The organism is Pseudonocardia sulfidoxydans NBRC 16205 (assembly GCF_007989085.1).
GTDB classification, from domain to species: domain Bacteria; phylum Actinomycetota; class Actinomycetes; order Mycobacteriales; family Pseudonocardiaceae; genus Pseudonocardia; species Pseudonocardia sulfidoxydans.
In genome coordinates, this window is the sequence record NZ_BJVJ01000049.1 from 1 (window position 1) to 48,547 (window position 48,547).

Genomic DNA, 48,547 nt, shown 5'->3' on the forward strand with positions numbered 1-48,547 from the left:
TCGAAGCTGTGAGGTCACTCGACGACCTGGTCGACGAGGGGGTCGAGGGCCGGCCGGTGCTGGTCCGCTCGGACCTCAACGTCCCCCTCGACGGTGAGCAGATCACCGACGACGGGCGCATCCGGGCCTCGGTCCCGACCATCTCGGAGCTGTCCGGGGCCGGCGCGATCGTCGTCATCGCCGCGCACCTGGGCCGTCCGAAGGGCGGGCCCGACCCGGCGCTGTCGCTGGAGCCGGTCGCCGCCCGCCTCGGTGAGCTGCTCGGTGCGCCCGTGCGGCTCGTCCGCGGCGGCGAGCTGCCCAACCTCGCCGCGGGCGACGTCGTGCTGCTGGAGAACATCCGCTTCGACGCGCGCGAGACCAGCAAGGACGACGACGAGCGCGCGGCTCTGGCCGACGAGCTCGTGTCGCTGATCGGCGACGACGGCGCGTTCGTCTCCGACGGCTTCGGTGTCGTGCACCGCAAGCAGGCGTCGGTGTACGACGTGGCGCAGGACCTGCCGTCCTACGCGGGTGGGCTCGTCCAGGCCGAGGTCGAGGTGCTGCGGCGCCTCACCGACGACCCGGCGCGTCCGTACTCGGTCGTGCTGGGCGGCTCGAAGGTCTCCGACAAGCTGGCCGTCATCGAGGCGTTGCTCCCGCGCGTCGACAGCCTGTTGGTCGGCGGCGGGATGTGCTTCACGTTCCTCGCCGCGCAGGGCCACGGCGTCGGGTCCTCGCTGCTCGAGTCGGAGCAGATCGCCAACGCCCGCAAGCTCCTGGAGTCGGGCAAGATCATCCTGCCGTCGGACGTCGTCGTCGCCGACGCGTTCGCCGCCGACGCGAAGACGAAGCTGGTCGCGGCCGACGAGATCCCCGACGGCTGGATGGGGCTCGACGTCGGACCGGACACCGTCCGCGTCTTCGGCGAGACGCTGTCCGGGGCCCGGACGGTGTTCTGGAACGGCCCGATGGGCGTGTTCGAGCTGGCGCCCTTCGCCGAGGGCACCCGCGGTGTGGCGCAGGCGATCGTCGACGCGACGGCGGCCGGCGCGTTCAGCGTCGTCGGGGGAGGGGACTCGGCCGCGGCCGTGCGGGCCCTCGGCCTGCCCGAGGACGGCTTCTCCCACATCTCCACCGGCGGCGGCGCGTCGCTGGAGTACCTGGAGGGCAAGTCCCTCCCCGGCCTCTCCGTGCTCGACCGCTGATCCGCGCCGCCTGATCCGCCGGCCCGCGCGGCCCCGTCCGGGCAGCGCGGACCGGCGGATCGACGACCACCGACCGACCGGGTCGGAACGAACAGAAGACGAGGATGCCCGTGACCCCGCCCGCTGGGACCCCGACCGGCCGCAAGCCGCTCATCGCCGGCAACTGGAAGATGAACCTCACGCACCTCGAGGCCATCGCGTTCCTGCAGAAGCTCGCCTACGGGCTGCCCGAGAAGTACTACGCCAAGGTCGAGGTGGCGGTGCTGCCGCCGTTCACCGCGATCCGCAGCGTCCAGACCGTCATCGACGGCGACGGCCTGCTGATGACGCACGGGGCGCAGGACATCTCCCAGCACGGGTCGGGCGCCTACACCGGCGACGTGTCGGGGCAGATGCTGGCGAAGCTGCAGTGCCGCTACGTCACCGTCGGGCACTCGGAGCGCCGCGAGTACCACCACGAGGACGACGCGGTCGTCAACGCGAAGGTGCGGGCGGCGTTCGCCAACGGGATCGTCCCGATCCTGTGCGTCGGGGAGGGCCTCGACGTCCGCGAGGACAGCGGCCAGGTCGGGCACTGCACGGCGCAGCTGTCGGCCGCGCTGGAGAAGGTGACCCCGGAGCAGGCGGCGACCCTCGTCGTCGCCTACGAGCCGATCTGGGCGATCGGGACGGGCCGGGTCGCCGGCCCGGCCGACGCGCAGGAGGTGTGCGCGGCCCTGCGCGCCACCCTCGCCGAGCTCTACGACGAGACCGTCGCGGCCGCGGTCCGGGTGCTCTACGGCGGCTCGGTGAAGTCGGGCAACGTCGGTGAGATCGTCGGCGAGGCCGACGTCGACGGCGCGCTCGTCGGTGGGGCGAGCCTGGACCCCGACGAGTTCGCGAAGCTGTGCGCCATCGCGGCGGGCGGCCCGCTGCCGTAACCGGCGGCGCGCCCGACACGCGACACGACGGGGCGGGGTCCGGGTTCGCCGGCCCCGCCCCGTCGTCGTCGGTTCTCCTGCGCGGCACCGGCGGACGCCCTCGGTAACGCCCGGGCTGCGCTGCGCGAGCACACGATGACGGAACATCCGGACCTCCCGGGCCGACGCGCATGGTCGACGGGTAGCCTGGTGGACCCCGATGTGAATGAGGATGGGATGAAGCTCGCCCTGGATATCGTGCTCATCGCCTCCAGCGTCGTGCTGGTGCTGCTGATCCTGCTGCACCGCGGTCGCGGCGGCGGTCTGTCCAGCCTGTTCGGCGGCGGCGTCCAGTCGAGCCTGTCCGGGTCGAGCGTCGCGGAGAAGAACCTCGACCGGATGACCCTGTTCACCGCCGCGATCTGGGTGATCTCGATCGTCGGCACCGGCGTCCTGATCAAGCTCGGCTGACGGGCCGGCACGGGTCGGAGAAGGAGTACAGAAGCATGGCGATGTCTGGTGGCAACGCGATCCGCGGCACCCGCGTCGGGGCCGGTCCGATGGGCGAGTCCGAGCGGGGCGAGACCGCGCCGCGGGTCCGGGTCGCCTACTTCTGCGCGACGGGCCACGAGACGCGTCCGTCGTTCGCCGCCGAGGCGGAGATCCCCGAGACGTGGGACTGCCCGCGCTGCGGCCTGCCCGCCGGGCGTGACCACACCGCCCCGCCCGCGGCGCCCCGCAACGAGCCGTACAAGACGCACCTCGCGTACGTGAAGGAGCGCCGCAGCGACGCCGACGGCGCCGCCATCCTCGAAGAGGCCCTCGGCCGGCTCCGCGCGTCCCGCGAGCTCTGATCCGGCACCCGTGGGCAAGGACCGTCGGATACTCCGGGGGGCCTTGCGCGCCAAGGTGATGCGGGCGGTCGACGAGATCGTGACCCGTCGGGTCGACGACCAGACGGCTGCGCTGCGCGCCGAGATCGCCGCCCTGCGCACCGACCTGACCGACGTCGTCGGCCGGTCCCAGGACGCCGTCGTCGCCGAGCTGCGCGCCGCCGAACGACGGTCCCGGCGCGACCTGGTGGCCGCCGGTGAGCGGGCCGCGGTCGTGTCGACGTCCCGGTTCGTCGAGGAGCAGATGCGCGACGCCATCGCCCTGCCCGACGCGGCGGCGACGCTCGACCACGCGATCGCGAAGGCCCCGAGCGGCGGGCTGGCCCTGGAGTTCGGCGTGTACACCGGCGGGACGCTCACCCGCATCGCCGACGCCCGCGCGGGCGATCCGGGCGCCGTCGCGGGGTTCGACTCGTTCGACGGGCTGCCCGAGACGTGGCGCGCCGGGTTCCGTGAGGGCGTGTTCGACGACGTGACCGCCCCGCCGGACGTGCCGGGCGCCGAGATCGTCGTCGGGCTGTTCGCCGACACCCTGCCGGGGTTCCTCGACGCCCATCCCGGCCCGGTCGACTTGTTGCACCTCGACGCGGACCTCTACTCGTCGACGGCGACGGTCCTCGACCTCGTCGGGCCGCGGCTGCGGCCGGGCAGCGTCGTGCTGTTCGACGAGTTCTTCAACTACCCGGGCTGGGAGCAGCACGAGGCCCGGGCGTGGCGGGAGTACGTCGACGTGAGCGGCTGCACGTTCGCGTGGGAGGCCTACACGGTCGCCGACGAGCAGGTCGTCGTCCGCGTCACCGGCTGAGCCGACGAACCGTGAGCGTCGGGCCGCCGCCCGGCGTGTCCCCGGCGCGCAACCCTACGGTCCTCTTCGACCGCTGACACAGCAGTGAGGTTGCGCGCGGCGGTGCGGCGGCACTGTGTGGCACCGTACCGGGCGACGAGCGGTCGTGAGCGGCGATAGTCGCCATGGCGACTATCGCCGCTCACAGGGGCCGCTCACAGGGCGTCGAGGGCGCGCAGGAGGGTCCCGGGGCCGGCGACGCCCGCGCCGACCGCCTCGACCCGGGTGCGCAGCAGCCGGTCGGCGGTCACGACGACCACCTCGGCGCCGGAGCCGGTCAGCTCCGCGGTGACGTCGACGATCGTCGCGTCGCCGTCCCCGGCGGCCCGGACGACCTCCAGATCATCCACGGGGCCGATCGCCGCGGCGCGGGCCGCGCCCTCCAGGACGAGCACGATCCAGTCGACGTCCGCGGCGACGTCCCCGGTCGACGACGGGCCGGCCGCCAGCGCCGCGGCGAGCCGGTCCGCCAGCCGCGCGGCGGCACCGGCCCGGTCGCGCCACCAGCCGTCGGGACGCGAGCCGACGACGTTGGCGCCGTCGACCACCAGGACCGTCACCGGCGGCGGGTCAGGCGATCGGCGGCACGAGGTCGCGGGGCAGCTTCGAGGCGGCGGCCTTGTCGAGCAGCCAGCGGGTGCGGGTGCGCCCGCTCACCCCGGCCACCGGGATCGCGACCTCACCGGCCCCGGTCAGCGCCATGGCGACGGCGGCGGCCTTCGGCTCACCGGTCGTCATCACCCAGACCTCGACGGAGTTGCGGATCGCGGGCAGCGTCAACGAGATGCGCGTCGGCGGCGGCTTCGGGCAGCCGTGGACGGCGACGACGGTGCGTTCGGTCTCGTAGACCGCGGGGGAGTGCGGAAAGATCGAGGCCGTGTGCCCCTCGGGGCCCATGCCGAGCAGCAGGACGTCGAGCGCCGGCATGGGGCCGTGGTCCTCGGGCGCGGCGCGGCTCGCGAGCAGGTCGGCGTAGGCCTCGGCGGCGGCGTCGGCACCCGAGGGGCCGGTGCCGGTGTCGGCGCCCATCGCGAAGACCTTGGCGGGGTCGATCGCGACGTGGTCGAGCAGCGCCTCACGGGCCTGGGTCTCGTTGCGGTCGGCGTGCCCACGGGGCAGGAAGCGTTCGTCGCCCCAGTAGAACTCGATCCGCGACCAGTCGACGGCGTCGCGGGCGGTGCCGGTGCGCAGCTGTTCGAGCAGCGAGATGCCGATGCCGCCGCCGGTGAGGCCGAGCCGCGGGGTGCGCCCGGCCGCCTGCAGGTCGACGAGCTTGGTGACCAGCCGGGCCGCGACGGCGGCGGCCAGCACGTCGGGGGTGCGGTGGACGACGATGTCCGGTTGGGGCGCCATGGACGGTGGACCTACCTTCTCGCGGCGGGGTGCGGGACGGGTCAGGGGACGAGGTTGACCGGGGTCCGGCCACGGGAGATGCGCCCGATGCCGGTGAGGGCCTCGGCGTAGATCTCGTCGGGGTCGAGCCGGCGCAGCTCCTCGGCGAGGCAGTCGGGCACGCCGCGGCGGGTGAGCGCGATCATCCGGTCGGGCTGGCCGGGCTGGCGCAGCGTCGCCGTACGCCCGTCGGGGCGCAGCAGCTCGATCGCCCCGGAACGGCGGGTCAGCTGCACCGACGACATGCCGCCGCCGTTGCCGGTCGCGGGGGACCGCTTGACCTTGACGTCGAGCCGGACGGCGAGCCACCCGGCCAGCAGGTCGGTCGACGGGGACACGCTCTCCCCGGCGACGACGGCGCCGGTGACGGGCTCGTGCGGCGGGTTGTCCAGCGCGGTGGCCAGCAGCGCCCGCCAGTGCGTGAGCCGGGTCCAGGTGAGGTCGGAGTCGCCCGCGACGTGACCGGCGCGGCGCTGCTCGAACGCCTTCATCGGGTTGCGCGAGGACAGCGCGTCGGTGATGCGGCGCTGCGCGAGGCGGCCTATCGCGTCGTCGGAGGGGACGGCGGGCGCGTCGCCGGGCCACCACGCGACGACGGGCGCGTCGGGCAGCAGCAGCGGCACGACCATGCCGGCGCCCGCCTCCTCGGAGGCCAGCGGGCCGTAGCCGCGCAGGACGACGACCTCGCTGGCGCCGGCGTCGCCGCCGACCCGGATCTGGGCGTCCAGGCGGGCAGCGGCCTTGCGGGCGCCACGGGCGACGACGATGACCCGGCACGGGTGCTCGCGGCTGGCGGCGTTCGCGGCCTCGATGGCGTCCTCGGTGCCGCCGCCGTCGTCGGTGACGATGACGAGGGTGAGGACGCGGCCCAGGGCCATGACGCCGCCGCTCTCGCGCAGCTCGACGAGCTTGCGGTTGACCATGGACGTGGTGCTCGACGGCAGGTCGACGATCATCGGGGGCTCCTCCCGGACGGGGCGGCGGTGGTCGCGGTGGTCACGGCCGCCGCCAGGTGCGTCCGGTGCGGGCCATCATGCGGTTGGACGACTCGGGCCCCCAGCTGCCCGCGGGGTAGGGGTCGGGGCCGCCGTCGGCGCCCGCCCACGACTCGATGACGGGGTCGAGGATCTGCCACGAGCGTTCGACCTCGGAGTTCACCGGGAACAGCGACGGCTCGCCGAGCAGTACGTCGAGGATGAGCCGCTCGTAGGCCTCCGGGGAGGCCTCGGTGAACGCGGTGCCGTAGCCGAAGTCCATGGTGACGTCGCGGACCTCCATCTGGCTGCCCGGTACCTTCGACCCGAACCGCATCGTGACGCCCTCGTCGGGCTGTACCCGCACGACCAGCGCGTTCTGCCCGAGCTCCTCGGTCATCGTCGCGTCGAACGGCAGGTGCGGGGCGCGTTTGAAGATCACCGCGATCTCGGTGACGCGACGCCCGAGGCGCTTTCCGGTGCGCAGGTAGAACGGCACCCCGGCCCAGCGCCGGGTGTCGACCTCGACGGTGATCGCGGCGAACGTCTCGGTCCGCGAGTTCGGGTCGTAGCCCTCCTCGTCCTTGAGCCCGCGGACGAGCTCGCCGCCCTGCCAGCCGCCGGTGTACTGGCCGCGGGCGGTGGTCTCGTCGATGGGGCCGACGAGCCGGGTGGCGTTGAGCACCTTGATCTTCTCGGCGCGCAGCTCGTCGGAGGAGAAGGAGACGGGCTCCTCCATCGCGGTGAACGCGAGCAGCTGCAGCAGGTGGTTCTGGATGACGTCGCGGGCGGCGCCGATGCCATCGTAGTAGCCGGCGCGACCGCCGAGGCCGATGTCCTCGGCCATGGTGATCTGCACGTGGTCGACGTAGTGGCTGTTCCAGATGGGCTCGAACAGCTGGTTCGCGAAGCGCAGCGCCAGGACGTTCTGGACGGTCTCCTTGCCGAGGTAGTGGTCGATGCGGAACACCGAGTCCTCGGGGAAGACCTCGTTGACGATGCCGTTGAGCTCGATCGCCGAGCGCAGGTCGTGGCCGAACGGTTTCTCGATGACGACGCGGCGCCACTGCTCGCCGTCCTGCGCGGACAGCCCGGAGCGCGCCAGCTGCTTGCAGACGACGGGGAAGGCCGCGGGCGGGATCGACAGGTAGAAGGCGTGGTTGCCGCCGGTGCCGCGGACCCGGTCGAGGTCGTGGACGGTCTGGGCGAGCCGGTCGAAGGCGTCGTCGTCGTCGAAGGTGCCCTGCACGAAGCGGAAGCCCTCGGCGAGCTTGTCCCACACCTCCTGCCGGAACGGGGTACGGGCGTGGGCGCGGACGGCGTCGTGGACGACCTTGCCGAAGTCGTCGGCACCCCAGTCGCGGCGGGCGAACCCGACGAGCGCGAAGCCCGGCGGCAGCAGCCCACGATTGGCGAGGTCGTAGATCGCCGGCATGAGCTTCTTGCGCGAGAGGTCGCCGGTGACGCCGAAGATCACCAGGCCGCAGGGGCCGGCGATGCGGGGGAGACGTTTGTCACGGGGGTCGCGCAGCGGGTTGGTCCAGCCGAGCGCACCCGGACCGGCGGTGGTCCTGCCAGCCGTCATCGGTGTCATCCCCGTTCTCCTCGCCGGTGCGAGGTCTGGTCGGTGTCACGCATGTCTGGCCGGGTCCGGCGGTAGGGCGTTCGTGCGGGTCAGAGCTCCTGGACCGCGCGGGCGACGGTCACCAGGCCACCGAGGCGGTCGCGCAGGTGCAGGCCGAGCACCGGGCGACCCGCGGTGACGAGGTCGGCGGTGGCGGCTCCCGCCTGCGCGGCGACGACATCGTCGAGGGTCCCGCCGGCCGGCAGGTCGTGATCATGCTCGCTGTCGCCGGTGATCACCAGGAACGCGGTGTCCGGGGTGTCGCGGTGGTGGCGGCCGACGCCGTCGAGGGTGCGGGGGGCCCAGCCGAACGTGGTGGGCCGGCCGGTGCGGCGGGCGATCTCGGGCCCGAGGACCGCCGCGGACGCGTCCTCGCGTGGGTCGAGCCAGGCCTCGACGGCGATCGCCCCACCGGCGCGGGTGGCGAGCCCGCGCAGGGCGTCGACGACCGAGTCGGCATGCGTCCCGTCGCCCGCCCGGATCTCGACGTCGCCGTCGACAGCGACGCACCGCAACGGTTCCGCGCTCCCGGCCGAGGGGACGCCGCCCGCGAACGGGTCGGCCCCGAGCACCCGTGCCACGGTGGCGACGGCGTACTGCCACAGCACGACCTGCGCCCCGACCCCGCCACGGGTCGAGAACACGTTCTCGCCCCGGCGCAGCGTCAGGGAGGGCCCGCGCCCGCCGCGGCCGGGGACGAGCAGCGGCAACGGTCCGAGCCCGCCCGTCGAGCCGCCGACGAGGTGCTCGACCCAGTCGGCGAGCCCGTCGGGCCCGCTCTCCGGGTCGAGGACGAGCGGCGCGGGGTCCTCGGCGAGCAGCAGCCCCGCGAGCACCAGAGCGGGGTTGTCGGGATGGTCGGCGGTGACGAGCGCGGTCGCCTCGGACGCCTCGGCCAGCAGCTGTTCGACGTCGGTACCCGCGAGCCCCGCCGCGACCAGGGCCGTCGCGCCGAGCGTGCCGAACCGCGACGGCACGTCGCGTTCCGCGGTCACGACCGGCGCGCCGGCCTCCAGCGCGAGCTTCTCCACCCGGGAGCCGGCCTCGGTGACGACGACGACCCGCGTCTCGGCGCGCACGCCCTCGGCGCGGATCGCGTCCCGCAGGATCGCGACGACCGTGTCGGCGGGGCCGTCGGCCTGCCCCGCGGTGTCGACGTGCACGACGACCGTCGATGCCATGTCGCCCTCGAGGACGTCGACCAGCGCGCCCGGGTCGGCCGAGTCGAGCACCTCCAGCGGGGCCGCCGACGCCCGGGCGAGCACGGCGGCGCCGTGGGCCTGGCCGGGCGCGGCGACCAGGACGACGCGGCGTGCGCCGTCGACCCGGAACCGCTCCCGCAGCGCCGCGATCTGCCCGACCAGCGGCCGTGACGTGCGCGGCAGCGCGGCCCAGCCGACGGCGTCGGTCGCGGCCCGGCCCCACACACTGGGGTCGGCGTCGCCGATCCGGGACGCGACGGTCCCGCCCGCCAGCCGCGCCGCGACGAGCGCGGCGTCGGCGGCGAGCGGGCCGTCGCCCGGATCGACCAGTGTCATGGGGTGTGTCAGCGCGCGCCGTCCAGCTGCTCCTGGACGGTCGTGCCCAGCTCGTCCCACGACTTGTCGAACTTCTCGACGCCCTCGTTCTCCAGGGTGAGGAACACGTCGGTGAGGTCGATGCCGACGCGCTCGAGCGCGTCGAACACCTCCTGGGCCTGCGCGCCGGTGCCGGTGACGCGGTCGCCGTGGGTCTCACCGTGGTCGGCGAACGCCTTCATCGTCTTCTCCGGCATCGTGTTCACCGTGTCGGCGACGACGAGCTCGGTGACGTAGAGGGTGTCGGAGTAGTCGGGGTTCTTCACCCCGGTCGACGCCCACAGCGGCCGCTGGACCTTGGCGCCCTTGGCCTTCAGCGCCGAGTAGCGCTCACCGGAGAACACCTCCCGGAACGCCGCGTAGGCCAGCCGCGAGTTGGCGACACCGGCCTTGCCGCGCAACGCCTTCGCCTCGTCGGTGCCGATCTTGTCGAGCCGGGCGTCGATCTCGGTGTCCACGCGGGACACGAAGAACGACGCGACCGACGTGATCGGCGCCAGCGGGTGCCCGTTGGCGGCGGCCTGTTCGAGGCCGTCGAGGTAGGCCTCCATGACCCGCCGGTAGCGCTCGACCGAGAAGATCAGCGTGACGTTGACGCTGACTCCCTCGGCCAGCGCGCGGGTGATCGCGGGCAGGCCCTGCTCGGTGGCCGGGATCTTGACCAGCAGGTTGGGCCGGTCGACGGCCTTCCACAGGTCCAGCGCCTCGGCGACGGTGGCGTCGGTGTCGCGGGCCAGGGTCGGGTCGACCTCCAGCGAGACCCGGCCGTCGACGCCGCCCGTGGTCTCCCAGGTGCCGGAGAACACGTCGCAGGCCTGCTGGACGTCGGCGACGGTGATCTCGCGCACCGCGTCGGCGACCGAGGCACCGCGGGCGGCGAGCTCGCGCACCTGGTCGGTGTAGGCCTCGCCGTTGGCCAGGGCCCCGGCGAAGATCGTCGGGTTCGTGGTGACGCCCACGACGTTCCAGTCCTCGATCAGCTCGCGCAGGTTGCCGCTGCGCAGCCGCTCGCGGGACAGGTCGTCGAGCCAGATGGACACGCCCGCCGCGGACAGTGCGGCGAGCCGTTCGTGGGTGCTCATGAAGATCTCCTCTTATCGTGTCCCGGTACGGGGCCCGTCATACCCGCGCCAGGCTCCTGCGGGCCGCGGCGACGGCGGCCTCGGTGGTGATCCCGAACTCGCGGAACAGCGTCTGGTAGTCGGCGCTGGCCCCGAAGTGCTCGATGGACACGTGCTCGCCGGCGTCGCCGGTGTACCGGTACCAGGGCATCGCGATGCCGGCCTCGACGGAGACCCGGGCGCGGGTGGCGGCGGGCAGGACGTCCTCGCGGTAGAGGTCGGTCTGCTCCTCGAACCACTCGACGCACGGCATGGACACGACGCGGGTGGGGACGCCCTCGGCCTCGAAGACCTCGCGGGCCTCGACGGCGATCTGCACCTCCGAGCCCGTCGCGATGAAGATCAGCGCGGGACCGTCGGCGCCCGACTCCTTGGCCAGCACGTACCCGCCCTTGGCGACGCCCTCGGTGGACGTGCCCGCCAGCACCGGCAGGTTCTGCCGGGTCAGCGCGATGCCGACGGGGCCGTCGTGGCGCTCGAGGGTGGCCTTCCACGCCGCGGCGGTCTCGTTGGCGTCGCCGGGCCGGACGAACGCCAGCCCCGGGATCGCGCGCAGCGCCGCGAAGTGCTCGATCGGCTGGTGGGTGGGGCCGTCCTCGCCCAGGCCGATCGAGTCGTGCGTCCACACGAAGATCGGGTCGGCCTTCATCAGCGCGGCGAGCCGCACCGACGGACGCATGTAGTCGCTGAAGACCAGGAACGTGCCACCGTAGGGCCGGGTCGGGCCGTGCAGCGCGATGCCGTTGAGCGCGGCGCCCATGGCGTGCTCGCGGATGCCGAAGTGCAGGGTGCGCCCGTACGGGTGCGCGTTCCACATCTTCGTGGCGGCGTCCTTGGGGCCGAACGAGTCGGCGCCCTTCATCGTGGTGTTGTTGCTCTCGGCCAGGTCGGCCGAGCCGCCCCACAGCTCGGGCAGCACGTCGGCGAGCGCGTCGAGCACCGCGCCCGAGGCCTTGCGGGTGGCGACACCCTTGGGGTCGGGGTCCCAGTGCGGCAGCGCGTCGGCCCAGCCGGCGGGCAGTTCCTGGGCGACGAGCCGGTCGAACAGCTTCTTGCGCTCCGGCTCGCGCGCGGCCCAGTCCTCGAACGACTTCTCCCACTCCTGGTGCGCCCGCTGTCCGCGGTCGCGGACCTCACGTGCGTGGGCCAGCGCCTCGGGGTCGACGTCGAAACTCTTGGCGGGGTCGAAGCCCAGCGCCTCCTTGACGGCGGCGACCTCGTCGACGCCGAGGGCGGCACCGTGCGCGGCGCCGGTGTTCATCTTGTTCGGCGCGGGATAGCCGATGATCGTGCGCAGCAGGATGAACGACGGCCGCTGCGTCTCCGCCTTGGCCGCCTCCAGTGCCGCGAGGATGCCGGTGACGTTCTCGCCGCCCTCGACGACCTGCACGTGCCAGCCGTACGCCTCGTAGCGCGCCGCGGTGTCCTCCGACAGCGCGATGTCGGTGTCGTCCTCGATGGAGATCTTGTTGTCGTCGTAGACGACGGTGAGGTTGCCCAGCTCCTGGCGCCCGGCCAGCGACGACGCCTCGGAGGTGATGCCCTCCTCGATGTCGCCGTCGGAGGCGATCACGTACACGTGGTGGTCGAACGGGCTGGAGCCCTCGGGGGCGTCGGGGTCGAACAGGCCGCGCTCGCGCCGCGCCGCCATCGCCATCCCGACCGCCGACGCGAGACCCTGGCCCAGCGGGCCCGTCGTGATCTCGATGCCGGGGGTGTGGCGGTGCTCGGGGTGGCCGGGGGTCTTCGAACCCCACGTGCGCAACGCCTCGAGGTCCTCGATCGTCAGCCCGTAGCCCGACAGGTACAGCTGCAGGTACAGCGTGAGGCTCGAGTGGCCGCACGACAGCACGAACCGGTCGCGCCCGACCCAGTCGGCGTCCGACGGGTCGTGCCGCATGACGCGCTGGAACAGCGTGTACGCGAGCGGGGCGAGGCTCATGGCGGTGCCGGGATGGCCGTTTCCCGCCTTCTGCACGGCGTCGGCGGCGAGGACCCGGATCGTGTCGACGGCCTTGCGGTCGAAGTCGGTCCAGTCGGCAGGCACGTCGGGGTGCAGGAGGGGGGAGACGTCGGTCGCTGACACGGGTTGCGCTCCTGGGGTCGTCTCGGATCGTGGGGACCCGCGCGTTCACGGGTCCGGTCGGGATCAGCCTAGTCACGGTGACCTTCTCCGCCAGGGGCCTTACGGCCGACGTGACCGGGTCGGACACCCGACGTCGGAGTCACTGCACAGTGGACGCCGGGCGGATCCGGACCGGTCCCGCCGGGCCACCCGGTCACCGTCGGTGGTGGCGGGGGAGGGGTTCCGTGAGCGGCCCACGAGCGGCACCGGGTCCGGGGCCGCGGCCGGGGCCACGATGCGGTCTACCCCACGGTCCCGCCCGTCATGCGCCCGGTTACCATCGACGCGCTGTAGAAGTGCGGCACGGAACTGCCACGGAACCACGACGGCCCGCCCAGCCGGGCCGCGCGGTCCGCCCCACCACATCGAGCGAGGTACCAACTGGTGAGCGCCCCGGCGACACCCGCGGAGCCGGTCCCGACACCGGATGCCGGCGTGCGGCGCGACCCCGGCACGACCCGGTTGCAGCGGGCGCGCGGGGTCGTCGACTCCTACCTCGCGCTCACCAAGACGCGGATCATCGAGCAGCTGCTCGTCGTCACCGTCCCGGCGATGTTCCTCGCCCAGCGCGGTGTCCCGTCGGTCTGGCTCATCCTCGCGACGCTGGTCGGCGGCGCGATGGCGGCCGCGAGCGCGCACGCCCTGAACTGTGTCGTCGACGCCGACATCGACGCGAAGATGAAGCGCACGGCACGACGCCCGCTCGCGAAGGGCGTGGTGCCGCCGCGCAACGCGCTGATCTTCGGTCTCGTGCTGGGCGCCATCAGCTCGGCGTGGCTCGCGCTCACCACGAACCTGCTGGCCGCCGCGCTGTCGGCCGCCGCGATCGCGTTCTACGTGCTCGTCTACACACTGCTGCTCAAGCGGCGGACGTCACAGAACATCGTGTGGGGCGGCGCCGCGGGCTGCATGCCCGTCGTCATCGGCTGGGCCGCGGTCACCGGCGACGTCGGCTGGCCCGCCCTGGTCATGTTCGGTGTGATCTTCTTCTGGACGCCGCCGCACTTCTGGGCCCTGGCCATGCGCTACCGCGACGACTACGCCGCGGCCGGCGTGCCGATGCTGCCGGTCGTCGCCACACCGACGCAGGTGTCGGTGCGGATCGTGGTCTACAGCTGGGTGATGGCGCTGTGGACGCTGCTGCTCCTGCCGGTGACGTCGTGGATCTACGCCGGTGTCGCCGTGCTGGGCGGGGCCTACTTCGTCTACCGCAGCCACCGGATGCACTCCGCGGTCAAGGCGGGCCGCGACGTGACTCCGATGAAGCTGTTCCACCTGTCGAACATCTACCTGTGCGTGCTGTTCGCCGCGATCGCCGTCGACGCGGCCGTCGGCCTGCCGGTGTTCGGCCTGCCCTTCTGACGGGCCGCTGTCCGACGGGCGTTGTCGAGAATCCGTCCGCGGCTGCGTCCCCTGGTCGAACCAGCAGGCAGACCAGCGAAGGACGGACCCCGTGACACACGTACGACGTTTCGACCACATCGGCATCACCGTCGCCGACCTCGACGCGGTGACGGCGTTCTTCGTCGGGCTGGGGCTCGAGGTCGAGGGCAGCGGCACCGTGCAGGGCGAGTTCGTCGAGACCGTCTGCGCCATCCCCGGCGCGCACTGCGAGATCGTGATGCTCCGCCCGCCCGACGGGGGGACGCGGCTCGAGCTGTCCCGATTCGTGACGCCCGACCACGTGCCCGGCTCGCCCACGGCGATGGCCAACGAGCTCGGCCTGCGCAACGTGTGCTTCGAGGTCGAGGACCTCGACGCCGCCGTCGCCGCGGTGGCCGCCGACGGCTACGGGCTCGTCGGTGGCATCGGCGAGTACGAGGGCAGCGAGTTCGACGGCAGCGTGCGGATGGCCTACGTGCGCGGCCCCGAGGGGATCGTCGTGTCGCTGTCCGACCGGGTCGGCTGACCCGGGGCCAGGGCGGCCGGCGGAGTCAGGGCAGCAGGAGCAGCTTCCCGGTGGTGCGGCGGCCTTCCAGGTCCTCGTGCGCGGTGCGGGCCTCCGCGAGGGCGTAGCGGCCGCCGATGCGCACGTCGAGCGTCCCGGCGGCGACCTCGCCGTACACCGCGGCGGCCCGGGCCAGCAGCGCGTCGCGGTCGGCGATGTGGTCGAACAGCTTGGGGCGGGTCAGGAACACCGAGCCCTGCGCGTTGAGCCGCTGCGGGTCGACCGGCGGGACCGGCCCGCTCGCCCCGCCGAACAGCACCAGCATGCCGCGCCGGCGCAGGCTCGCGAGGCTGGCGTCGAACGTCGTGGCGCCGACACTGTCGTAGGCCACCGCCACACCCTCCCCGCCCGCCGCCTCGCGGATCGCGCCGGCCAGGTCGTCGACCTCGGTGTAGCGCACCACCTCCGCCGCGCCCGCGGCGCGCGCCAGCTCCTCCTTCTCGGGCGTCGACACCGTGGCGACGACCCGCCCGCCCCGCGCCGTGACCATCTGGGTCAGCAGCAGCCCGACCCCGCCCGCGGCGGCCGTGACCAGCACGGTGTCGCCGGGGGAGACGGGAAACGTGTCGGTGACGAGGAAGTGCGCGGTCATGCCCTGCAGCAGCGCGCCGACGGCGTGGTCGTCGGACACCCCGTCGGGGACGGGCACGGCCTTGTCGGCCGTCACGACGAGCGCGTCGGCGTAGCTGCCCAGCTGCTCGCTCCACGCGACCCGGTCGCCCACCGCGACGTTCGAGACGCCGTCGCCCACCGCCCGGACCCGGCCCGCGCCCTCCAGACCCGCGACGTAGGGCGTGTCCATCGGGTAGAGGCCGCTGCGTTGGTAGGTGTCGATGAAGTTCACACCCGCGGCGGCGACGTCGACGAGCAGCTCCCCGGGCCCGGGCTCGGGTTCGGGGAGGTCGACGAGGGTGAGGACCTCGGGCCCGCCGGGCTCGGTCACCTGGACTGCGCGCATTCACGGCCTCCTTGCCGATGTGCGGGGAAGATCAGAAGCGTCCGGCTCAGGACTGAGCGTGGACCGCCGAGCCGTCGGCCGGCGCGTCGGCGGTGGTCGGCTCGGCGTCGGCGGGGGCGTGGCCGGGGCCGGGAGCAGGTGTGGCGGGTGCGGGGGCGGTGGCGGGGTGGATCGGCGCGGTGCCGCGGATCGGCGAGCGCGTCGACGTCCAGACCGCCGCGGCGGCCGCGGTGACCAGCGCCGCGCCGAGGACGTGGAACGAGACGAGCACCTCGGGGACGCCCAGGCCGTACTGGATGCCACCCAGCGCGCCCTGTGCCAGCACGACGCCGACGAGCCACCAGTAGCGGCGCCGGACCCGTGCGGGCGCGTCCGTCGCCCACAGGGCGAACCCGAGGCCGACGACGAGACCGAGGTAGCCGAAGAGCAGGTCGGCGTGCAGCTGCGCCAGCGCCGGCACCGGGATGTCGAGGCGCGGGGTCGCGGAGTCGCCCGCGTGCGGGCCGGCGGCGGTGACGAGCGTCCCGGCCGCGAGCAGGGCGACGAGCACGACCGTCGACACGACGACGAGCGCGCGGACGGCCCGGGGGACGACCGGCGTGGTCGGGCCGCCGTTGCGCGCCTCGGCCACGAGCTCGACGGCGAGCCACACCAGCACGATCGAGGCCAGGAAGTGGGGCATCACGCTCCACCACGCGAGCCCGGCCAGCACGGTGATGCCGCCGATGACGGCCTGCGCGACGACACCCAGCGGCATCGCGGCGGCCAGCCAGATCAGCCGCTTGCGGCGGGGCCGGGCCGCGATCGCGGCGAGCAGGCACGCACCGGAGACGAGTACGACGACGACGGCCAGCAGCCGGTTGCCGAACTCCACCCACTGGTGCAGCGGCAGCAGTTCCGGGTGCGCGACGGGGATCAGGCTGCCGGGGTTGCACTGCGGCCACGTCGGGCAGCCCAGTCCGGACCCGGTGACCCGCACGACCGACCCGGTGACCGCGATGCCGATCTGCGCGACCACGGCCGCGATGGCGAGCCGCACCATCAGCACCGGGGGCGTCACGGGCAGGCGGTCGAGCAGCGAGGATCGGGCCACGACCCGATGGTAGAAGGCGCCGCCTGCGGCCGCCGCACCGCGGTCGGGTTGGCGCTACAACCTGTAGAAGCGGACGAAACGGACGCGGTCCCGCACTCCACGCCCGACGTCGAACGTGTGATCAGCGCCGCCCGACCGCGCTGATCACACGCTCGGCGGTGCTTCTCGCACCGAACGTGTCGTGAGGGTCCGAGATCCGCGCTGGTGACCCGCTCGACGGGCAGGTGCTGCGCACCGGCCCGCCACGCGCACCGGAGACAGGCCGGGCACCCGCGAACGTGTCACGAGCGCTCCCGGGTCGCGCTGATCACACGTTCGACGCGGGTCGTCAACGCGGGCGTGTCACCAGCGCGGCGAACCTGCGCTCACGACACGCTCGGTGAGGTGAGGTGCGGCGGACGAGGTGAGGTGAGGTGGGCCGGTCAGGTCAGGCGGACGAGCCGTGACGCGGCGACCCCGCCCACGACGGCCCAGACGGCCAGCACCAGGACCGGCTGCACGAGCGAACCGTCGGCACCCGACAGCGCGATGCGCAGCCCCTCCGCGAGCGCCCCGGACGGCAGCAGTGCCGCGACGGCCGCGAGGCCGGAGGGCAGCGTGGCCAGCGGCACGACGATCCCGCCGCCGAGCAGCAGCACGAACCACACGACGTTGGCCAGCGCGAGGACGATCTCGGCGCGCAGCGTGCCGCCCAGCAGCAGCCCGAGCGCGCCGAACGCGGCGCACCCCAGCAGGACGAGCAGGAGCGCGGTCGCGACGCCGCCGCCGGGACGCCAGCCCAGGGCGAGCGCGATCAGCCCCAGCACCACGACCTGCACGACGACGGTGCCCAGGACGGCGACGAGCCGGCCGGCGACGAGCAGCCAGCGCGGCAGCGCGGTGGCCGCGAGCCGGCGCACCACGCCGTAGCGGCGGTCGAAGCCGAACGCGATGGCCTGCCCGGTGAACGCCGTCGACATCACGGCCAGGGCGAGCACGCTCGCGAAGACGGAGTCGACGCGCGGCTCGGGCAGGTCGATGACGTCGACCAGGCTGAGCCCGACGAGCAGCACGATCGGGATGAGCAGGGTGAGCAGCACCTGCTCGCCGTTGCGCAGCGCGAGCTTGAGCTCGAGCGCCGACTGCGCGGCGAGCATCCGGCCCAGCGCACCGCGGCCGGGCCGGGGGGTGAAGGTGCCCGGGGCGAAATGTCCTGGGGCGGTCACGAGCGCAGCTCCCGTCCGGTGAGGTCGAGGAAGACGTCCTCGAGGCTGCGGCGGGTGATCCGCACGTCGTCGGCCAGTGCGCCCTGCGCGGCGCACCAGCTCGTCACGGCCGACAGCACGGGCGGGTCGATCCGGCCCTGCACGACGTAGCGCCCGGCCGCGGGTTCGGCGGCCTGGTAGCCGGTGGGCAGTGCGGCGGCGAGCTCGGCGACGTCCATGCCGGCGCGGGCGCGGAAACGCAGTTCCTGCCCGTCGCCGGTGGTGGTGAGCTCGGCCGGGCTGCCGTGGGCGACGACACGTCCGTGGTCGACGATGACGACGTCGTCGGCGAGCGCCTCGGCCTCCTCCATGAGGTGCGTGGTGAGCAGCACGGCGACGCCGTCGCGGCGCAGGCTCTCGACGAGCTCCCACACGAGCCGGCGGGCCTGCGGGTCCATGCCCGCGGTCGGCTCGTCGAGGAACACCAGCTCGGGGCGGCCGACGACGGCGCAGGCCAGCGCGAGGCGCTGCTGCTGGCCGCCGGAGAGGCGCTTGTAGGGGGTGCGGGCGCAGGAGCCGAGGCCGAGGACCTCGATCAGGTCGTCGACGTCGAGGGGGTGCGCGGAGCAGGTGGCGACCAGGCGCAGCATCTCGGCGGCGCGCACTCCGGGGTAGGCGCCGCCGCCCTGGGGCATGACGCCGATGCGGGCGCGCAGCGCGTCGGGCGCGCCGGCGGGGTCGATCCCGAGGACGCGGACCTCGCCGGCGTCGGCGCGGCGGAACCCGGTGCAGATCTCGACGGTCGTCGTCTTCCCGGCGCCGTTGGGACCGAGGAGGGCGAGGACACTCGCGGCGGGCACGTCGAGATCGACACCGTCGACCGCGGCGGTCGTCCCGTACCGCTTGACGAGGCCCCGCACGGTGACGGCCGATCCGGGCGACGTCGATCCGGGCGGCCCGTCGGCAGGCAGACTCACGTCGCGGAGTCTACGGAGCGTGTCGGGGAGCCCGGCCGGTCAGGGCCGCCCGGCACCCGGTGGCGGCGCCGGACGACGAGGGCGGCGGCCACGACCAGCACCAACCCGGCGACGATCGCCATGGGCAGCTGGTAGGCGCGGAAGTCGAAGTCGGCGCCGGTGGGCGGCACCATCACGGCGAGCACGGCCGACGCGGCGAGCGCGGCCCGGCGGTAGCGGGGCAGCCCGCGGGTCGCGGCGAGCGGGATGGCCGCCCACAGCAGGTACCAGGGGTGTACGACGGGCCCGAGGAGCACGACCGCGCCGAGCCCGGCACCGAGCCCGGTGACGGGGTCGACCCGGCCGCGCAGCGTCGCGAACAGCAGCATGGCGCAGAGTGCGGCGGCGGCGAGGCCGCCGATGCCGCGGGTGAGCATGAGCGTGCTGTCGGTGTGGTCGCCGAGCCCGACGAGGATGCCCAGCTGGCCGGACAGCTGCCCGAGGTCGGTGGCGAGCGACATCCAGCTGCGGATGCTGTTCGCGGTGCCGAGGGTGTGGACCCAGCCGAACCCGAGACCGGTGGCCCAGCCCAGGGCGACGAGTACCGCGGCGGCCACCGCGGCGAGGACGGCGGCGACGAACGCGACGTCGCGGACCCGGCCACCTCGCCTGCGGGCCAGGTACATCCCGAGGAACCCGAGCGCGAGCAGCGCGGGGACCTTGACGGCGGCCGCGGCCGTGATCAGCGCCGCGCCCGGGACCCAGCCGAGCGGCCCGGTGGCCCGCAGACCGAGTTCGAGCCCGGCGAGCATGAGCCCGATCATCAGTGCCTCGTTGTGGATGCCGCTGACGAGGTGGAACAGCACGAGCGGGTTGACCGCGCCGAGCCACAGGGCGAGGCCGGGTTCGACGCCGCAGCGGCGGGCGAGCTTGGGCAGCGCCCACAGCACGAGTCCCACGCCGACGAGGGCGAGGATGCGGTGCAGGAACAGCCCGAGGACGACGTCGTCGCCCGACAGGGCGGTGATGCCGCGGCCGAGCCCGAGGAACAGCGGCCCGTAGGGGGCGGGGGTGTCGCGCCAGATCGTCGGGATGGCGCGGGTGAGCGGGTCGTCGACGCCGAGGGCCTGCGCGGGTCCGAGCACGTAGGGGTCGATGCCGCGGGCGGTGATCGCCGACTGCGCGAGGTAGCTGTAGACGTCCTTGGAGAACAGTGGTGGCGCCGCGCACAGGGGCAGCGCCCAGAGGATCCCGGTGCGGGCGAGCTGCATCCGGTCGGGCGCCGGGGCGACCGCCCCCTTGTCGTTGAGCATCCGGCCGATCCACAGCCACGCGAGGACGAGCATGCCCATGCCCGCGTAGGTGATGGCGATCGCGACGGTCACGTTGCGCCCGGGCAGCCCGAGGATGCGCAGGCCGTTGAGCGGGTTGGGGACGGGCAGCGCGCCCGCGCCCAGTGCCCCGAAGGCCATGAGCAGCGCGCCGGTGAGCCCGAAGCGGCGGGCGGTGCGGGACGGATCCCGGCGGTCGCGGGCGCGTGGGTCCGCCGGGGCGGGCGGCGGACCGGGGGACCCGGCGGCGCCGGGCCCGGACGTGTCGAGCCCCGGTGCGGCCATGTCGGCGAGGGTAGCGAGCGGGGGGTCCGGTGACGGCGCTCACCCGACGGGCGGGGTCCCTTTGCCCCTCGGCCCTAAATAAGCAACACTGGTGTTGTGAAAACAGCCGGGCGCCCCGACGAGGGAGGCAGCGCCGTCGTGGAAGCCGTCGCGGAACAGGGGCCCGACCAGGGCACCGCCGCCGACGGTGGCACCCGCCTGGCCGTCGCACGCCTGCTGCTGGAGCAGGGTCCGGTCACCGCGGCCGCCGTCGCCGGGGAGCTGGAGCTCTCGGGTGCCGCGGTCCGTCGCCATCTCGACGCACTGATCGCCGACGGCGAGGCCGAGGCCCGCCAGGCCTCGCGTCGCGCCAACCGCGGCCGTGGCCGTCCCGCCCGCGAGTACCTGCTCACCGACGCGGGCCGGGTCCGCTTCGGTCACGGCTACGACGACCTCGCCGCGAGCGCGCTGCGGTTCCTCGCCGAGACGGCGGGCGGCACCGCGGTCAGCGCGTTCGCCGAGAACCGGGTGCTGGAGCTGCTCGGTCCGCAGGCCGCGGAGGAGATCCGCGAGGCCGACTCGCCGGACGCGCGGGCCGACGCGCTGGCCAAGGTCCTCACGGCCCGTGGCTACGCTGCGCAGGCCCGCTCGGCGGTCCACGGCGTGCAGCTGTGCCAGCACCACTGCCCGGTGGCCCATGTCGCCGCCGAGTTCCCCGAGCTGTGCGAGGCCGAGACCAAGGCGTTCGCGCAGCTGCTGGGTACGCACGTGCAACGCCTGGCCACGATCGCGCGTGGCGACGCCACGTGCACCACACACGTTCCGCTGGAGGACACCTCGGATGTCCTGCGGCGGCTCGGAACCGATCACTCCGGGCCCCGGGCAACGGTGCCCGTGCCGCCGGAGGATCACGCCCTCACGACCACCACAGGGACGACCACCACGGTCCCGACAGGGAGGCAGCCCGAATGACGACCGCTCCTGAGGTGCAGCCTCAGCTGACGCAGGAGGAGACGCTCGCGACGCTCGGCCGGTACGACTTCGGCTGGAGCGACCCGGACGTCGCCGGCGCGTCCGCACGGCGTGGCCTGTCGGCCGACGTCGTCGCCGACATCTCCCGCCTGAAGAACGAGCCCGAGTGGATGCTCGAGTTCCGCCTCAAGGCGCTCAACCTCTTCGAGCGCAAGCCGATGCCGCGCTGGGGTTCCGACCTGTCGGGGATCGACTTCGACAACATCAAGTACTTCGTCCGCTCGACGGAGAAGCAGGCCGCCTCCTGGGAGGACCTGCCCGAGGACATCAAGAACACCTACGACAAGCTGGGCATCCCGGAGGCCGAGAAGGCCCGCCTCGTCGCCGGTGTCGCCGCGCAGTACGAGTCCGAGGTCGTCTACCACCAGATCCGTGAGGACCTGGAGGAGCAGGGCGTCATCTTCCTGGACACCGACACCGGCCTGCGTGAGCACCCGGAGCTGTTCAAGGAGTACTTCGGCTCCGTGATCCCGTCGGGGGACAACAAGTTCTCCGCGCTGAACTCGGCCGTGTGGTCGGGCGGGTCGTTCATCTACGTGCCGCCGGGCGTGCACGTCGACATCCCGCTGCAGGCCTACTTCCGGATCAACACCGAGAACATGGGCCAGTTCGAGCGGACGCTGATCATCGTCGACGAGGGTGCCTACGTGCACTACGTCGAGGGCTGCACGGCGCCGATCTACAAGTCGGACTCGCTGCACTCGGCCGTCGTCGAGATCGTCGTGAAGAAGGGCGGCCGCTGCCGCTACACGACCATCCAGAACTGGTCGAACAACGTCTACAACCTGGTCACCAAGCGCGCCAAGGCCGAGGAGGGCGCGACCATGGAGTGGGTCGACGGCAACCTCGGCTCCAAGGTGACCATGAAGTACCCGGCCGTGTTCCTCATGGGCGAGCACGCCAAGGGCGAGGTCCTCTCGATCGCGTTCGCGGGCGAGGGCCAGCACCAGGACGCCGGCGCGAAGATGGTCCACCTGGCGCCCAACACCTCGTCGACGATCATCTCGAAGTCGGTGGCGCGCGGCGGTGGCCGCACCTCCTACCGTGGGCTGGTCCAGGTCAACGCGCGGGCGAAGAACTCCCGCTCGACGGTGAAGTGCGACGCGCTGCTCGTCGACACGATCAGCCGGTCCGACACCTACCCCTACGTCGACGTCCGCACCGACGACGTCTCGATGGGGCACGAGGCCACGGTCTCCAAGGTGAGCGACGACCAGCTGTTCTACCTGATGAGCCGCGGCCTGACCGAGGACGAGGCCATGGCGATGGTCGTGCGCGGGTTCGTCGAGCCCATTGCGCGCGAGCTGCCCATGGAGTACGCGCTGGAGCTCAACCGGCTCATCGAGCTGCAGATGGAGGGTTCGGTCGGATGAGCTCGTCCGAGACTGTCGCCACCGCGGCCGAGGGGAAGTACGGGCAGGGCGGTGTCCCGCCGTCGGGTGCCATGGAGCGCTTCCTGTCCTACGACGTCGAGGCCTTCGAGGTCCCCGGCGGCCGTGAGGAGAACTGGCGCTTCACCCCCATGAAGCGCCTGCGCGGGCTCCACGACGGCACGGCGACGTTCGACGGCACCGCCGCGATCGAGGTCGCGGCCGGTGACGGCTCTGCCGACGGGGTCACCGTCGAGACCGTCGGCCGCGACGACGCGCGCATCGGCAAGGGCGGCGTCCCGGCCGACCGCGTCGCCGCGCAGGCGTGGTCGGCGTTCCGCGAGGCCACCGTCGTCACCCTCGACGGCACCCCGGAGCCGGTCACGATCACGCTGAACGGCCCGGGCACCGGCGCCACCGCGGTCGCGCACCTGCAGATCCGCACCACCCCGCACGCCCAGGCCACCGTCGTGGTCGAGGGCCGGGGGTCGGGCGCGCTGGCCGACAACATCGAGTTCGTCGTCGCCGACGGGTCGAAGCTGGTCGTCGTCGTCACCGAGGAGTGGGCCGACGACGCCGTGCACGTCAGCGGCCAGCACATCGCGCTGGGCCGCGACGCGACGATCGTCGCGACGTCCATCGCGTTCGGCGGCGACCTGGTCCGGGTCAGCCCGACCGTCAACTACACCGCCCCCGGTGGCTCGGCGGAGCTGTTCGGCCTCGGGTTCGCCGACGCCGGCCAGCACCTCGAGCAGCGGCTGCTGGTCGACCACTCGACGCCGAACTGCTCGTCGAACGTCCTCTACAAGAACGCCCTGCAGGGCGAGGAGGGCGTCACCGACGCGCACACCGTCTGGATCGGCGACGTGCTGATCCGCGCGGCCGCCGAGCAGACCGAGACCTTCGAGTTCAACCGCAACCTGGTCCTGACCGCGCACGCGCGGGCCGACTCGGTGCCGAACCTGGAGATCGAGACCGGCGAGATCGCCGGCGCCGGCCACGCCAGCGCCACCGGCCGTTTCGACGACGAGCAGCTGTTCTACCTGCAGAGCCGCGGCATCCCCGAGGACGTCGCGCGCCGCCTGGTCGTCCGCGGCTTCTTCGGCGAGATCCTCAACCGGATCCCGATCGTCGAGCTGCGCGAGCGTCTCGAGGCCGCCGTCGAGGCCGAACTGGCCGTCACCGGCGTCTGAGCCCGGCACCCGAGCCCTGCACCCCACCCGCCACGAGCACGGAGTCACCGAGAACACCATGTCCACTCTGGAGATCAAGGACCTGCACGCGTCGGTCACCACCGACGCCGGTGCCAAGGAGATCCTGCGCGGCGTCGACCTCACGGTCCGCGCCGGCGAGACCCACGCGATCATGGGCCCCAACGGGTCCGGCAAGTCGACGCTGGCCTACGCCATCGCCGGCCACCCCAAGTACGAGATCACCGGCGGCGAGGTCCTCCTCGACGGCGAGAACGTGCTCGAGATGACCGTCGACGAGCGGGCCCGCGCCGGGCTGTTCCTCGCGATGCAGTACCCCGTCGAGGTCCCGGGCGTGTCGATGGCGAACTTCCTGCGCAGCGCGGCCACCGCGGTGCGCGGCGAGGCGCCGAAGCTGCGCACCTGGGTCAAGGAGGTCAAGGGCGCGATGGACGACCTGGAGATCGACCAGGCGTTCGCCGAGCGCAGCGTCAACGAGGGCTTCTCCGGTGGTGAGAAGAAGCGCCACGAGGTGCTGCAGCTGTCGCTGCTCAAGCCGAAGGTCGCGATCCTCGACGAGACCGACTCCGGCCTCGACGTCGACGCCCTGCGCGTCGTGTCCGAGGGTGTCAACCGCTACAAGGCGGCCGGCGACGTGGGTGTCCTGCTGATCACGCACTACACCCGCATCCTCAAGCACATCACCCCCGACTACGTGCACGTCTTCGCGGGCGGTCGCGTCGTCGAGTCCGGTGGCGCCGAGCTGGCCGACGAGCTGGAGACCAACGGGTACGTCAAGTTCACCGGTGCCGCGGCGGCTGCGTCGTGACCACGGCGCAGGCCCCCGCCGGCGCGGGCCTGGCCGGGCTCGACCCGGCGGTCCTGCGCCCCGATTTCGCGATCCTGTCGCGCACCGTCCGCGACGGCCGCCCGCTGGTCTACCTCGACTCGGGGGCGACCTCGCAGCGCCCGCGCCAGGTGCTCGACGCCGAGCGTGAGTTCCTGGAGCAGCACAACTCGGCGGTCCACCGCGGCGCGCACCAGCTGGCCGAGGAGGCCACCGACGCCTACGAGTCGGCGCGTGCCCGCATCGCGGCGTTCGTCGGGGCCGACCCGGACGAGCTGGTCTTCGTCAAGAACGCGACCGAGGGCATCAACCTCGTCGCGTACGCGATGAGCAACTCCTCGATCCGCACCGGCCTCGGCCCCGAGTCCGAGCGGTTCGCGCTCGGCCCGGGCGACGAGATCGTCGTGACGGAGCTGGAGCACCACGCGAACCTGGTGCCGTGGCAGGAGCTGTGCCGGCGCACCGGCGCCACCCTGCGCTGGTACCCGGTCACCGACGAGGGCCGCATCGACGTCGACGCGCTGGAGCTGTCCGAGCGCACCAAGGTCGTGGCGTTCGCCCACCAGTCCAACGTGCTGGGGTCGGTCGCCCCGGTGCAGGAGCTGGTGCGCCGTGCCCGCGCCGTCGGTGCGCTGGTGCTGCTCGACGCGTGCCAGTCGGTGCCGCACCTGCCGGTCGACCTGCGGGCGCTCGACGTCGACTTCGCGGTGTTCTCCGGGCACAAGATGCTCGGCCCGTCCGGCGTCGGCGTGCTCTACGGGCGCACCGAGCTGCTGGAGGCCATGCCGCCGTTCCTCACGGGTGGCTCGATGATCGAGCTGGTCCGCATGGAGGGCTCCACCTACGCGCCCCCGCCGCAGCGGTTCGAGGCGGGCGTCCCGATGACGTCGCAGGCCGTCGGCCTGGGCGCGGCCGTCGACTACCTGACGGCGCTGGGCATGGAGAACGTGCACGCCCACGAGATGGCGCTCACCCAGGTCGCGCTCGACACGCTGCGCGAGGTACCGGGGGTGCGGATCGTCGGCCCGGACTCGCTGGAGGCCCGGGGCGGGACGGTGGCGTTCGTCGTCGACGGGGTGCACGCTCACGACGTCGGCCAGGTGCTCGACGACCGCGGCATCGCCGTGCGCGTCGGTCACCACTGCGCGTGGCCGCTGCACCGCCGGTTCGGCGTCGCGGCGACCGTGCGGGCGTCGTTCCACGTCTACACGACGGTCGACGAGGTCGCCCAGCTCGCCGACGGCGTGCGCGCGGCCCAGGAGTTCTTCGGGACGGGCCGGTAGATGCAGCTCGAGCAGATGTACCAGGAGATCATCCTGGACCACTACCGGTCGCCGCACGGGTCGGGTCTGAAGGACCCGTTCGACGCCGAGTCGCAGCAGATCAACCCGACGTGCGGCGACGAGATCACGTTGCGCGTCAAGCTCGACGACGCCGGTGAGAAGGTCCTCGACGTCTCCCACGAGACGCTGGGCTGCTCGATCAGCCAGGCGTCGGCCTCGGTGCTCACCGACCTGGTGATCGGGCAGACCGTCGAGGAGTCGATGAAGGTCCTGGCCGCCTTCCAGGAGATGGCGCAGGGCCGTGGCAAGGTCGAGCCCGACGAGGAGGTCCTCGGCGACGCCGTGGCCTTCGCGGGAGTGGCCAAGTACCCGGCGCGCGTCAAGTGCGCGCTGCTCGGGTGGATGGCGTTCAAGGACGCTGTCGTCCGGGTCCAGGACGGGAAGGTGGAGGCATGAGCGACACCGTTGACGAGACCGTGACCGACACGGACGAGGTCGTCCGCGGCGCGGCAGGAATGCCGGAACCACCCGCGGCTCCGGCTGCGGGTGACACCTCGCTGGACGACATCGAGGAGGCCATGCGCGACGTCGTCGACCCCGAGCTGGGGATCAACGTCGTCGACCTGGGTCTGGTGTACGGGCTGGCGGTCGAGGAGAAGACCGCGGTCATCGACATGACGCTGACGTCGGCGGCCTGCCCGCTGACCGACGTGATCGAGGAGCAGACCCGCGCGGCGCTGACCAGCGGCCCGACGGGCGGCCTCGTCGACGACATCCGGATCAACTGGGTCTGGATGCCGCCGTGGGGCCCGGAGAAGATCACCGAGGACGGGCGCGAGCAGCTGCGCGCCCTGGGCTTCCGCGTCTGACACCCCTGTGAGTGGCGATGGTCGCCATGGCGACCATCGCCACTCACGACCCGTCCGGGCCGTGGTCAGGTGGTGTGGACGATGAGCACGTCGACACCGGCACGGCGGGCCGCGTCGGACGGGACCGAGCCCAACAGCCTGCCCGACAACGTGTTCAGTCCGCGGTTGCCGACGACGAGCAGGTCGGCGTCGTGGTCGCGGACCGCGGCGCGCAGGACGTCGACGGGGGATCCGTCGACGGCGTGGGTCGCGACGTCGGTGGCGCCGGCGGCCCTGGCCCGGTCCGCGGCCTCGCGCAGTGCCTCCTCGGCCGGGGTCCACCCGCGCACGAGGTGGGCCTCGCCCTTGAGGGCGTCCTCGGCGGCGGCGGTGTCGCCGGGATCGGCCGGGGTGTAGGCGGACACGATGAGCAGCCGGGCCCCGGTGTCCGCGGCGACCCCACCGGCCCGGTCGACGGCGGCGAACGACGTCGCCGAGCCGTCGGTGCCGACGACGATGGTCTTGTAGGCGGGCATGGGTCCTCCGGCTCCGCAGGCGCGCGGGGTGTGGGTCGGGCCGGACCGCCACGGTCCGTGCGCGGAGGCTACCGCCGGTAACGGCGTTGTGCGGCGCCCGGCGCGCGACGGTCACCCGGATCGGGTCCCAGCGCCGGCGCGGCCGGGAGCATCGCGGGCCCGACGAGCCGCCCGCGCAGCCCCCAGCGGGACCGGCCGAACAGTGCGGTCATCGCGGCCGTGGTGGCGCCCAGGTCGTCGCGGGCGGTCAGGTAGGCCCAGCGGTGCCGGGCGGGCAGCGCGAGGAACGTGTCGAAGAACGCCGGCACAGCCTGCGACGGCATGCGCAGCAACGCCTCCAGCCCGCGGCGACGCAGCGCGTGCACCGCGCGGGCGCCGGGCGTCCACAGCACGTCGCGGTCGGCGCGTGCGACCGCGGCGGCACCGGTGTCGCCGTCGCCGAGCGCCCCGGCGAGGGCGGCGGCGACCCGTGGGGCGAGTGTCAGCGCGGTGGCGACGCTGAACCCGGTGGCGGGATGGATCAGCGGTGCGGCGGCCCCGAACCCGAGGACGCCCGGGCGGCTGTCGCGGGGCGTGTCGACGGGGAACCGGACCCGTTCGACGCGGGCGTCGGTGGGCACCGGGATGCCGTGGTGGGCCAGCCGGGCGTGCAGCCGGTCGCGCAGCACGTCCAGCGGCAGCCCGGGACGCCGGGCGAGCGAGGTCTCCTCCAGCAGCACCGTGCCGTCACCGAGGGGGACGCCGTAGAGGAACGTCGGCCAGCCGCCGGCGCCGTGGTCCGGGCGCCAGTCCATGAACAGCGCCTCGCCCGCTGCCACGACCGGTGCGGCCGCGGCGGCCGGGACCACGACGCCGTGCGCGGTCTGCTCGGCGTGGACCCGGTCCCGCCACGGGCCGGCACCCAACGGCCTGCGGTGGCCACCGGCGTCGACGACGATCCGCGCGGTGACGGAGTCCTCCTCGCCGCCGGTCACGGCGACGCGGTGCGGCGACAGCAGCGCCGCGGCCCGGCCCGTGACGACGCGGACGCCCCCGCGGTCCATGGCGTCGTCGAGGTGGGCGCGCAGCGCCGGGGTGTCGAGCACCGCGTAGTCCCAGCCGAGCAAGTGCTCGCCGACGGCGACCGCCCGGCCCGTCGCGCGGGAGGCCACGACGTCGGCCGGGAGGTCGGGGGGCAGCTCGTCGGCCCACGCGGCGAAGGTGGAACGCCACGGCCGTTGCGGCGCCGGGTCGAGCAGCGTCGTCGGGAGTCCGCGGGCCGCGCACGCCGCGGCCAGCGCGCGGCCCGCCGGCCCGCCCCCGACGATGAGGACGTCCGCGGTTGCAGGCGCGCCGGCCACGCTCAGCCCGCGCCGCCGGTCGCGAGCAGCCCGCCGTCGACCAGGACGGTCTCGCCGCTGATCCAGGAGGCCGCGTCGGAGGCGAGGAAGCCGACCAGCGACGCCACGTCGGCCGGGGTGCCGAGCCGCTGCATGGGGTAGCGCGCCGCGACGCCCTCCTCGTCGTGGGCGTAGAGCGCCGTCGCGAACCGGGTCTTCACGACGGCCGGCGCGACGGCGTTGACCCGGATCCGCGGGCCCAGCTCGGCGGCGAGCTCGGAGGTCAGCCGGATCAGCGCCGCCTTGGACGCGCCGTAGGCGGCGATGGCGCGCGTGGAGCGGATGCCCGCGATCGACGCGATGTTGACGACGGCTCCGCCGTGCCCGGCCATCCACGCCCTGTGCGCGAGCTGGACGAACCCGAGCGCGGCGACGACGTTGACGTCGAAGATCTTGCGGACCGCGTCGAGGTCGGCGTCCATGAGCGGGCCGTGGACCGGGTTGATGCCCGCGTTGTTGACCAGCACGTCGAGGTGGCCGAACGCGGCGACGGTGCGGGTGACGGCCTCGGCGCGGGCGTCGGCGTCGCCCGCGTTGCCGGCGATCCCGGCGACGCGCGACGCGTCCCCGGCGGCGGGCCCCGCGACCAGCGCCGCGACGGCGTCCTCGAGCTCCGGGGGTTTGCGTGCGGTGATCGTGACGGCGGCGCCTCGACGCAGCAGCTCCGCGGCGACGGCCAGCCCGATACCGCGGCTCGCACCGGTCACCAGGGCGGCGCGGCCGGTCATGTCGACCGGTGTCGCCGGGCCGGGTCCGCTGATGTCCTCCACACCCCGGAGCCTATTGGCCGGGGACCGCGCGGGCGGGCCGGGACGTGACCCGGGACGTGACGTCGACGACGTCGCCCCCTATATGCCGCGAGGTTCGCGGGACCGGGCCGGTACCCTGGGCAGGTGATCCGGATCGGGTAGCGCCCTCGCGCGATGTGCGAGCCGTCCCGCCTGCCTGTGACCGTCCCCGGATTCTGGAGCTCTTCTCGTGATCACCGCCACCGACCTGGAACTGCGTGCCGGGTCCCGGATCCTGCTGTCCGGGGCCGACCTGCGCGTGCAGCCGGGCGACCGGATCGGTCTCGTCGGCCGCAACGGCGCGGGCAAGACCACGTCGATGCGCGTGCTGGCGGGGGAGTCCGAGCCCTACGGCGGCAAGGTCGGCGCCAACAGCCCCGTCGGCTACCTGCCGCAGGACCCCCGCGAGGGCGACCTGCGGGTCACCGCGAAGGACCGCGTCCTGTCGGCCAAGGGGCTCGACGACCTGCTGCGCCGCATGGAGAAGGCGCAGACGGCCATGGCCGAGCTGGTCGACGCCGACAACGACAAGGCGGTCCGCGAGTACGGGCGCATCGAGGAGCGGTTCGCCGCCCTCGGCGGGTACGCCGCCGAGTCCGAGGCCGCCCGCATCTGCAACCATCTCGGGCTGCCCGACCGCGTCCTCACCCAGCAGATCGCGACGCTGTCGGGTGGTCAGCGCCGTCGCGTCGAGCTGGCCCGCATCCTGTTCGCGGCCAGCGACGGCGGCGCCCAGAGCAACACCACGCTGCTGCTCGACGAGCCGACCAACCACCTCGACGCCGACTCGATCACCTGGCTGCGCTCGTTCCTGTCCTCGCACGAGGGCGGGCTCGTCGTGATCAGCCACGACACCGAGCTGCTCGCCGCCGTCGTCAACAAGGTGTGGTTCCTCGACGCCACCCGCGGCGAGGTCGACGTCTACAACATGGACTGGAAGCGCTACCTCGACGCGCGGGCGACCGACGAGAAGCGCCGCCGCCGCGAGCGCGCCAACGCCGAGAAGAAGGCCTCGGCGCTGCACACGCAGGCGTTGAAGATGGGCGCGAAGGCCACGAAGGCGGTGGCGGCCAAGAACATGGCCCGCCGCGCCGACGAGCTGCTGGCCGGTCTGGAGCCCGAGCAGAAGCACGACCGCGTCGCCAAGATCCGCTTCCCCGACCCCGCGCCGTGCGGGCGCACCCCGATCACGGCGGAAGGGCTGTCGAAGGCGTTCGGCTCGCTCGAGGTGTTCACCGGGGTCGACCTCGCGGTCGACCGCGGCGCCAAGGTCGTCGTGCTGGGCCTCAACGGCGCCGGCAAGACGACGCTGCTGCGGCTGCTCGCCGGCACCGAGGAGCCCGACGCGGGCAAGGTCCTGCCCGGTCACGGGCTGCGCACCGGCTACTTCGCCCAGGAGCACGACACGCTCGACATGTCGGCGAGCGTGTGGGAGAACATCCGCCACGCCTCGCCCGACACCCCCGAACAGCAGCTGCGCACCGTGCTGGGCACGTTCATGTTCTCCGGCGAGCAGCTCCAGCAGCCCGCGGGGACGCTGTCCGGTGGTGAGCGGACCCGGCTCGCGCTCGCGGGCCTGGTGTCGAGCTCGGCGAACGTCCTGCTGCTCGACGAACCCACCAACAACCTCGACCCGGCCAGCCGCGAACAGGTGCTCGACGCGCTGCGCCGCTTCACCGGCGCTGTGATCCTCGTGACACACGACCCCGGCGCGGTCGAGGCGCTCGACCCGGACAAGGTGATCGTGCTGCCCGACGGCACCGAGGACCTGTGGTCGGCGGACTACCTGGAACTGGTGCAGCTCGCCTGAGCGCGTCGTGGCGCCGTCCGGCGATCACGCCACACGGTCGTCGCGGGGCCGAAATACCCGGATGACCTCGTCGAACTGCCACTGAGCGCGATGATCACCCGTCCGCGTGATCCGTTCGGGGGAACCGTTCACCGATCATCGAGTCGATCACCTGGCACGTTCCTGGCCGGTGGCCGATCATTGCCGCACCGCGAGCCGAGCGGGGCTCGGGGGCCGCGGACGGCCCGCGGCGCGGCGGAGGAGGTCAGTGTGGCCGACCTGAAGAAGGGCGCCCGCATCACCGGGGCGCAACGCGACAAGCTCGCGACGGACCTGAAGAAGAAGTACGAGAAGGGCGCGAGCATCCGCGCGCTCGCCGAGCAGACGGGACGGTCCTACGGGTTCGTGCACCGGGTGCTCAGCGAGACCGGGGTGACGCTGCGCGGACGGGGCGGCGCGACCCGCACCAAGAAGAAGTAGTCCGGCGGGCCCGTCTCCGCGGGTCCGGCGAGGTACGCCCGGCGTGCACGCCCTGGTCCGACGTGCACGGTGGGCGCCCCGGTGGCGACGGGTAGCGTCGCCGTCCGGGGGTGGGCGTCCGGTCCGCCCCGTCCGAGACCGAAGGCGGGAACGACGTGAGCGCTGCGCACCCGGTGGACGCTGCGACAGGGGACAGCCCGGTCGACACCGAGCTCCTCGACCGTGGCGGGGTGGCCCTGGCGATCGACGGCGCCAGGGCGACGGTCACCCTCGACCGGCCCGACCGCCTCAACGCGCAGACCCCGGACACGTGGGCGGCCCTCGCCGCGATCGGTGCCGGGCTGCCCGCCGCCGTCCGGGCCGTCGTGGTGCGGGGCGCGGGCCGTTCCTTCTCCGCGGGGCTCGACAAGCGGCTCTTCACCCCCGAAGGCATCGACGGCACGCCCGGCATCGGCCACATCGCCGGGCTCTCCGACGCCGAGGGCGACGCCACGATCGCGCGCTACCAGGAGGGCTTCGTCTGGCTGCGCCACCCGCAGCGGCTCACCGTCGCCGGCGTCCAGGGCCACGCCATCGGCGGCGGGTTCCAGCTCGCGCTGGCCTGCGACCTGCGGATCGCCGCCGACGACGCGCAGTTCAGCATGGCCGAGACGATGCTCGGCATCGTCCCCGACCTCGGCGGCACCGTCCCGCTCGTGCGCGCCGTCGGCTACGCCCGCGCCGTCGAGATCTGCCTGTCGGGCCGCCGGGTCGGCGCCGAGGAGGCGCTGGCGATCGGGCTGGTCCAGCAGGTCGTGCCCGCCGCCGAGCTCGACACGGCCGTCGACACGCTCGTCACCGCGCTGACCGCCGCGCCCGCCGGGGCCGCCCGGGAGACACTGACCCTGCTCGCCGGCGTCGCCGACGGGATCGACCCCGCGGCGGCGCTCGCCGCCGAACGCGCCGCGCAGCTGCGCCGGCTGCGCTCGCTGGCAGCGGGCGAGGGCTGACCGGCTCCCGGCCGGGCTCCCGCAGGTGCGCAGCCGGGAGGTGACGGGGTGGACAACAGGTTCAGGGTGATGAGCGGCGTCGTGCGCGCCGCCGACGCGCCACGGAAGATCACCCCGGGCACGGCCCGGCGGATCTGGGAGTTCGCGCGCCCGCACCGCGGCGGCATCACCGCGTTCCTCGTCCTCACCGTCGCCTCCGCCGTGATCGGGGTGGTGACGCCGCTGCTGGCCGGCAAGGTCGTCGACGCCATCGTCCACAGCGGTGGCGGGCAGCCGGGCGCGGCGCAGGTCGCGGCGGGCGTCGTCCTCGGCCTCGCCGGCGGGATCGCCGCCCTCGCCGTCAGCGACGCCGCACTCGGGCTGGTGTCACGCTGGTTCTCCGCGCGGGTGGGGGAGCAGCTGATCGTCGACCTGCGGTCCGCGGTGTACGAGCACGTGCAGCGCATGCCGATCGCGTTCTTCACCCGCACCCGCACCGGTGCGCTGGTGAGCCGGCTCAACAACGACGTGATCGGCGCCCAGTCGGCCATCACCTCGACGCTCGCGAACCTCGTCAGCAACGCGATCGCGCTCGTCCTCGCGCTCGTCGTCATGCTCGGCCTCGCGTGGCAGGTCACGCTGTGCGCGCTGGTCCTGCTGCCCGTCTTCATCGTCCCGGCGCGACGGATGGGGCACCGGATCGCCGACCTGCGCCGCGAGTCGGCCAACCTCAACGCGTCGATGAGCGCGCAGATGACCGAGCGGTTCTCCGCGCCCGGCGCGACGCTCGTGACCCTGTTCGGCCGGCCCGCGGAGGAAGCCGCCGAGTTCCGCGTCCGCGCCGTGCGGGTCCGCGACATCGGGGTGCGGACGGCGATGGTGTCGCGCGTGTTCGTCACCGCGCTGTCGCTGGTGTCGGCGCTGGCCCAGGCCCTCGTCTACGGCCTCGGCGGGTGGCTCGCCGTCACCGGGCGGATCGAGGCGGGCACCGTCGTCTCGCTCGCCCTGCTGCTCACCCGCCTCTACAGCCCGATGACCGCGCTGGCCAACGCCCGTGTCGACGTCATGACCGCGCTGGTGTCGTTCGAGCGGGTCTTCGAGGTGCTCGACCTCGAACCGATGATCACCGAACGGCCCGGCGCCGTGGCGGTGCCCGACGGGCCGCTCGGCGTCGTGTTCCGCGACGTCCGGTTCGGCTACCCGGGCGCGCAGCAGGTGTCGCTGGCCTCCCTGGAGGAGGTCGCGGTGCTCGACGACCGCGCCGGCCGCGAGGTGCTGCACGGCGTCGATCTCGAGGTCGCGCCCGCCACGATGCTCGCGCTGGTCGGGTCGTCGGGTGCGGGGAAGTCGACGATCGCCTCCCTCGTCCCGCGGCTCTACGACGTCGACAGCGGATCGGTCGAGGTCGGCGGCGTCGACGTGCGGGACCTGACGTTCGCGTCGCTGCGCGGGGCGGTCGGCGTCGTCACCCAGGACGGGCACCTGTTCCACGACACGGTCGCCGCGAACCTGCGCTACGCGGGCCCCGACGCCTCCGACGACGAGCTGTGGTCGGCGCTGCGCCGCGCCCGCCTCGACGACATGGTCGCGGCGCTGCCCGACGGGCTCGACACCGTCGTGGGGGAGCGCGGCTACCGCCTCTCCGGCGGTGAACGTCAGCGGCTGACGATCGCGCGGCTGCTGCTGGCCCGGCCGCGGGTCGTGATCCTCGACGAGGCGACCGCGCACCTCGACTCGGAGTCCGAGGCGGCCGTGCAGGAGGCGCTGGCCGAGGCGCTCGTCGGGCGGACCGCCGTCGTCATCGCGCACCGGCTCTCGACGGTCCGCGCCGCGGACACGATCGCCGTCGTCGAGGCCGGGCGGGTGGTGGAGCGCGGCACCCACGACGCGTTGCTCGCCGCCGACGGCCGGTACGCGGTGCTGTACCGCACGCAGTTCGCCGGCCGGCAGGCCTCCTCCGACGTGGACGTGGATGTGGACGTGGACGTGGACGACGGGGTGTGCGGGATCGACGGCTGCACGGTGCCCCACGGTGGGCCGCACCGTGTCGACGGTCTCGTCGACTGAGCGTCGACAGGTGCCGGCTCAGACGTCGGCCGGCGAGCCACCCGCCCGGCGCACCGACTGCTCCACGACGTCGAGCACGTTCCCCAGCTCGCCCGCCGGCAGCCCCATCGCCAGGTGTGACACCAGCCCCTCGAGGACGAGCTCCAGGTACTGCGTCAGCACCGTGAGGTCGACGTCGGCGCGCAGCGCGCCCGAGGCCGCCTGCCGTTCCAGACGCGCCCGGGTCGCGCCCGTCAGCTCCGCCGAGTACGCCTGCCACGACTCGCGGAACGTCGGGTCCGTGCGGGCCTTGCGCGCCATCTCCAGGTACGTCCCGGTCCAGCCCGCCGGGCGGCTGTCGGGGGAGGAGAGCAGCTCGCGCATGACCTGGACCAGGCCCTGCTCGGCGACGACCTCGGCCATCATCCGCGCATCCTGCTCGGCGATCGCGAGGAACAGTGCCTGCTTGTCGCGGAAGTAGTGGAAGATCGCGCCGCGCGACATCCCCGTGGTCTGTTCGAGCCTGCGCACCGTCGCGCCCTCGTACCCGTGACGGGCGAAGCAGGCGCGCGCACCGTCGAGGATCTGACGGCGGCGCGCCTCGAGCTGGTCGGAGCTGACGCGGGGCACGAAGCCAGTATTCCGTACGTACGGATTGCGGCCGAGTCCTGCCGGACGTGTCCCGGCAACCTGATGGCCGCTCCCGGATCGTCGGCGAATGTCGGTCCCCGCGAGTACCGTTTTCCGGGTGATGCAGGAGACGGGTGTCGCCGAGCCGATGGCCGGCCCCTCCCAGGCACGGGTGCAGCAGCTGCGCAGCCTGTCCGAGGCGGAGGCCTACGTGGCGTCGGTGTGTTTCAAGCACGGTCCGCCGCGGCTGCTCGGGGTCGAGCTCGAATGGCTCGTCCACGCCGGCGCCTCACCGGGCGCACCTCCGAACAGGGCCACGCTCGCCGCGGCGCTCGGCCCGCACGCCCCCACGACGCTCGTCCCGTCGTCCCCGGCACAGCCGCTCCCGCACGGTTCCACCGTGACGGTCGAGCCCGGAGGCCAGGTCGAGCTGGCCAGCCCACCCCTCGCCGATCTCGGATCGCTCATCGGCGCCGTCTCGGCCGATGCGGCGGAGCTCCACCGCCGCCTCGCCGCCCACGCCCTCACGGTCCAGCCACGCGCCACCGATCCCCTCCGGCCGGCGACACGCATCCTCGATCTCCCGCGGTACGCGGCGATGGAGCGCGCGTTCGACCGCAACGGCCCCCACGGCCGCAGCGGCATGTGCTCCACCACCGCGGTCCAGGTGTGCCTCGACGTCGGCACCGCCGCCGACCTCCCGCTGCGCTGGGAGACGTTGCACGCCCTCGGTCCCGTCCTGCTCGCCGCATTCGCCAACTCGCCGGTACTGCACGGGCGACGCACGGGCTGGAAGTCCTCACGCATGGCGTGCTGGCTCTCGGCCGACCCGGCACGCACGTTCCCGCCCGCGCCGCTGTCGGCCGATCCGGAGGCCGACTGGGCGGCCCGCGTCCTGTCCACCCCGCTGCTGTGCGTCCGCCGCGACGACGGGCCGTGGGACGCGCCGCCGGGCGTCACGTTCGCTGACTGGATCGCCGGCGCGATGCCCACCCCACCGACGACGGCCGACCTCGACTACCACGTGTCGACCCTGTTCCCGCCGGTCAGGGCACACGGGCACCTCGAGGTCCGCTACGTCGACGGGCAGGCGGGCGACCGGTGGGCGCTGCCCATGGCGGTGCTCGTGGCGCTGCTCTCGCGCCGTGAGATCACCGAACAGGTGCGCGAGCTGACCCGGCCGGTGGCCGGACGCTGGATCGAGGCCGCCCGCTGCGGTCTGGAGGACGGGCCCCTCGCCGCGGCCGCCGCACCGGTGTTCGAGCTGGCGTGCTCCGCGCTGCGCACCCTCGACGTGCCCCCGACCGTGCAGGACGCCCTCGAGGACATGACGGCCCGGCAGGTCCGGCGGGGCCGGTGCCCGGCCGACGACCCGCTCGACGAGGAACGCCACGCCTGGCCCGTCGACCCCCAGGACGCCTGGGACGTGCTCGCCGACGCCCCACCGCTGGCCGAGGCCTGCCTGGGCAGGCCCACCCGCGTCGACCCCGGCCTGGAAGGACAACCGTCGTGACGATCGACCCCACCACCCTCGACGAGCAGGCCGTGCGCACCCGGGTGGCCGAGCTGCTCGACCGGTCCCGCGCCCGCAGCACCGCGCTGACCGACGCGGTCGACGACTCCGACCTCGTGGCCCAGCACTCGCCGTTGATGTCGCCGCTCGTGTGGGACCTCGCCCACATCGGCAGCCAGGAAGAGCTGTGGCTGGTGCGTGACGTCGGCGGTCGCGAACCGCTGCGCCCGGAGATCGACGGCCTCTACGACGCGTTCCAGCACAGCCGCGCCAGCCGTGTCGACCTGCCGCTGCTCACACCGCCGGAGGCCCGCAGCTACGTCGCCGAGGTACGCGACAAGGCGCTCGACGCGCTCGACCGGACCCCGCTGCGGGGGCGGCGCCTCGTCGACAACGCGTTCGCGTTCGGCATGATCGTGCAGCACGAACAGCAGCACGACGAGACGATGCTCGCCACCCACCAGCTGCGCGTCGGCGCGCCCGTCCTGCACGCCGCCCCGCCGCCCCCGGGCCTCGACCCGGTCCGGCTCGGCCCGCGCGAGGTCCTCGTCCCGGGCGGGCGGTTCGAGCAGGGCACCTCCGTCGAACCCTGGGCGCTCGACAACGAACGTCCCGCCCACCCGGTCGACCTGCCCGCGTTCGTCATCGACACCTACCCGGTCACGGGCGGCGAGTACGTCGCGTTCGTCGAGGCCGGCGGCTACGACGACCCACAGTGGTGGAGTGCGGCCGGCTGGGCGCACCGCGTCGAGGCCGGCCTGGTCGCGCCCCAGTTCTGGGAGCGCGACGCCTCCGGGACCTGGTGGCGGCGCCGGTTCGGCGTCGTCGAGCCCGTCCCCGCCGACGAGCCGGTCGTCCACGTCTGCTTCCACGAGGCCGCCGCCTACGCCGCATGGGCCGGCAAGCGGCTGCCCACCGAGGCCGAGTGGGAGAAAGCCGCTCGCCACGACCCCGCCACGGGCCGCTCCAGGCGCTACCCGTGGGGCGACGACGACCCGACCCCCGCCCACGCCAACCTCGGTCAGCGCCACCTGCAGCCCGCACCCGTCGGCGCCTACCCGGCAGGCGCGTCCGCCCACGGGGTGCACCAGCTCATGGGCGACGTCTGGGAGTGGTGCGACTCCGGCTTCCACTCCTACCCGGGGTTCGAGATGTTCCCGTACCCCGAGTACTCCGAGGTGTTCTTCGGCGGCGACTACAAGATCCTGCGCGGCGGCTCCTTCGGCACCGACCCCTCGGCGGTCCGGGCGACCTTCCGCAACTGGGACCACCCCGTCCGACGCCAGATCTTCTCCGGGTTCCGCTGCGCCCGCGACGCGACACCCGTCGAATCCGCCGCCGGGGGGCTGTGACGGCGTGTGCCGCCATCTCGCCCACCTCGGCCCACCGACGACGCTGTCCGCCCTGCTCACCGAGCCCTCCCACGCGCTGCTGCGGCAGTCGTGGGCGCCTGCGGACATGCGCGGCGGCGGCACCGTCAACGCCGACGGTTTCGGCGCCGGCTGGTACCCGGCGGCCGGGGCCGACCCCGTCCGCTACCGCAGCGACCGGCCCATGTGGTCCGACGCGTCGTTCGCGTCGCTCGCCGCGGCCACGTCGTCGGGCGCCGTGCTCGCCGCCGTCCGGTCGGCGACCGTCGGGATGCCCGTCGTGACCACGGCCGCCGCCCCCTTCGCCGAGGGGCGGTGGCTGTTCAGTCACAACGGGGTCGTCCGCGGCTGGCCGGGGTCGGTCACCGCGCTCGCCGGCCGCCTGCCCGTCGCCGACCTGCTCACCCTCGACGCCCCGACCGACTCCGCGACCCTGTGGGCACTCGTCCGGCACCGGCTGCGCGCCGGTGAGGAACCCGGCGCGGCGCTCGCCGCCGTCGTCACCGGCGTCGCCGCCGCCGCTCCCGGGTCCCGGCTGAACCTGCTGCTCACCGACGGCACCGCCATCTGGGCCACAGCCTGGGACCACGCCCTGTCGGTCCGCACACACCCCGACCGCGGCGCGGGGGCCGCCGTCACCGTCGTGTCCGAACCCTTCGACGACCGACCCGGCTGGGAACCGGTGCCCGACCGGCACCTCCTGCGCGCCACCCCCGGCCGGTACCAGCTCGACGCGCTCACGACCGTGGGCCGCGACAACGGCGACGGCGGCGCCCACGCCGTCGCCGGTGATCGGATGGGAATTCGATGAGTCTCGCCGCGCTCGACGTCCACCTCACCGAGTCCGACGCCTCGGCCGCGCTGCGCGCCGACGCCGCGGCGGGGCTGACGGCCGAGCCCAAGGTGCTGCCGCCCAAGTGGTTCTACGACGCCCGCGGCAGCGAGCTGTTCGAGCAGATCACGGAGCTGCCCGAGTACTACCCGACCCGCACCGAACGCGCCCTGCTCGCCGACAGCGTCGACGACATCGCCGCCGCCTCGGGCGCCGACACGATCGTCGAGCTCGGGTCGGGGTCGTCGACGAAGACGCGGCTGCTGCTCGACGCGTTCACCCGCGCGGGCACCCTGCGCAGCTACGTGCCGCAGGACGTCAGCGAGGCCGCCCTGCGCGGGGCCCTCGACACGCTGTCGGGCGAGTACCCCGACCTGGAGCTGCGCGGTGTCGTCGGCGACTTCACCCGCGACCTCGGCCGGCTGCCGCGCGGCGGCCGACGCATGATCGCGTTCCTCGGCGGCACGATCGGCAACCTGCTGCCCGCCGAGCGGGCGGCGTTCCTCGCCCACGTCCGGTCGGTGCTCGACCCGGGCGAGCAGTTGCTGCTGGGCACCGGGCTCGTCGTCGCCCCGGAGGTCGTCGTACCCGCCTACGACGACGCGGCGGGCGTCACCGCGGAGTTCAACCGCAACGTCCTGCACGTGCTCAACCGCGAGCTCGACGCCGACTTCGTGCCCGACGACTTCGCCCATGTCGCGGTCTGGGACGCCGAGAACGAGTGGATCGAGATGCGGCTGCGCGCGACCCGGACGATGACCGTGCACGTCCGGGCGCTCGACCTCGTCGTCGAGTTCGCGGCGGGGGAGGAGATGCGCACCGAGGTGTCGGCGAAGTTCCACCGCAACGGTGTCCGGGAGATGTACGCGGGCGCGGGGTTCGAGCTGACCCGCTGGTGGGCCGACCCCGACGACCGCTTCGGCCTGAGCCTGGCCACGGCGGTCTGATCCGCCGGGGGCCGGCTGCGCCGGTCCGACCTGCTGGAGGCCCGGCTGCGCCGGTTTGACCTGCTGGGGGCGGCTGCGCCGGTTTGACCTGCTGGAGCCGGCTGCGCCGGTCGGGGCCCGTGGCTAGGGTCGCGGCATGACCGCCCCCGACTGGCGCACCGCAGGCGTCCGCGTCGTCCCCGCCGACGCGCTCGACACCAACACCCCGCAGACCCCCGGCATGAACCGGGCCGCCGCGATCACGCACTCCCGCACGGGATCGCAGCGGCTGTGGGCGGGCACGGTGACGATCCATCCCGGCGCGCGGACCGGGGCGCACCACCACGGCGAGCTGGAGAGCGTGATCTACGTCGTGCGCGGGGTGGCGCGGATGCGCTGGGGTGCCGACCTGGAGTTCACCGCGGAGGGCGGTCCGGGCTCGTTCATCTTCGTGCCGCCCTTCGTGCCGCACCAGGAGATCAACGCCCTCGACGACGAGCCCCTGGAGTGCGTCCTGACCCGCAGCGGGCAGGAGCCGATCGTGGTGAACCTCGACATCGAGGGGGTCCCCGACCCACAGCGCGTGCCCTGGATCGACCCGGGCCACCCGGCGGGCTGACCGCGCCCGCCCGCGCCGAGATGCGCGGTGTTCCGGCCGATCGACAGCCCTCACGCGCATCTCGGCCGGCAGGGGTGGGGCCGAACAACCCGCGCGCAACCTCACTGCTCTGATCCGGCGCCGGAACAGCAGTGAGGTTGCGCGCGGGTTCGAGGCACGGCGTCCGGCCCCTCCTTCTGTCGCCGAATCATTGACACGACGCGGCCGCGTGGCGAGGGCCGGACCCCGCCACGCGCCGGCCCCGCCACGCACCGGGGTCACCCCGCGACGACCGGGGGACGGCGGTCGGCCCAGGGGAGGGCCCGCTCCAGGTCGGCGGCGATCGCGATCAGGGTGGCCTCGTCGGCGTAGGGGGCGACGAGCTGGACGCCGATCGGCCAGCCCTCCTCGGTGCTGCCCAGGGGCAGGCTGATCGCCGGGTTGCCGGTGACGTTCGACAGCGCGGTGAAGCCGGCGGTGCTGAAGATGTGGTCGTACCAGCCGCGGGCGTCGAGGGAGGCGTCGTCGGCGTTCAGGTACCCGGCGGCGGTGTTGGGCACGTTCATCGTCGGGGTGAGGACGAGGTCCCAGGTCTGGTGGAAGGACGCGACCGAGCGGCGGACCGTGTTGAACACCCGCTCGGCGGCGTAGATGTCGGCGGCGCGCAGGGTGCGCCCGAGCTCGGCGCAGGCGCGCGTCGTCGCCTCCAGGCTGTCGGGACCTGCCTCGATGCCCAGGGCGGCGCACATGGTGTCGATGCCGTCGGCGAGGAAGGAGCACCAGGCGACGAGGTTGGCGTCGTCGAACGCGGCGGCATCGACCGAGGGCGCCGCCCGCTCCACGACGTGCCCCAGTCCCTCGAGGGCGCGGCCGACGGACTCCACCGCGGCGACGCACCGCGGGTCCACCGACCCGTTGCCGGAGAACGGCTCGGTGTGCAGGGCGATCCGCAGCGGCCTGCTGCCGGCGCCGACCTCGTCGGCGTAGGGGCGCACGGGGCCGGGGAGCAGGTAGCGGTCGCCGGGCTCGCTGCCGTGGACGGCGTCGAGCAGGCCGGCGCAGTCGCGCACGGTCCGGGTGAGGGCGAACTCGATCCCGAGCCCGAGCAGCGGGTCGGCATAGTCCGGGCCGGGGGAGACGCGGCCCTGGCTGGGCTTGAGCCCGACGAGCCCGCAGGCGGCGGCGGGGATGCGGATGGAGCCGCCGCCGTCGTTGCCGTGGGCGACGGGCAGCGCCCGGGCCGCGACGAGCGCGGCGGACCCGCCGCTGGACCCGCCCGGACTGCGGTCGAGGTCCCAGGGGTTGCGCACCGACCCGGTCGCGACGGCCTCGGTGTTGGCGTTGAAACCGAGCTCCGGGGTCGCGGTGAGGCCGAGGGTCGCGAGCCCCGCGCGACGGAACCGTGCCATCAGCAGGGTGTCCTCCGGCATCGGCACCCCGGCGCCGAGCAGGCGGGTGCCCGAGCGGGTCGGCACGCCGGCCGCGTGGGCGATGAGGTCCTTGATCACGAACGGGACGCCGGCGAACGGACCGTCGGCGGCGTGGCCGAGGGGCCGCTCGAAGGGCCCGTCGACGAGCCCGTTCACCTTGGGCTGCACCGCCTCCATCGCGGCGACGGCGGTGCGGGCGACCTCGTCGGGATGCACCTGCCCGCTGCGGATCAGGGCGGCGAGGGCGGTCGCGTCCAGGTCGGCGTACTCGGTGAGCTCCATTGCTGTCCTCCGTCGGTGTCGGCGTGCTCCGTCGGCGGGGAAGCTAGATGCTGCGCGGACCCCCGGAATCGGTCGATTGACGGATGCGATCCGACGGGTAGCGTCTCGGGCCATGACCGCGCTGGGTGCGGCCCAGGACCTCCGGTCGTTCCTGCGGCGGAACGGCAGCCGGACCGCCGGGTCGGCGCTGGCCGTCGCGGAGGGGCTGCGGGCGATCGTGCCGTCGGACTGCCTGGCCCTGTCGGTGTGGGACCCGGTGCTGGGCCGCCACCGCGCGCTGGCGTCGTCCTACCCCGCGGTGCTGACGGGTTTCCTGGACGAGGACATGCACACCGATCCGCTGTTCGGCCTGGTCCGGACGACGGGCGCGCCGACGAGGGTCCGTGACCTGCCGGTGCAGCGCCGCCGCGGCGACATCTTCGAGCTGGTCATCCTGCCCAACGGTTTCCGCGACGGCGTGACGCAGTGTCTGTTCGCCGCGGACGGCCGCTACGTCGGCATGCTGAACGCGAGCACGCTCGACTCCCGCCATCCCGACGACGACACCGTCGCGTTGCTGGCGCTGCTGGGTCCCGACCTCGGCGCTGCCCTGGATCCGGTTCCGCCGCCGGAGCCGCTCACCGCCCGCTTGGGCGACGGCTCCACCGAGGGCATGCTCGTGGGGCCGGGAGGCCGGGTCGTCGCGCTGTCGGCGCGGCCGCGTCCTGAGCTGCTGGTCCCGCCGTCGGCGCTGCTGTCGGAGGTCGTGGGTCTGCGCCGGGCCGTGCGGAGGTTGTTCGTCCACGGCGACGCCGTCCACGAGATCGACGCGTACCCGACCGCGAGGGGCGTCGTGGTGCTGCACCGGGAGGTGCCGCCGCCGGCCGGGCTGACGATGCGCGAGCTGCAGGTGCTCGCGGCCATGGCCGGGGGAGCGAGCAACGCCGGGATCGCTGCCGCGCTGGGAGTCGGGGCGCGCACGGTCGGTACCCATGTCGAGCACGTGCTGGCGAAGACGGGCTGCCGGACCCGGGCGGAGGCCGCTGCCCGGGCAGCGGCGTGGGGCTTGCTGGTGTGACGCTTCTTCCGTAAACGACTCATTGACGCAACGCGCGGTGTCACGCCGGCTCGGTCCGTCTACAGGGACGTGGACAGGGAGGCTGCAGGCAGGTCCGCAGAGACGCCCCTGCAGGGGCGGAACCGGACGCCGCCGCCGACAGGGGAGTGCCACCCTCCCGAGGCTGAACGTGTGGCGGGCCGTCCGTCGGGCACCAGACCGCGCGCAACCTCACGGTCGTCCACAGGCCTCGGAACAGCGGTGAGGTTGCGCGCGAACCGTCGGCCGCAACCTCACGGTCGCCGTCGGCCCGGCATCGGACGGTGAGGTTGCGCGCCGCGTCGGGAGGAGCAGCCTCTCCATCCTTAGTAAACCAATCATTGACGCACCGAAAACGATCATGGTCGGCGAGACCCACCGACAACGGCACAACAACAGCAACGACGACGGGGGCGGCCCCCGCGAAGGGAGCCGCCCCCGTCAGGAGGTGCCGAGGATCAGTCGCGCAGCATGCCGCGCAGCACGTACTGGAGGATGCCGCCGTTGCGGTAGTAGTCCGCCTCGCCGGGGGTGTCGATGCGCACGACCGCGTCGAACTCCACCGTGTCGCCGGACGCCTTCGTCGCGGTCACGTGGACCGTGCGGGGGGTGGTGCCGGTGTTGAGCTCCTCGATGCCCGCGATGTCGAAGGTCTCGGTCCCGTCGAGGCCCAGCGACGAGGCCGTCTCACCCGCGGGGAACTGCAGCGGGATGACGCCCATGCCGATCAGGTTCGACCGGTGGATGCGCTCGAACGACTCGACGATGACGGCCTTGACGCCCAGGAGTGCGGTGCCCTTGGCCGCCCAGTCGCGCGAGGAACCGGAGCCGTACTCCTTGCCGCCCAGGACGACCAGCGGGGTGCCGGCGGCCGCGTAGTTCTGCGCGGCGTCGTAGATGAACGCCTGCGGCGCACCGTCGACGGTGAAGTCGCGCGTGTAGCCGCCGGAGACGTCGTCGAGCAGCTGGTTGCGCAGCCGGATGTTCGCGAAGGTGCCGCGGATCATCACCTCGTGGTTGCCGCGGCGCGAGCCGAAGGAGTTGTAGTCCTTCTTGTCGACGCCGTGTTCGTCGAGGTAGGTGGCGGCCGGGGTGCCCGGCTTGATGGAACCGGCGGGGGAGATGTGGTCGGTGGTGACCGAGTCGCCCAGCAGGGCCAGTACGCGGGCGCCGACGATGTCCTGCACCGGCGAGGGCTCGGGCTGCATGCCCTCGAAGTACGGGGGCTTGCGCACGTAGGTGGACTCGGCGTCCCAGTCGAACGTGCGGCCCTCGGGGGTGGGCAGCGAGCGCCAGCGCTCGTCGCCACGGAAGACGTCGGCGTAGCTCTTGACGAACATCTGCTGGTCGATGGCGTTGTCCATGACGGTGTTGACGTCGTCGGTGGACGGCCAGATGTCGCGCAGGAACACGTCGTTGCCGTCGCTGTCCTGGCCCAGCGGCTGGGTCTCGAAGTCGAAGTCCATGGTGCCGGCGAGGGCGTAGGCGACGACGAGGGGCGGCGAGGCGAGGTAGTTCATCTTGATGTCGGGGTTGATCCGGCCCTCGAAGTTCCGGTTGCCCGACAGCACGGAGACGACGGCGAGGTCGGCCTCGTTGACGGCGGCGGAGATCTCCTCGGGCAGCGGGCCCGAGTTGCCGATGCAGGTGGTGCAGCCGTAGCCGACGAGGTTGTAGCCGAGCTTGTCGAGGTAGGGCCAGAGGCCGGCCTTCTCGTAGTAGTCGGTGACGACCTGGGAGCCGGGGGCCATCGAGGTCTTGACCCACGGCTTGACCGTGAGGCCCTTCTCGACCGCGTTCTTGGCCAGCAGGGCCGCGCCCAGCATGACGCTGGGGTTGGACGTGTTGGTGCAGCTGGTGATCGAGGCGATGACGACGGCGCCGTGGTCGAGCACGAACTCGCCGCGCGAGTCGGACTTCACGGTGGTCGGCTTCGACGGGCGCCCGCCGCAGCCCTCCGCGGCGGAGAACACGACGGGGTCGGGTTCGTCGGAGCTGATGGCGGGTGCGTCGCTGGCCGGGAACGACTCGGCGCCGGCCTCGTCGAGCCCGGTGAGCTCGGTGGCGACGGCGTCGTCGGTGTAGTCGCAGACGGCCTGGCGGAACGCGGCCTTGGCCCCGGCCAGCTCGATGCGGTCCTGCGGGCGCTTGGGGCCGGAGATCGACGGGACGACCGTCGACAGGTCGAGCTCGATGGTCTCGGAGAAGGTCGGCTCGGCGGCCGGGTCCAGCCAGAGGCCCTGCTCCTTGGCGTAGGCCTCGACGAGCGCGATCTGCTCGGCGGAGCGGCCGGTGAGGGTGAGGTAGCGGATCGTCTCGTCGTCGATCGGGAAGATCGCGGCGGTGGAGCCGAACTCGGGGCTCATGTTGCCGATGGTGGCGCGGTTGGCCAGCGGGACCGCGGAGACGCCGGCGCCGTAGAACTCGACGAACTTGCCGACGACGCCCTGCTGGCGCAGCATCTGGGTGATCGTGAGGACGACGTCGGTGGCGGTGACGCCGGCGGGGATCTCGCCGGAGAGCTTGAAGCCCAGGACCTTGGGGATGAGCATCGAGACGGGCTGGCCGAGCATGGCGGCCTCGGCCTCGATGCCGCCGACGCCCCAGCCCAGCACGCCGAGGCCGTTGACCATGGTGGTGTGGGAGTCGGTGCCGACGAGGGTGTCGGGGTAGGCCTGGCCGTTGCGGGCCATGACCGTGCGGGCGAGGTGCTCGATGTTGACCTGGTGCACGATGCCGGTGCCGGGGGGGACGACCTTGAACTCGTCGAACGCGCCCTGGCCCCAGCGCAGGAACTGGTAGCGCTCCTGGTTGCGGCCGTACTCGAACTCGATGTTCTTCTCGAAGGCGTCGCTCGTGCCGAAGAAGTCGATCATCACCGAGTGGTCGATGACGAGCTCGGCGGGGGCGAGGGGGTTGACCTTCGCGGGGTCGCCGCCCATCTCGGTGACGGCCTCGCGCATGGTCGCGAGGTCGACGACGCAGGGGACGCCGGTGAAGTCCTGCATGATCACGCGGGCGGGGGTGAACTGGATCTCGGTGTCCGGGTCGGCTGCCGGGTCCCACGCGGCGATCGCGCGGATGTGGTCGGCCGTGACGTTGGCGCCGTCCTCGGTGCGCAGGAGGTTCTCGAGCAGCACCTTGAGGCTGTACGGGAGCTTCTCCGCGCCCTCGACGGCCGAGAGTCGGAAGATCTCGTAACTGTTCTCGCCGACGTCGAGCGTTCCCTTGGCTCCGAAGCTGTCGGTGCTGGCCACGATGGCTCTACCTCCTGGCGTGGTGGGCGCGGTTCGGCGCGTATCGGGCCCGTTCGTGGTGGTCGGCGGACCCCTCTGCTGTAAACAGTACGCCCGTCCTACATAGAGGTCGAGCGGGGCCACCCCCGACACACGACGGCGGGGCACGGGCAGTGTGCACCCGTGCCCCGCCGTCGGCAGGAGCGGCCGTCCCCTGGTGGGGGCGACGTGCTCGTCGGTCAGTTCCCGGCGAGCGCCATCAGGTCCTTGACGTCCTGCGCGTCGAGCACGCCGAGGATGTCGCCGTAGGCCTGGATCACCGTCTGGGACGGGCTGACGTACCAGGCGCCGCCCTCCTCGACGGTGAGCACCTTCACGTTCAGCACGGCCGTGACGAGCTTGGGCAGCACCCGCTGCACCGAGGCGGGCAGGCTGGTCGTCGACGACCCGCCGAACTGCTGCAGCAGGTCGGCGCTGCAGAACTTCTGCGACGAGCCCTGGACCTCGACGGTGAGGCAGTCGTTGTCGCGGGTGACCGTGATCTGCTGGCCACTGCCCTCGCTGATGACCAGCTTCTTGAGCTGCAGGGCCGTCGTGCCGCGCACGGTGCTCGACTCGGTCTCCAGCGACTGCACCTGCAGACCCGAGGGCCGGCCACGGCCGGCGGCGTCGATGATCGCCTGGCCCGCGTCGTGGACGACGGCCAGCTCCGTCGGCGGGGCCAGCTCGACGAGCCGGCGCGCGTTCTGGTCCATCAGCGCCTGCACCGTCTGCTTGAGCGCGTCCTCGGCGCTCGTGCCGCCGCGGGCGGCGATCGACGTGGCGGGCCACGGCGTCTTCTCCTGCTGCAGCGCGTAGTCCGCGACCGTGTAGAACAGGCTCACGTACCACTTGCCGTCGACGTTGACCGTGGCGATCCGGATCGGCTCGCCGTTCTTGCGGACCTCCTCGGCGATGTCGATGGTGTTCGTCTGCGCGCCGGGGACGCCGTTTTTGAAGACGCGGTTCTTGAAGTCGTCGGTGAACGGGATCTTCGCCGGGTCCTGGTTCAGCGTGATCGTGCCCGAGACCAGCTTGTTGATGACGACGTTGTCGCGCACCTTCTCCTGGGCGCCCTCGTCGAAGGTGAGGTCCTTGAACTCGACGGTCCCCAGCGACGACGTCGTGTCGGCGTCGGGCTTGAGGATCTCCAGGCGCTTGAGCTGGTCGCCGAGGACCTGGTTCATGTCGTTGGCCAGCGACAGCTCCGCGGGGTGGAGCGTCTTGACCGCGCCGAGGTAGTCGTCGTTCGCGAGGTCCTGCGCGAGCAGCGTGACGGCGTCGTTGGGGGTTCCGGCGCCGCGGTTGCCGAAGACGGTGAAGCCGACGACGACACCGGCCGCGATGACGACGACCGCGATGAGCGCGGTGACGATCGGCCAGCGCTTGCGCTTCGGCGGCTGGGGCGGGGGCCCGGCCGGGGGACCGAACGCGGGCGGCGGGGGCGGGGCGCCGGGGCCGTCGTGACCCCACTGCCCGGCCGGTGCGGGGGCGCCGGGGTATCCGCCGGGGTACTGCGCGGTCTGCGGCCCGCCCTGCCAGCCGCCCTGCGGCGGCTGCTGCGGGTAGCCGCCCTGCTGCGGGTAGCCGCCCTGTTGGGGGTAGCCGCCCTGCTGGGGATACCCGGCCTGCTGGGGGTTGGCCTGCTGCTGGTCCCACGCCTGCGCCGGCGGGGGAGGCCACTGCTGAC

Annotated in this window: 43 protein-coding genes; 24 read left to right on the forward strand and 19 right to left on the reverse strand. The window is 73.4% G+C overall.

Annotation, left to right across the window (positions count from 1 at the left end):
* Positions 1-8 precede the first annotated feature (8 nt).
* The 5 genes from PSU4_RS20870 (at position 9) to PSU4_RS20890 (ending at position 3,784) form a co-directional block, all read left to right on the forward strand.
* Positions 9-1,187 carry a phosphoglycerate kinase gene (locus PSU4_RS20870; protein ID WP_147111055.1) on the forward strand — a complete coding sequence of 393 codons (1,179 nt, stop codon included), beginning with the start codon at positions 9-11 and terminating at the stop codon, positions 1,185-1,187.
* Positions 1,188-1,291: 104 nt separating this feature from the next.
* Positions 1,292-2,107, forward strand: coding sequence for a triose-phosphate isomerase (gene tpiA, locus PSU4_RS20875; protein WP_147111059.1), 816 nt, complete (start codon positions 1,292-1,294; stop codon positions 2,105-2,107).
* Between the two features lie 216 nt (positions 2,108-2,323).
* Positions 2,324-2,557, forward strand: a complete 234-nt coding sequence (secG, locus tag PSU4_RS20880; RefSeq protein WP_147111062.1) for a preprotein translocase subunit SecG — start codon at positions 2,324-2,326, stop codon at positions 2,555-2,557.
* Positions 2,558-2,598: 41 nt separating this feature from the next.
* On the forward strand, positions 2,599-2,940 hold the full coding sequence (locus tag PSU4_RS20885; protein ID WP_147111155.1) for an RNA polymerase-binding protein RbpA: 342 nt from the start codon (positions 2,599-2,601) through the stop codon (positions 2,938-2,940).
* A 43-nt stretch (positions 2,941-2,983) separates the two neighbouring features.
* Positions 2,984-3,784: a class I SAM-dependent methyltransferase gene (locus PSU4_RS20890; RefSeq protein WP_147111065.1), complete on the forward strand. Its 801-nt coding sequence runs from the start codon at positions 2,984-2,986 to the stop codon at positions 3,782-3,784.
* A 194-nt stretch (positions 3,785-3,978) separates the two neighbouring features.
* On the opposite strand, the gene PSU4_RS20895 is transcribed toward PSU4_RS20890, so the two are convergent.
* From PSU4_RS20895 to tkt, 7 genes are all read right to left on the reverse strand, one after another.
* Positions 3,979-4,383, reverse strand: a complete 405-nt coding sequence (locus PSU4_RS20895; protein WP_147111068.1) for a hypothetical protein — start codon at positions 4,381-4,383, stop codon at positions 3,979-3,981.
* A gap of 10 nt (positions 4,384-4,393) precedes the next feature.
* A complete protein-coding gene (gene pgl, locus PSU4_RS20900) occupies positions 4,394-5,176 on the reverse strand; it encodes a 6-phosphogluconolactonase (protein WP_147111071.1) in 783 nt (260 codons plus the stop codon).
* 41 nt (positions 5,177-5,217) lie between these two features.
* On the reverse strand, positions 5,218-6,171 hold the full coding sequence (gene opcA / locus PSU4_RS20905) for a glucose-6-phosphate dehydrogenase assembly protein OpcA (protein WP_147111074.1): 954 nt from the start codon (positions 6,169-6,171) through the stop codon (positions 5,218-5,220).
* A 40-nt stretch (positions 6,172-6,211) separates the two neighbouring features.
* Positions 6,212-7,783, reverse strand: a complete 1,572-nt coding sequence (zwf, locus tag PSU4_RS20910) for a glucose-6-phosphate dehydrogenase (protein WP_147111078.1) — start codon at positions 7,781-7,783, stop codon at positions 6,212-6,214.
* An 80-nt stretch (positions 7,784-7,863) separates the two neighbouring features.
* Complete coding sequence (locus PSU4_RS20915; RefSeq protein WP_147111081.1) at positions 7,864-9,351, reverse strand: hypothetical protein; 1,488 nt, start codon at positions 9,349-9,351, stop codon at positions 7,864-7,866.
* Positions 9,352-9,359: 8 nt separating this feature from the next.
* The gene (gene tal / locus PSU4_RS20920; protein WP_147111084.1) at positions 9,360-10,472 is read right to left on the reverse strand and encodes a transaldolase; all 1,113 of its coding nucleotides are present in this window, start codon (positions 10,470-10,472) and stop codon (positions 9,360-9,362) included.
* Between the two features lie 37 nt (positions 10,473-10,509).
* Positions 10,510-12,597 (reverse strand): transketolase, encoded by a 2,088-nt coding sequence (gene tkt / locus PSU4_RS20925; RefSeq protein WP_147111087.1) that lies wholly within the window; start codon positions 12,595-12,597, stop codon positions 10,510-10,512.
* 474 nt (positions 12,598-13,071) lie between these two features.
* Between tkt and PSU4_RS20930 the strand changes: the two genes are divergently transcribed.
* Positions 13,072-13,998, forward strand: coding sequence for a heme o synthase (locus tag PSU4_RS20930; protein WP_147111158.1), 927 nt, complete (start codon positions 13,072-13,074; stop codon positions 13,996-13,998).
* Between the two features lie 91 nt (positions 13,999-14,089).
* Positions 14,090-14,545, forward strand: a complete 456-nt coding sequence (locus PSU4_RS20935; protein WP_147111090.1) for a VOC family protein — start codon at positions 14,090-14,092, stop codon at positions 14,543-14,545.
* Between the two features lie 25 nt (positions 14,546-14,570).
* Here the strand turns inward: PSU4_RS20935 and PSU4_RS20940 are convergent, their stop codons facing one another.
* The 5 genes from PSU4_RS20940 to mptB all read right to left on the reverse strand — a co-directional run bounded on the left by PSU4_RS20940 (position 14,571) and on the right by mptB (position 20,391).
* On the reverse strand, positions 14,571-15,542 hold the full coding sequence (locus PSU4_RS20940; RefSeq protein WP_147111092.1) for a quinone oxidoreductase family protein: 972 nt from the start codon (positions 15,540-15,542) through the stop codon (positions 14,571-14,573).
* 46 nt (positions 15,543-15,588) lie between these two features.
* The gene (locus tag PSU4_RS20945) at positions 15,589-16,635 is read right to left on the reverse strand and encodes a COX15/CtaA family protein (RefSeq protein ID WP_147111095.1); all 1,047 of its coding nucleotides are present in this window, start codon (positions 16,633-16,635) and stop codon (positions 15,589-15,591) included.
* A 422-nt stretch (positions 16,636-17,057) separates the two neighbouring features.
* Positions 17,058-17,840, reverse strand: coding sequence for an ABC transporter permease (locus PSU4_RS20950; protein WP_373866084.1), 783 nt, complete (start codon positions 17,838-17,840; stop codon positions 17,058-17,060).
* Positions 17,837-18,796 carry an ABC transporter ATP-binding protein gene (locus PSU4_RS20955; protein WP_147111098.1) on the reverse strand — a complete coding sequence of 320 codons (960 nt, stop codon included), beginning with the start codon at positions 18,794-18,796 and terminating at the stop codon, positions 17,837-17,839. Before PSU4_RS20955 ends, PSU4_RS20950 begins: the two co-directional genes overlap by 4 nt.
* Positions 18,793-20,391 carry a polyprenol phosphomannose-dependent alpha 1,6 mannosyltransferase MptB gene (gene mptB, locus PSU4_RS20960; protein ID WP_147111101.1) on the reverse strand — a complete coding sequence of 533 codons (1,599 nt, stop codon included), beginning with the start codon at positions 20,389-20,391 and terminating at the stop codon, positions 18,793-18,795. The genes PSU4_RS20955 and mptB overlap by 4 nt, the downstream gene beginning before the upstream one ends.
* A gap of 96 nt (positions 20,392-20,487) precedes the next feature.
* Between mptB and PSU4_RS20965 the strand changes: the two genes are divergently transcribed.
* The 7 genes from PSU4_RS20965 to PSU4_RS20995 are packed head-to-tail and all read left to right on the forward strand — an operon-like array spanning position 20,488 to position 26,961.
* Complete coding sequence (locus PSU4_RS20965) at positions 20,488-21,342, forward strand: helix-turn-helix transcriptional regulator (RefSeq protein WP_147111104.1); 855 nt, start codon at positions 20,488-20,490, stop codon at positions 21,340-21,342.
* Entirely contained in the window at positions 21,339-22,775 is a 1,437-nt protein-coding gene (sufB, locus tag PSU4_RS20970; RefSeq protein ID WP_147111107.1) for a Fe-S cluster assembly protein SufB, read from the forward strand. The genes PSU4_RS20965 and sufB overlap by 4 nt, the downstream gene beginning before the upstream one ends.
* Positions 22,772-23,965 (forward strand): SufB/SufD family protein, encoded by a 1,194-nt coding sequence (locus tag PSU4_RS20975; RefSeq protein WP_147111110.1) that lies wholly within the window; start codon positions 22,772-22,774, stop codon positions 23,963-23,965. The genes sufB and PSU4_RS20975 overlap by 4 nt, the downstream gene beginning before the upstream one ends.
* Positions 23,966-24,023: 58 nt before the next feature.
* Positions 24,024-24,791, forward strand: coding sequence for a Fe-S cluster assembly ATPase SufC (sufC, locus tag PSU4_RS20980; protein WP_147111113.1), 768 nt, complete (start codon positions 24,024-24,026; stop codon positions 24,789-24,791).
* On the forward strand, positions 24,788-26,092 hold the full coding sequence (locus tag PSU4_RS20985; RefSeq protein WP_147111115.1) for a cysteine desulfurase: 1,305 nt from the start codon (positions 24,788-24,790) through the stop codon (positions 26,090-26,092). The genes sufC and PSU4_RS20985 overlap by 4 nt, the downstream gene beginning before the upstream one ends.
* Positions 26,093-26,548 carry a Fe-S cluster assembly sulfur transfer protein SufU gene (sufU, locus tag PSU4_RS20990; protein ID WP_147111118.1) on the forward strand — a complete coding sequence of 152 codons (456 nt, stop codon included), beginning with the start codon at positions 26,093-26,095 and terminating at the stop codon, positions 26,546-26,548.
* Positions 26,545-26,961: a metal-sulfur cluster assembly factor gene (locus PSU4_RS20995; RefSeq protein WP_147111121.1), complete on the forward strand. Its 417-nt coding sequence runs from the start codon at positions 26,545-26,547 to the stop codon at positions 26,959-26,961. Before sufU ends, PSU4_RS20995 begins: the two co-directional genes overlap by 4 nt.
* Before the next feature lie 65 nt (positions 26,962-27,026).
* Here the strand turns inward: PSU4_RS20995 and PSU4_RS21000 are convergent, their stop codons facing one another.
* The 3 genes from PSU4_RS21000 to PSU4_RS21010 all read right to left on the reverse strand — a co-directional run bounded on the left by PSU4_RS21000 (position 27,027) and on the right by PSU4_RS21010 (position 29,583).
* Positions 27,027-27,476: a universal stress protein gene (locus PSU4_RS21000; RefSeq protein ID WP_147111124.1), complete on the reverse strand. Its 450-nt coding sequence runs from the start codon at positions 27,474-27,476 to the stop codon at positions 27,027-27,029.
* A 68-nt stretch (positions 27,477-27,544) separates the two neighbouring features.
* A complete protein-coding gene (locus PSU4_RS21005; RefSeq protein ID WP_147111127.1) occupies positions 27,545-28,816 on the reverse strand; it encodes a lycopene cyclase family protein in 1,272 nt (423 codons plus the stop codon).
* A 2-nt stretch (positions 28,817-28,818) separates the two neighbouring features.
* Positions 28,819-29,583 (reverse strand): SDR family oxidoreductase, encoded by a 765-nt coding sequence (locus PSU4_RS21010; protein WP_147111164.1) that lies wholly within the window; start codon positions 29,581-29,583, stop codon positions 28,819-28,821.
* Positions 29,584-29,833: 250 nt separating this feature from the next.
* Here PSU4_RS21010 and PSU4_RS21015 point away from each other — a divergent pair, with 250 nt between their 5' ends.
* The 4 genes from PSU4_RS21015 to PSU4_RS21030 all read left to right on the forward strand — a co-directional run bounded on the left by PSU4_RS21015 (position 29,834) and on the right by PSU4_RS21030 (position 34,947).
* Positions 29,834-31,453, forward strand: coding sequence for an ABC-F family ATP-binding cassette domain-containing protein (locus PSU4_RS21015; RefSeq protein WP_147111130.1), 1,620 nt, complete (start codon positions 29,834-29,836; stop codon positions 31,451-31,453).
* Between the two features lie 249 nt (positions 31,454-31,702).
* A complete protein-coding gene (locus PSU4_RS21020; protein ID WP_013675497.1) occupies positions 31,703-31,912 on the forward strand; it encodes a helix-turn-helix domain-containing protein in 210 nt (69 codons plus the stop codon).
* A gap of 155 nt (positions 31,913-32,067) precedes the next feature.
* Positions 32,068-32,901 carry an enoyl-CoA hydratase/isomerase family protein gene (locus PSU4_RS21025; RefSeq protein ID WP_147111133.1) on the forward strand — a complete coding sequence of 278 codons (834 nt, stop codon included), beginning with the start codon at positions 32,068-32,070 and terminating at the stop codon, positions 32,899-32,901.
* A gap of 69 nt (positions 32,902-32,970) precedes the next feature.
* Entirely contained in the window at positions 32,971-34,947 is a 1,977-nt protein-coding gene (locus PSU4_RS21030; protein ID WP_147111167.1) for an ABC transporter ATP-binding protein, read from the forward strand.
* A gap of 18 nt (positions 34,948-34,965) precedes the next feature.
* Here PSU4_RS21030 and PSU4_RS21035 read toward each other — a convergent pair whose 3' ends face one another.
* Complete coding sequence (locus PSU4_RS21035) at positions 34,966-35,556, reverse strand: TetR/AcrR family transcriptional regulator (protein WP_147111136.1); 591 nt, start codon at positions 35,554-35,556, stop codon at positions 34,966-34,968.
* Positions 35,557-35,677: 121 nt separating this feature from the next.
* Here PSU4_RS21035 and egtA point away from each other — a divergent pair, with 121 nt between their 5' ends.
* The 5 genes from egtA to PSU4_RS21060 all read left to right on the forward strand — a co-directional run bounded on the left by egtA (position 35,678) and on the right by PSU4_RS21060 (position 40,816).
* The gene (gene egtA / locus PSU4_RS21040; RefSeq protein ID WP_246115253.1) at positions 35,678-37,069 is read left to right on the forward strand and encodes an ergothioneine biosynthesis glutamate--cysteine ligase EgtA; all 1,392 of its coding nucleotides are present in this window, start codon (positions 35,678-35,680) and stop codon (positions 37,067-37,069) included.
* On the forward strand, positions 37,066-38,421 hold the full coding sequence (gene egtB / locus PSU4_RS21045; protein ID WP_186817093.1) for an ergothioneine biosynthesis protein EgtB: 1,356 nt from the start codon (positions 37,066-37,068) through the stop codon (positions 38,419-38,421). The genes egtA and egtB overlap by 4 nt, the downstream gene beginning before the upstream one ends.
* A gap of 4 nt (positions 38,422-38,425) precedes the next feature.
* A complete protein-coding gene (gene egtC, locus PSU4_RS21050) occupies positions 38,426-39,250 on the forward strand; it encodes an ergothioneine biosynthesis protein EgtC (RefSeq protein ID WP_147111139.1) in 825 nt (274 codons plus the stop codon).
* Positions 39,247-40,218 (forward strand): L-histidine N(alpha)-methyltransferase, encoded by a 972-nt coding sequence (gene egtD / locus PSU4_RS21055; RefSeq protein ID WP_147111142.1) that lies wholly within the window; start codon positions 39,247-39,249, stop codon positions 40,216-40,218. Before egtC ends, egtD begins: the two co-directional genes overlap by 4 nt.
* 136 nt (positions 40,219-40,354) lie before the next feature.
* A complete protein-coding gene (locus PSU4_RS21060; protein WP_147111145.1) occupies positions 40,355-40,816 on the forward strand; it encodes a cupin domain-containing protein in 462 nt (153 codons plus the stop codon).
* Between the two features lie 257 nt (positions 40,817-41,073).
* On the opposite strand, the gene PSU4_RS21065 is transcribed toward PSU4_RS21060, so the two are convergent.
* On the reverse strand, positions 41,074-42,507 hold the full coding sequence (locus PSU4_RS21065) for an amidase (RefSeq protein ID WP_147111148.1): 1,434 nt from the start codon (positions 42,505-42,507) through the stop codon (positions 41,074-41,076).
* A 112-nt stretch (positions 42,508-42,619) separates the two neighbouring features.
* Here PSU4_RS21065 and PSU4_RS21070 point away from each other — a divergent pair, with 112 nt between their 5' ends.
* The gene (locus PSU4_RS21070) at positions 42,620-43,564 is read left to right on the forward strand and encodes a response regulator transcription factor (protein WP_147111151.1); all 945 of its coding nucleotides are present in this window, start codon (positions 42,620-42,622) and stop codon (positions 43,562-43,564) included.
* A gap of 476 nt (positions 43,565-44,040) precedes the next feature.
* On the opposite strand, the gene PSU4_RS21075 is transcribed toward PSU4_RS21070, so the two are convergent.
* Positions 44,041-46,842, reverse strand: a complete 2,802-nt coding sequence (locus PSU4_RS21075) for an aconitate hydratase (RefSeq protein WP_147111176.1) — start codon at positions 46,840-46,842, stop codon at positions 44,041-44,043.
* Between the two features lie 215 nt (positions 46,843-47,057).
* Positions 47,058-48,547, reverse strand: a 1,490-nt coding sequence (locus PSU4_RS31930) for a hypothetical protein (protein WP_222596358.1), incomplete at its 5' end; no start/stop codon positions are given.

Bases quoted from the DNA above. Each gene is read 5' to 3' on its own strand.
- tpiA (WP_147111059.1), top strand. From the start codon at position 1,292: ATGCCCGTGACCCCGCCCGCTGGGACCCCGACCGGCCGCAAGCCGCTC.
- secG (WP_147111062.1), top strand. From the start codon at position 2,324: ATGAAGCTCGCCCTGGATATCGTGCTCATCGCCTCCAGCGTCGTGCTG.
- PSU4_RS20885 (WP_147111155.1), top strand. From the start codon at position 2,599: ATGTCTGGTGGCAACGCGATCCGCGGCACCCGCGTCGGGGCCGGTCCG.
- pgl (WP_147111071.1), bottom strand. From the start codon at position 5,176: ATGGCGCCCCAACCGGACATCGTCGTCCACCGCACCCCCGACGTGCTG.
- opcA (WP_147111074.1), bottom strand. From the start codon at position 6,171: ATGATCGTCGACCTGCCGTCGAGCACCACGTCCATGGTCAACCGCAAG.
- zwf (WP_147111078.1), bottom strand. From the start codon at position 7,783: ATGACACCGATGACGGCTGGCAGGACCACCGCCGGTCCGGGTGCGCTC.
- PSU4_RS20915 (WP_147111081.1), bottom strand. From the start codon at position 9,351: ATGACACTGGTCGATCCGGGCGACGGCCCGCTCGCCGCCGACGCCGCG.
- tal (WP_147111084.1), bottom strand. From the start codon at position 10,472: ATGAGCACCCACGAACGGCTCGCCGCACTGTCCGCGGCGGGCGTGTCC.
- PSU4_RS20940 (WP_147111092.1), bottom strand. From the start codon at position 15,542: ATGCGCGCAGTCCAGGTGACCGAGCCCGGCGGGCCCGAGGTCCTCACC.
- mptB (WP_147111101.1), bottom strand. From the start codon at position 20,391: ATGGCCGCACCGGGGCTCGACACGTCCGGGCCCGGCGCCGCCGGGTCC.
- sufB (WP_147111107.1), top strand. From the start codon at position 21,339: ATGACGACCGCTCCTGAGGTGCAGCCTCAGCTGACGCAGGAGGAGACG.
- PSU4_RS20975 (WP_147111110.1), top strand. From the start codon at position 22,772: ATGAGCTCGTCCGAGACTGTCGCCACCGCGGCCGAGGGGAAGTACGGG.
- sufC (WP_147111113.1), top strand. From the start codon at position 24,024: ATGTCCACTCTGGAGATCAAGGACCTGCACGCGTCGGTCACCACCGAC.
- sufU (WP_147111118.1), top strand. From the start codon at position 26,093: ATGCAGCTCGAGCAGATGTACCAGGAGATCATCCTGGACCACTACCGG.
- PSU4_RS20995 (WP_147111121.1), top strand. From the start codon at position 26,545: ATGAGCGACACCGTTGACGAGACCGTGACCGACACGGACGAGGTCGTC.
- PSU4_RS21000 (WP_147111124.1), bottom strand. From the start codon at position 27,476: ATGCCCGCCTACAAGACCATCGTCGTCGGCACCGACGGCTCGGCGACG.
- PSU4_RS21010 (WP_147111164.1), bottom strand. From the start codon at position 29,583: ATGACCGGCCGCGCCGCCCTGGTGACCGGTGCGAGCCGCGGTATCGGG.
- PSU4_RS21030 (WP_147111167.1), top strand. From the start codon at position 32,971: ATGAGCGGCGTCGTGCGCGCCGCCGACGCGCCACGGAAGATCACCCCG.
- egtA (WP_246115253.1), top strand. From the start codon at position 35,678: ATGCAGGAGACGGGTGTCGCCGAGCCGATGGCCGGCCCCTCCCAGGCA.
- egtD (WP_147111142.1), top strand. From the start codon at position 39,247: ATGAGTCTCGCCGCGCTCGACGTCCACCTCACCGAGTCCGACGCCTCG.
- PSU4_RS21060 (WP_147111145.1), top strand. From the start codon at position 40,355: ATGACCGCCCCCGACTGGCGCACCGCAGGCGTCCGCGTCGTCCCCGCC.
- PSU4_RS21065 (WP_147111148.1), bottom strand. From the start codon at position 42,507: ATGGAGCTCACCGAGTACGCCGACCTGGACGCGACCGCCCTCGCCGCC.
- PSU4_RS21070 (WP_147111151.1), top strand. From the start codon at position 42,620: ATGACCGCGCTGGGTGCGGCCCAGGACCTCCGGTCGTTCCTGCGGCGG.